Annotated in this window: 58 protein-coding genes and 2 tRNA genes (2 of these 60 running past the window's edge); 36 read left to right on the top strand and 24 right to left on the bottom strand. The window is 41.1% G+C overall.

What is annotated here, in order from left to right:
• Positions 1-725, bottom strand: the 5' portion of a protein-coding gene (gene porT, locus E4S40_RS14890) for a type IX secretion/gliding motility protein PorT/SprT (RefSeq protein WP_135075862.1). Its footprint begins 76 nt before the window's first position; only the first 725 of its 801 coding nucleotides appear in the window; the start codon lies at positions 723-725; its stop codon lies beyond the left edge, outside the window.
• The gene (gene ubiE / locus E4S40_RS14885) at positions 674-1,396 is read right to left on the bottom strand and encodes a bifunctional demethylmenaquinone methyltransferase/2-methoxy-6-polyprenyl-1,4-benzoquinol methylase UbiE (protein WP_135075859.1); all 723 of its coding nucleotides are present in this window, start codon (positions 1,394-1,396) and stop codon (positions 674-676) included. Before ubiE ends, porT begins: the two co-directional genes overlap by 52 nt.
• 122 nt (positions 1,397-1,518) lie before the next feature.
• Between ubiE and yihA the strand changes: the two genes are divergently transcribed.
• From yihA to E4S40_RS14870, 3 genes are read left to right on the top strand one after another with little or no spacing between them, the layout of a single operon-like run.
• Positions 1,519-2,130 (top strand): ribosome biogenesis GTP-binding protein YihA/YsxC, encoded by a 612-nt coding sequence (yihA, locus tag E4S40_RS14880; RefSeq protein ID WP_135075856.1) that lies wholly within the window; start codon positions 1,519-1,521, stop codon positions 2,128-2,130.
• 38 nt (positions 2,131-2,168) lie between these two features.
• A complete protein-coding gene (locus E4S40_RS14875; protein WP_135075853.1) occupies positions 2,169-2,600 on the top strand; it encodes a DUF5606 family protein in 432 nt (143 codons plus the stop codon).
• A 38-nt stretch (positions 2,601-2,638) separates the two neighbouring features.
• Positions 2,639-2,941 (top strand): hypothetical protein, encoded by a 303-nt coding sequence (locus E4S40_RS14870; protein WP_135075850.1) that lies wholly within the window; start codon positions 2,639-2,641, stop codon positions 2,939-2,941.
• 468 nt (positions 2,942-3,409) lie between these two features.
• Here E4S40_RS14870 and E4S40_RS14865 read toward each other — a convergent pair whose 3' ends face one another.
• The 4 genes from E4S40_RS14865 to E4S40_RS14850 all read right to left on the bottom strand — a co-directional run bounded on the left by E4S40_RS14865 (position 3,410) and on the right by E4S40_RS14850 (position 8,166).
• Entirely contained in the window at positions 3,410-5,338 is a 1,929-nt protein-coding gene (locus E4S40_RS14865; protein WP_135075847.1) for an OmpA family protein, read from the bottom strand.
• A 38-nt stretch (positions 5,339-5,376) separates the two neighbouring features.
• Positions 5,377-5,862 carry a hypothetical protein gene (locus tag E4S40_RS14860; RefSeq protein ID WP_135075844.1) on the bottom strand — a complete coding sequence of 162 codons (486 nt, stop codon included), beginning with the start codon at positions 5,860-5,862 and terminating at the stop codon, positions 5,377-5,379.
• Positions 5,863-5,940: 78 nt separating this feature from the next.
• The gene (locus E4S40_RS14855) at positions 5,941-6,732 is read right to left on the bottom strand and encodes a (Fe-S)-binding protein (protein ID WP_135075841.1); all 792 of its coding nucleotides are present in this window, start codon (positions 6,730-6,732) and stop codon (positions 5,941-5,943) included.
• Between the two features lie 96 nt (positions 6,733-6,828).
• Positions 6,829-8,166 (bottom strand): 4Fe-4S dicluster domain-containing protein, encoded by a 1,338-nt coding sequence (locus E4S40_RS14850; protein WP_135075838.1) that lies wholly within the window; start codon positions 8,164-8,166, stop codon positions 6,829-6,831.
• A 102-nt stretch (positions 8,167-8,268) separates the two neighbouring features.
• Between E4S40_RS14850 and E4S40_RS14845 the strand changes: the two genes are divergently transcribed.
• From E4S40_RS14845 to E4S40_RS14820, 6 genes are all read left to right on the top strand, one after another.
• Positions 8,269-8,344 (top strand) — tRNA-Phe (locus E4S40_RS14845).
• A 272-nt stretch (positions 8,345-8,616) separates the two neighbouring features.
• Entirely contained in the window at positions 8,617-9,108 is a 492-nt protein-coding gene (locus E4S40_RS14840; RefSeq protein ID WP_135075835.1) for an RNA polymerase sigma factor, read from the top strand.
• Positions 9,105-9,527, top strand: a complete 423-nt coding sequence (locus tag E4S40_RS14835) for a hypothetical protein (protein ID WP_135075833.1) — start codon at positions 9,105-9,107, stop codon at positions 9,525-9,527. The genes E4S40_RS14840 and E4S40_RS14835 overlap by 4 nt, the downstream gene beginning before the upstream one ends.
• A gap of 4 nt (positions 9,528-9,531) precedes the next feature.
• On the top strand, positions 9,532-10,062 hold the full coding sequence (locus tag E4S40_RS14830) for a DUF4252 domain-containing protein (protein ID WP_135075830.1): 531 nt from the start codon (positions 9,532-9,534) through the stop codon (positions 10,060-10,062).
• A 36-nt stretch (positions 10,063-10,098) separates the two neighbouring features.
• Positions 10,099-10,578 carry a DUF4252 domain-containing protein gene (locus tag E4S40_RS14825; RefSeq protein ID WP_135075827.1) on the top strand — a complete coding sequence of 160 codons (480 nt, stop codon included), beginning with the start codon at positions 10,099-10,101 and terminating at the stop codon, positions 10,576-10,578.
• A gap of 532 nt (positions 10,579-11,110) precedes the next feature.
• The gene (locus E4S40_RS14820; RefSeq protein WP_135075824.1) at positions 11,111-11,674 is read left to right on the top strand and encodes a hypothetical protein; all 564 of its coding nucleotides are present in this window, start codon (positions 11,111-11,113) and stop codon (positions 11,672-11,674) included.
• Positions 11,675-11,753: 79 nt separating this feature from the next.
• Here E4S40_RS14820 and E4S40_RS14815 read toward each other — a convergent pair whose 3' ends face one another.
• The 4 genes from E4S40_RS14815 to E4S40_RS14800 all read right to left on the bottom strand — a co-directional run bounded on the left by E4S40_RS14815 (position 11,754) and on the right by E4S40_RS14800 (position 17,190).
• On the bottom strand, positions 11,754-12,935 hold the full coding sequence (locus E4S40_RS14815) for an ATP-binding protein (RefSeq protein ID WP_135075821.1): 1,182 nt from the start codon (positions 12,933-12,935) through the stop codon (positions 11,754-11,756).
• A 168-nt stretch (positions 12,936-13,103) separates the two neighbouring features.
• Entirely contained in the window at positions 13,104-13,673 is a 570-nt protein-coding gene (locus tag E4S40_RS14810) for a flavodoxin family protein (protein ID WP_135075818.1), read from the bottom strand.
• Between the two features lie 177 nt (positions 13,674-13,850).
• On the bottom strand, positions 13,851-15,584 hold the full coding sequence (locus E4S40_RS14805; protein ID WP_135076492.1) for a M14 family metallopeptidase: 1,734 nt from the start codon (positions 15,582-15,584) through the stop codon (positions 13,851-13,853).
• 13 nt (positions 15,585-15,597) lie between these two features.
• A complete protein-coding gene (locus E4S40_RS14800) occupies positions 15,598-17,190 on the bottom strand; it encodes a M14 family metallopeptidase (protein ID WP_135075815.1) in 1,593 nt (530 codons plus the stop codon).
• Positions 17,191-17,391: 201 nt separating this feature from the next.
• On the opposite strand from E4S40_RS14800, the gene E4S40_RS14795 reads away from it, so the two are divergent.
• The 9 genes from E4S40_RS14795 (at position 17,392) to E4S40_RS14755 (ending at position 28,259) form a co-directional block, all read left to right on the top strand.
• Positions 17,392-18,222, top strand: a complete 831-nt coding sequence (locus E4S40_RS14795) for a universal stress protein (RefSeq protein ID WP_135075812.1) — start codon at positions 17,392-17,394, stop codon at positions 18,220-18,222.
• A 6-nt stretch (positions 18,223-18,228) separates the two neighbouring features.
• Complete coding sequence (locus tag E4S40_RS14790) at positions 18,229-19,464, top strand: cation:proton antiporter (RefSeq protein ID WP_135075809.1); 1,236 nt, start codon at positions 18,229-18,231, stop codon at positions 19,462-19,464.
• A 97-nt stretch (positions 19,465-19,561) separates the two neighbouring features.
• Positions 19,562-20,590, top strand: coding sequence for a ferrochelatase (gene hemH / locus E4S40_RS14785; RefSeq protein WP_135075806.1), 1,029 nt, complete (start codon positions 19,562-19,564; stop codon positions 20,588-20,590).
• A 78-nt stretch (positions 20,591-20,668) separates the two neighbouring features.
• The gene (locus tag E4S40_RS14780) at positions 20,669-21,832 is read left to right on the top strand and encodes a CynX/NimT family MFS transporter (RefSeq protein WP_135075803.1); all 1,164 of its coding nucleotides are present in this window, start codon (positions 20,669-20,671) and stop codon (positions 21,830-21,832) included.
• Positions 21,833-21,892: 60 nt separating this feature from the next.
• Positions 21,893-22,495, top strand: a complete 603-nt coding sequence (locus tag E4S40_RS14775; RefSeq protein ID WP_135075800.1) for a DUF2179 domain-containing protein — start codon at positions 21,893-21,895, stop codon at positions 22,493-22,495.
• Positions 22,495-23,202, top strand: a complete 708-nt coding sequence (locus E4S40_RS14770; protein WP_135075797.1) for a tRNA1(Val) (adenine(37)-N6)-methyltransferase — start codon at positions 22,495-22,497, stop codon at positions 23,200-23,202. The genes E4S40_RS14775 and E4S40_RS14770 overlap by 1 nt, the downstream gene beginning before the upstream one ends.
• A 104-nt stretch (positions 23,203-23,306) precedes the next feature.
• Entirely contained in the window at positions 23,307-24,773 is a 1,467-nt protein-coding gene (locus E4S40_RS14765) for an IPT/TIG domain-containing protein (RefSeq protein WP_135075793.1), read from the top strand.
• Positions 24,774-24,783: 10 nt separating this feature from the next.
• Positions 24,784-27,189 carry a TonB-dependent receptor gene (locus E4S40_RS14760; RefSeq protein ID WP_135075790.1) on the top strand — a complete coding sequence of 802 codons (2,406 nt, stop codon included), beginning with the start codon at positions 24,784-24,786 and terminating at the stop codon, positions 27,187-27,189.
• A complete protein-coding gene (locus E4S40_RS14755; protein WP_237563205.1) occupies positions 27,189-28,259 on the top strand; it encodes a DUF4249 domain-containing protein in 1,071 nt (356 codons plus the stop codon). The genes E4S40_RS14760 and E4S40_RS14755 overlap by 1 nt, the downstream gene beginning before the upstream one ends.
• Positions 28,260-28,269: 10 nt before the next feature.
• Here the strand turns inward: E4S40_RS14755 and E4S40_RS14750 are convergent, their stop codons facing one another.
• Positions 28,270-29,601, bottom strand: a complete 1,332-nt coding sequence (locus E4S40_RS14750; protein WP_135075787.1) for a saccharopine dehydrogenase C-terminal domain-containing protein — start codon at positions 29,599-29,601, stop codon at positions 28,270-28,272.
• 120 nt (positions 29,602-29,721) lie between these two features.
• On the opposite strand from E4S40_RS14750, the gene E4S40_RS14745 reads away from it, so the two are divergent.
• The 5 genes from E4S40_RS14745 (at position 29,722) to E4S40_RS14725 (ending at position 32,797) form a co-directional block, all read left to right on the top strand.
• A complete protein-coding gene (locus E4S40_RS14745; protein WP_135075784.1) occupies positions 29,722-30,204 on the top strand; it encodes a cytidine deaminase in 483 nt (160 codons plus the stop codon).
• The gene (locus E4S40_RS14740; RefSeq protein WP_135075781.1) at positions 30,201-30,848 is read left to right on the top strand and encodes an alpha/beta hydrolase; all 648 of its coding nucleotides are present in this window, start codon (positions 30,201-30,203) and stop codon (positions 30,846-30,848) included. The genes E4S40_RS14745 and E4S40_RS14740 overlap by 4 nt, the downstream gene beginning before the upstream one ends.
• 93 nt (positions 30,849-30,941) lie before the next feature.
• Positions 30,942-31,379, top strand: coding sequence for a UPF0158 family protein (locus E4S40_RS14735; protein ID WP_135075778.1), 438 nt, complete (start codon positions 30,942-30,944; stop codon positions 31,377-31,379).
• Complete coding sequence (locus E4S40_RS14730) at positions 31,366-32,208, top strand: glycerophosphodiester phosphodiesterase family protein (protein ID WP_135075775.1); 843 nt, start codon at positions 31,366-31,368, stop codon at positions 32,206-32,208. The genes E4S40_RS14735 and E4S40_RS14730 overlap by 14 nt, the downstream gene beginning before the upstream one ends.
• Positions 32,209-32,293: 85 nt before the next feature.
• A complete protein-coding gene (locus E4S40_RS14725) occupies positions 32,294-32,797 on the top strand; it encodes a GNAT family N-acetyltransferase (protein WP_135075772.1) in 504 nt (167 codons plus the stop codon).
• A 93-nt stretch (positions 32,798-32,890) separates the two neighbouring features.
• Here E4S40_RS14725 and trxA read toward each other — a convergent pair whose 3' ends face one another.
• A complete protein-coding gene (trxA, locus tag E4S40_RS14720; RefSeq protein ID WP_135075769.1) occupies positions 32,891-33,253 on the bottom strand; it encodes a thioredoxin in 363 nt (120 codons plus the stop codon).
• Positions 33,254-33,435: 182 nt separating this feature from the next.
• Between trxA and E4S40_RS14715 the strand changes: the two genes are divergently transcribed.
• The 4 genes from E4S40_RS14715 to E4S40_RS14700 all read left to right on the top strand — a co-directional run bounded on the left by E4S40_RS14715 (position 33,436) and on the right by E4S40_RS14700 (position 38,091).
• A complete protein-coding gene (locus E4S40_RS14715; protein WP_135075766.1) occupies positions 33,436-34,548 on the top strand; it encodes a fatty acid desaturase family protein in 1,113 nt (370 codons plus the stop codon).
• Between the two features lie 15 nt (positions 34,549-34,563).
• The gene (locus E4S40_RS14710; protein WP_135075763.1) at positions 34,564-34,860 is read left to right on the top strand and encodes a hypothetical protein; all 297 of its coding nucleotides are present in this window, start codon (positions 34,564-34,566) and stop codon (positions 34,858-34,860) included.
• A gap of 130 nt (positions 34,861-34,990) precedes the next feature.
• Entirely contained in the window at positions 34,991-37,810 is a 2,820-nt protein-coding gene (gene carB, locus E4S40_RS14705; protein WP_135075760.1) for a carbamoyl-phosphate synthase large subunit, read from the top strand.
• A gap of 23 nt (positions 37,811-37,833) precedes the next feature.
• Positions 37,834-38,091, top strand: a complete 258-nt coding sequence (locus E4S40_RS14700; protein ID WP_135075757.1) for a DUF4834 family protein — start codon at positions 37,834-37,836, stop codon at positions 38,089-38,091.
• A 13-nt stretch (positions 38,092-38,104) separates the two neighbouring features.
• Here the strand turns inward: E4S40_RS14700 and E4S40_RS14695 are convergent, their stop codons facing one another.
• Both E4S40_RS14695 and E4S40_RS14690 read right to left on the bottom strand, forming a co-directional pair.
• Entirely contained in the window at positions 38,105-39,295 is a 1,191-nt protein-coding gene (locus E4S40_RS14695) for a class I SAM-dependent methyltransferase (protein WP_135075754.1), read from the bottom strand.
• Complete coding sequence (locus E4S40_RS14690) at positions 39,295-40,284, bottom strand: aspartate-semialdehyde dehydrogenase (RefSeq protein WP_135076486.1); 990 nt, start codon at positions 40,282-40,284, stop codon at positions 39,295-39,297. The genes E4S40_RS14695 and E4S40_RS14690 overlap by 1 nt, the downstream gene beginning before the upstream one ends.
• 136 nt (positions 40,285-40,420) lie before the next feature.
• Between E4S40_RS14690 and E4S40_RS14685 the strand changes: the two genes are divergently transcribed.
• Positions 40,421-42,922, top strand: coding sequence for a lamin tail domain-containing protein (locus E4S40_RS14685; protein ID WP_135075751.1), 2,502 nt, complete (start codon positions 40,421-40,423; stop codon positions 42,920-42,922).
• Positions 42,923-42,993: 71 nt separating this feature from the next.
• A complete protein-coding gene (locus tag E4S40_RS17110; protein WP_161971811.1) occupies positions 42,994-43,164 on the top strand; it encodes a hypothetical protein in 171 nt (56 codons plus the stop codon).
• A 93-nt stretch (positions 43,165-43,257) separates the two neighbouring features.
• Here the strand turns inward: E4S40_RS17110 and E4S40_RS14680 are convergent, their stop codons facing one another.
• Positions 43,258-44,325, bottom strand: coding sequence for an isoaspartyl peptidase/L-asparaginase family protein (locus E4S40_RS14680; RefSeq protein WP_135075748.1), 1,068 nt, complete (start codon positions 44,323-44,325; stop codon positions 43,258-43,260).
• A gap of 178 nt (positions 44,326-44,503) precedes the next feature.
• Here E4S40_RS14680 and E4S40_RS14675 point away from each other — a divergent pair, with 178 nt between their 5' ends.
• Together E4S40_RS14675 and scpB are read left to right on the top strand one after the other, a co-directional pair.
• Complete coding sequence (locus E4S40_RS14675) at positions 44,504-44,887, top strand: TraR/DksA family transcriptional regulator (RefSeq protein WP_135075745.1); 384 nt, start codon at positions 44,504-44,506, stop codon at positions 44,885-44,887.
• A 2-nt stretch (positions 44,888-44,889) separates the two neighbouring features.
• Positions 44,890-45,450, top strand: coding sequence for an SMC-Scp complex subunit ScpB (gene scpB / locus E4S40_RS14670; protein ID WP_135075742.1), 561 nt, complete (start codon positions 44,890-44,892; stop codon positions 45,448-45,450).
• Positions 45,451-45,514: 64 nt separating this feature from the next.
• Here scpB and E4S40_RS14665 read toward each other — a convergent pair whose 3' ends face one another.
• The 4 genes from E4S40_RS14665 to era form a co-directional block, all read right to left on the bottom strand.
• Positions 45,515-46,138 (bottom strand): SprT-like domain-containing protein, encoded by a 624-nt coding sequence (locus E4S40_RS14665; RefSeq protein ID WP_135075739.1) that lies wholly within the window; start codon positions 46,136-46,138, stop codon positions 45,515-45,517.
• 62 nt (positions 46,139-46,200) lie between these two features.
• Complete coding sequence (locus E4S40_RS14660) at positions 46,201-46,416, bottom strand: hypothetical protein (RefSeq protein WP_135075736.1); 216 nt, start codon at positions 46,414-46,416, stop codon at positions 46,201-46,203.
• 76 nt (positions 46,417-46,492) lie between these two features.
• Positions 46,493-47,806, bottom strand: a complete 1,314-nt coding sequence (gene der, locus E4S40_RS14655) for a ribosome biogenesis GTPase Der (protein ID WP_135075733.1) — start codon at positions 47,804-47,806, stop codon at positions 46,493-46,495.
• 1 nt (position 47,807) lies between these two features.
• The gene (era, locus tag E4S40_RS14650; protein WP_135075730.1) at positions 47,808-48,701 is read right to left on the bottom strand and encodes a GTPase Era; all 894 of its coding nucleotides are present in this window, start codon (positions 48,699-48,701) and stop codon (positions 47,808-47,810) included.
• 188 nt (positions 48,702-48,889) lie between these two features.
• Here era and E4S40_RS14645 point away from each other — a divergent pair.
• Positions 48,890-48,962: transfer RNA gene (locus tag E4S40_RS14645), tRNA-Met, on the top strand.
• A gap of 230 nt (positions 48,963-49,192) precedes the next feature.
• Complete coding sequence (locus tag E4S40_RS14640; protein ID WP_135075727.1) at positions 49,193-49,444, top strand: hypothetical protein; 252 nt, start codon at positions 49,193-49,195, stop codon at positions 49,442-49,444.
• A gap of 20 nt (positions 49,445-49,464) precedes the next feature.
• On the opposite strand, the gene E4S40_RS14635 is transcribed toward E4S40_RS14640, so the two are convergent.
• The gene (locus tag E4S40_RS14635; protein ID WP_135075724.1) at positions 49,465-50,100 is read right to left on the bottom strand and encodes a GDSL-type esterase/lipase family protein; all 636 of its coding nucleotides are present in this window, start codon (positions 50,098-50,100) and stop codon (positions 49,465-49,467) included.
• Between the two features lie 99 nt (positions 50,101-50,199).
• Here E4S40_RS14635 and E4S40_RS14630 point away from each other — a divergent pair, with 99 nt between their 5' ends.
• Both E4S40_RS14630 and E4S40_RS14625 read left to right on the top strand, forming a co-directional pair.
• Entirely contained in the window at positions 50,200-51,024 is an 825-nt protein-coding gene (locus E4S40_RS14630; protein ID WP_135075721.1) for a hypothetical protein, read from the top strand.
• Positions 51,025-51,032: 8 nt separating this feature from the next.
• Positions 51,033-51,644 carry a class I SAM-dependent methyltransferase gene (locus E4S40_RS14625; RefSeq protein WP_161971810.1) on the top strand — a complete coding sequence of 204 codons (612 nt, stop codon included), beginning with the start codon at positions 51,033-51,035 and terminating at the stop codon, positions 51,642-51,644.
• Here the strand turns inward: E4S40_RS14625 and E4S40_RS14620 are convergent.
• From E4S40_RS14620 to E4S40_RS14605, 4 genes are all read right to left on the bottom strand, one after another.
• Positions 51,622-52,971 carry a neutral/alkaline non-lysosomal ceramidase N-terminal domain-containing protein gene (locus tag E4S40_RS14620; RefSeq protein WP_135075715.1) on the bottom strand — a complete coding sequence of 450 codons (1,350 nt, stop codon included), beginning with the start codon at positions 52,969-52,971 and terminating at the stop codon, positions 51,622-51,624. The two genes, E4S40_RS14625 and E4S40_RS14620, sit on opposite strands and share 23 nt — an antisense overlap.
• A gap of 3 nt (positions 52,972-52,974) precedes the next feature.
• Positions 52,975-54,138: an AIR synthase related protein gene (locus E4S40_RS14615; protein WP_135075712.1), complete on the bottom strand. Its 1,164-nt coding sequence runs from the start codon at positions 54,136-54,138 to the stop codon at positions 52,975-52,977.
• A gap of 369 nt (positions 54,139-54,507) precedes the next feature.
• Positions 54,508-55,497, bottom strand: coding sequence for a D-alanine--D-alanine ligase (locus tag E4S40_RS14610; RefSeq protein WP_135075709.1), 990 nt, complete (start codon positions 55,495-55,497; stop codon positions 54,508-54,510).
• A 100-nt stretch (positions 55,498-55,597) separates the two neighbouring features.
• Positions 55,598-56,161 (bottom strand): hypothetical protein, encoded by a 564-nt coding sequence (locus E4S40_RS14605; protein WP_135075706.1) that lies wholly within the window; start codon positions 56,159-56,161, stop codon positions 55,598-55,600.
• Between the two features lie 147 nt (positions 56,162-56,308).
• Here E4S40_RS14605 and E4S40_RS14600 point away from each other — a divergent pair, with 147 nt between their 5' ends.
• Positions 56,309-56,390 carry the beginning of a S9 family peptidase gene (locus E4S40_RS14600; RefSeq protein ID WP_135075703.1) on the top strand. Its footprint extends 2,105 nt past the window's final position, so only the first 82 of its 2,187 coding nucleotides appear in the window; the start codon lies at positions 56,309-56,311; its stop codon lies off the right edge, out of view.

The raw sequence follows: 56,390 nt of genomic DNA, 5'->3' as shown, positions 1-56,390 counted from the left end.
TTTTCTGCCTGGTAGATATTGTTGAGTCCGTGTGAGAAACGGATTTCAGGGGCAAACTTGAAGAAGCGGAAATAGATCTCAAATCCCATTCCCAGTTCGATGGCATAATCTTGTCCCGTAGTCACCAAGTCCTCCAAATTGGCCTCATCTTGACTTTTCGTACGGAATTGATAACTTGCCCCTCCGATGAAATACATCCGGGTATTATTGAATCGCTGAGAGCGGTATTTGAATAGCAAAGGCAATTCAATCATCGTAGCCTCATTGATGATGGTATTGACATCAGCTACGGGAGTGACCGGTTCTTCTGCAGTATTGCCGGGCTGAGGTGTGAAGTTGGTAGGAAAATATTCTACTTCTGTTCGAAATTCATAGAAGCCGATTTTCGGCGTAAATAGTATCTGCACTTGATCGTGAAGACGCATCATTCCAATGAATCCCAATGAAAATCCCGGATTGAATCGAGGGAAAATTGCACGAACATTAGGGGACGCAGGATCACTTGCCTGAACGAATTGATCCGTGTATTTCAGTCGATAGGAATTATTATGCGCCGCAAGGAAAAACCCGTAAGAGATGAATTTATCATCAGAACCTGAGGTACTGGTTAATCCAAAAAGGCCTTGTGAATTAGCTGAATTTGCAACTAAAAAGAGGAGGAAGGCAAGGATGCCTATTTTTCCCCTACGTAAATTGAGCTTATTCCAAAAGTGAGCGGTTTGCATACAGTGCTGTGAAATCCAACTTTTTTCAATACAGCCAGAAAATCTTCCCCATCAGGAAATGCCTGGACAGATTCTGGAAGATAAGTATAAGCAGAATTGTCCTTGGATACAATTTTTCCAATTTGAGGCAATATCGTATTGGAATAGAACGAATAGGCCTGTTTCATTGGAAAGGCCTTTGGTTTACTGAATTCCAAAATGACTGTTTTCCCTCCAGGCTTTAAGACCCGGTACATGTCTGCCAGTCCTTTTTCCAGATTTTCGAAGTTTCTGACTCCAAATGAAACGATGACTGCATCGAACTTATTATCCTCAAAGAGCAAACCTTCTGAATCACCCATCTGCATATCAATGATATGATCCAGTTTTCGCTTCTTCATTTTCTTTCGGCCTTCTTCCAGCATTCCTTCTGAAATGTCCACTCCGATGATTTTATCTGGATTCAAAGCCAATGCCTCAATCGCAAAATCCCCCGTTCCAGTAGCAATGTCTAAAATCAACTTTGGCTGATCTTTTTGGAGCATTTTGATGGCTTTTTTTCTCCAAATAATATCTATTCCCAAACTCAGCACGTGATTGAGTAGGTCATACTTCGGGCTGATGTTGTTAAACATCTCGGCTACCTGTGCTTTTTTAGGGTCTTCTTTATCTTTATAAGGGACTACAGACATCAGTTAAATTCTAATTGGTGCGCAATATTACTCAAGAAACCCGAGTAAGCGAAAAATGTTAAGGAAGAAGGAGGGTGGTGTCTATGGAATTAAACCCTAATTTTGTCCCAAATTCCAATCCCATGATCAAAAAGGCCGAATTCGTCGTTTCCAATTCCGATCCTTCAAAATGTCCGAAGCCGGAGCGGGCAGAGATTGCCTTCATCGGTCGATCAAATGTCGGCAAGAGTTCCTTGATCAATATGATTACAGGCAAAAAGGACTTGGCAAAAACTTCCCAAAAGCCCGGTAAGACTCAATTGATCAATCATTTCATGATTAATGATCAATGGTTTTTGGTGGATTTGCCAGGGTATGGTTTTGCGAAAGTCAATGTCAAAGTGAAGGAGGGGTGGGGAAATATGATCAAAACTTACCTGACGAAGCGAAGTAATCTTTGTGGAGTTTTCGTTTTGATCGACAGTAGACTCGAGCCTCAGAAAATCGATTTAGAGTTTTTGCTTTGGTGTGGGGTAAATGGTGTCCCGGCCGCTTTAATTTTCACCAAAGCTGATAAGCAGTCAAAAACCAAGACCAATCAAAACGTCCAGAAATTCCTAAAGAAAACGGAAGAGATTTTTGAGGAAGCTCCTGACTATTTTGTCACGAGTTCAGAAACAGGTTTTGGAAAGGAGTCCTTATTGGACTTTATTGACGAATTGGTCAAAGAATACGAAAGTGGTGCGCTCGAATGAGCACAAATTCTATATTTGCAAGCTGAAAATCTAAACCCATGAATTTTAAAGACATTGCTACCGTTTCTGGGAAACCAGGATTATTCAAAGTATTAAAACCTACCCGCACAGGGGTGATTCTAGAGAGTTTGGATGCCAAAAAAGCCAAACTTGTAGCCGGAATTTCACATCGTGTTTCCATCCTTGCTGATATTTCTATTTACACCTTGAACGAGGAAGGAGCAGAGCCTTTGGAGAGTGTTATGCAAAAAATCGAAGCGGAATTTCAGGGAGATTTGGGATTGGATGCCAATCCAGATGAAGCTGAGCTTCGAGCATTTATGAAGCATATCCTTCCTGAAGTGGATGAATCTCGAGTTTACGTATCCGATATCAAAAAATTGATTTCCTGGTATAAAATCATTCATGAGCAAATGCCTGAGGTTTTGCAGGCCTCTGATGATGCCACCGAGGAAAAGGAAGCTGAATAAGATTTTAAGGCCCGGAAAAACCGGGCTTTTTTGATTGTATGAATAATTCCGATCTACTCATTACCGCTTATACTTTGGCTCAAAAACAATTCGAGCTACCGGAACTTTCTCCTCAATTTGACGAGGAGCAGGCCGTGAAAATCATTGCTAAAGCTGTGGGAGAGTTATTGGATAGAGATTTGGAAAAACTGCTTCAAATCTGTTATAGGATTGACCTTTCGGAACAACGATTGAAAGAAATTCTCCATGAATCTGCGCCTGATCAAGTAGCAGAGGATTTAGCAAAGGCCCTTTGGGAAAGACAAAAACAAAAGGCTGAAATTTGGAAGAGGTATTCGTGAAGTTATACGCCTCACTTCTTTCGGTGAAATATGCTACGCTTCGCTTCGTAAGATATGGCTTCGCCGAGATACCCTCCCTTCGGTCGTGAGATATTCTAGGGAATTCTAGTGCTTATTTCATTGGGGAACTATTTCAAAGTATTTCAGCTCGCTTGCGGGATAGTCCATTTTTTGAAATTCGTCTTCGTCTTGCTGGCACTATATTTCCGTTTCCAAAACAAAGATCATGGGCCAGCGCTGGAATTCGGTTTTTGTTCTTTTTCCCTGGGTTGAAACCCAGGGCTATTAAAAATCGTGTCCGCCACGGCGGACTGGCACTTCAGCACTCTCTCTTCACCACTTTGCAGAGTCTTTGCGCGAGATTATCTGCTAGACCTTATTTCAGCTCGCTTGCGAGCTATATTTCAACCGTATTTCTACAGTGTTTCACCGAACTTCCCTCTTCCTACTCCCATCTTCCCTCTTCTATCATTCCTTAATCTCAATCACCTTAAACTCCGTACGTCGATTGACTTGATGCTCTTCTTCCGTTTGAGCATTTTTGATGATCAACTGGGTTTCTCCATAGCCTTTGGCAACCAATCGACTTGGATCGATTCCTTGAGAAACCATATAATTTACCGCTGATTCGGCTCTTCGCTGTGACAAGTCCAAGTTGTATTCATCCGAAGATCTGGCATCGGTATGCGAGCTCAGCTCGATTCGAATATTTGGATTGTCCTTAAGAATTTGTACCAATTTATCCAGTTCCCTTGCCGCATCTGGTCGAATATCAGCCTTATCCAAGTCGTAGTAAATATTTTCTAGAACGATGGATTTTTCTAGAATCAACTGATCCAAAACAATGGTTGTATCCAAGCTTACATTGGTAACATCTTGGATCAAAGTTGCAGGGTCAGGAGTTTTTCCGCGAGTGGAATAAGGAACAGACTTGGAGAAATACCCTCCTTTTGATGCGATAATGGTATAATCGGCCTGAGGTTCTAAGGTAAATCGGACGCGACCATTTGAATTGGAGAAGTCGCCGCCTATTTGTTTGTTATTGCCATCATACAAGACAACACGAGCTTGGTCAAGGACCTGATCAGGTTCTCCTGCTACGCGCTGCTTTGTAAATACATTCAGCAATACGTTGACGATTTTTGGCTTCGGAGTTTTGTCTTCGAAATAATAAATATCGTCGTCTCCAATTCCTCCTTCACGATTGGAAGAAAGGAATCCTTCTTTGGGATAATTGGTGAAAAAGATACCGAAATCATCCGCTGGGCTATTGATATTTTCACCCAAATTTTTGACGACTTGTTTTCCTGATTCATCTGATTCGGCTACAAAAAGGTCGAGTTTACCATAGCCTGGATGTCCATCAGAAGCAAAAAAGAATTTTCCATCGGGAGTAGGGCGAGGGAAAAGTTCATTGCCTGGAGTGTTGATAGTTGGTCCTAAGTTGACAGCATTCCCGAAGTCTCCATTCGCCAACTTAGTCGCTTTGTAAATATCAATTCCTCCATATCCTCCTGGACGATTGGATGCGAAATAGAGAACTTCCCCGTCAGGACTGAAAGCTGGTGTGGAATTCCACCAATTTTCATCTTCATTTACCGGAAGCCAAATTGGCAATGTAAATCCGCCTCCTCGAAAATATGAAGCGAATAAAGCTGTTTCGGGTAGGTCTTTAGGCGAAGTTGAATTTCCACGGGCATAAATAATGGTGTTCCCATCAGGGCTGATGGCTATAGCAGCTTGATTCAACCCTTCTTCATTTGGAAATTCAGGTAAAGCCTGTATTCCTCCGACATCGACTCTTAGCCCCTCGGCCCTCGCTCTGAATAGCTTGGTATAGGGAGTCCCCGTCGCTGGATAAATCCCAGAAGCTTGTCTAGCTGAAGTGAAGTACAAGAAATTCTCACTAACTATCGGAGCATAATCTCCACCCGGAGTATTAAGTTCCCGGTAATTAACGAGTTCATGATAAGGCCAGTAGTTTTCAATACCGGCTGCAAGATTAATTGATTCGATTTCCCGCTGTGTCCTGGCGAGCAAAGCTTCATCTTGCGTGTAACTTTTTGCATTTTCGAAGGCTTCCTTTGCCTCCTCATTTTTTTGCTGGGCTTTGAGACTTTGTCCTAGAAAGAAATATCGCTCAAAACTCGGCTCGATATCAATCAGTTTTTGGTAATAGTCAGCAGAATTTTCAATTCGGTTAGAAAGGCGATAGCTTTCTGCGATGATTTGATTTGCCTCTTCGTTTTCAGGATCCTCCTCTAGAATTTGAGAAAAAGTATTGATAGCATATTGGTATTGTCCCGAGAGGTATTGGTCAGTTCCTTTTTCTTGAAGGCTTTTGCAGCCACCAAGAATCAACATAAATATGAATAGACCCAAAAAGTAGTGTTTCATCTGACGCAGTTTTGATGATCTTGTCTGAATATTACTAATTAATTTGGAAAGTATTTGTTCAACCAGCTTTTTGCTGCAGGAATCCACAAAGAATTCAAATCGGCTTTGGTTTGGATGAGTGGGTTCATAACCGGGGTGTCCGAAACAATGCTTCCTTCCTGAACTTTGCTACGAATTCCCAAAGCAGGCGCGATTCGAATTTGACCTGACTCTTTGAAAGCTACTTTTCCGCGATCAGTCAGGTTGATTTGGAGTAAATTTTCAAGCCTTTGCAAAGCTCTTACCGAGCTATCGATTGAGCAGCCACTTGTTGCGGACTGAGATTCATCTGCAGCCAAAACGATCACTTGATCTTCTAAAATCTCGAAAGAAGTCAGAATCCCATTTCCGTGTACATTCCATCCTTCGCAAAAGGATTTTAATTCCTGTCGGACCAGTTCCAGTTCCCTGTCACTGAGTTTTCGATCTGCTTGATAAAGCCAGATTCGGCTTTGGTCAGAAATCTTATCAAAGGCTACGTACATAATTTGGATATTTTGACAAAGAAAAACCCTTTCTACCTAACGGCAAAAAGGGTGGAATTGATTCAAATTTACTTTCACTTAAATCCCCATGTCTTTGGCGATCATTTCAGCGAGATCATAGACCTTGACATCATTTTCCCGCTCTTTGTTTTTTACACCGTCAGTCATCATAGTTAGGCAAAAAGGACAACCTACGGCAATCGCTTGAGCTCCAGTGGCTAATGCTTCTTCGGTACGCTCAATATTGATATCTTTTTTACCCGGTTCCGGTTCTTTAAACATCTGAGCTCCACCTGCACCACAGCAAAGGCCTTTGGTACGGCATCGCTTCATTTCTACCAATTCCACGTCCAGCGCCTTGATGACTTCCCTCGGAGCTTCGTACACATTGTTTGCACGGCCGAGGTAGCAAGAATCATGGAAGGTGATCTTTTTTCCTTTAAACTCACCGCCTCCCTGAAGCACCACTTTTCCTTCGTTAATTAATTGCTGCAAAAATTGAGAGTGATGAATCACTTCATAATTTCCCCCCAAGGCAGGATACTCATTTTTGATGGTGTTGAAACAATGAGGGCATGCGGTCACTACTTTTTTGACTCCATATCCATTCAAAACTTGGATGTTGGCGACAGCCTGCATTTGGAAAAGGAACTCATTTCCAGCTCTTCGTGCAGGATCACCGGTACAAGTCTCTTCAGGGCCAAGTACAGCGAATGATACACCTACTTTATTCAATATTTTGACGAAAGCCTGGGTAACTGCCTTGTATCGGTCATCAAAGGAGCCGGCACAACCGACCCAAAAAAGAACTTCCGGATTTTCACCTTTAGCGGCCATTTCGGCCATGGTTGGTACTTTGTATGTAGACATATTTTCGGATTTACGATTTTTGAAATTGGATTTACGAGAGGAACTTTACAGCAATGCTTAATCTCGACAATTCAATCACTTAGGTTTACTAATTATTCAATCTGGAATCTCCTCTTCTTTGACTGAATCGGCCCAGTTGAATCGATCTTGGGGACTGAATTTCCAAGGAGAGAAACTAGTCTCCATATTTTGGAACATGGCATTCCATTGTGCAGGTGTTCCAGATTCTTCCATCGCTACATAGCGGCGCATTTCTAGGATGATCGACAATGGATCGATATTAACTGGGCAGGCTTCCACGCAGGCATTGCAGGAAGTACAAGCGTTTAATTCCTCTTTTGAAATGTAATCGCCAAGGAGAGATTTTCCATCTTCCAAACCTGGTCCACCGGCGTCTATGCTTTTTCCAACTTCCTCTGCACGGTCCCGCACATCCATCATGATTTTTCGGGGGGAAAGTTTTTTGCCTGTCAGGTTAGCCGGACACTCGGAAGTACATCGACCGCACTCAGTACAAGAGTAGGCATTTAGAATATTGACCCAAGAAAGATCATTGATGTCTTTGGCACCGAATCTTCCGATTTCTGCAGGAGGATCTGCAGGAGCATCAGTTGGAATTCCCAGCATCATATTGACTTCATTCGTCACTTCCGGCATGTTTTGCATTTCTCCTTTAGGCTTCAAATTGGAATACCAAGTATTTGGGAAAGCCAGGAAAATATGGAGGTGCTTGGAGTATGTGACGTATACTGCGAAAGCTAAAATACCAGCAATATGAAACCACCAAGTAAATCGCTCAATAAAGACTAAAGCTCCGTCACTCATTCCCTCAAAAAGAGGTTGAAGCAGACTGCTGAAGAAAAGGGTGCCAAGTGCAATGTAATGCTCATCTCCTCGAGCTACTAAGATTTGATCCGTGGCATTCATGGTGAGAATAGCCATCATCAAAATGATTTCAATAACTAGAATCAAGTTGGCGTCGAGGGCTGGCCAGCCTTTCATCTCAGGCTTAGTGAAGCGGGGAACTTTGGTGATATTTCTTCGAATCAGAAACACGACACAGGAGAAAAGTACCGCCATGGCGAGGAATTCAAAAATATTGATTGCTGCTGTATAAACTGAACCTAGAATTGGTGCAAACAAGCGGTGGGTTCCTAAAATCCCATCCAAAATAAATTCCAATACTTCCAAATTGATCACCACGAAGCCGACATAAATCAACAAGTGGAGGAAGGCCGGAATGAAGCGTTTAAACATTTTTTGTTGGCCAAAAGCTACCAAGAGCATGGTTTTCCAACGGGCTTCAGGCTGATCGTTTCGGGTTTCTGCCTTACCCAAGAGTATGTTTCTTTTCAGAAAACGCACTCGTTTGGTTAAAATGAAAGCAGCTACCGCTAAAATAATCAAAAATGCTACTTGAGGTAAAAAGCTCATTTTGATGCAATTAATAAATTGTGAATACTCTTTTTAATTTTTTTTATCTGAATGATTTGTATCAAAATCACAAATACCTACCTTTGCATCACTTTAAGAAAAGGTGATGTAGCTCAGTTGGTAGAGCATCGGACTGAAAATCCGTGAGTCGGTGGTTCGAGTCCACTCATCACCACCAGCCCCGAAGCAATTCGGGGCTTTTTTTATGCCTTCTCGCGTCAGAATCGTGATAGTTGATGCCCAATCAATCATGCATGCAAAGTAAGAAATAGTCTGCATGCATACTATTTTTTATTTCTAATTTAAAATGAATCTAAAATCAGCCTTACTAGTAAATTCTAAACTCCAATAAGGGCTGAGTGTTAGCAGGGCCTAGCTTAATCTTGGGATTTTTGAAAAATATTTTGTGAAAAGTGTAACATTTGAAAAAGACCCGCATCACCTACACAAATGAATTCATTTTTCGAAGGAAATATTTGGCCTTTGCGAGGGAAGCTATTCCGGATGGCTTATCTCTGGGTGAAAGACCGGGCGTTGGCTGAAGATATTCTTCAAAATGTGTTCGAAAAGTCCTTTCGGAAAGAAGATGAACTGCAGCAGCATCCCAATTTGACAGGATGGCTCATTAGAAGTTTGAAAAATGAGGCTTTGATGCACTTTCGGAAAACTGGAAAGATTGTGTCCTTGGATGAAAATGGAGAGGCTAGGCTTATGGATCCGGAACCTGAGCGAAGTGAAACCAAAATTCCCAGGATTCTTCAGCTAGTTAATCGCCTGCCCGAAAAGCAAAGACAGATCTTTCAGCTTCGGGAAATGGAAGGGCTAACCTATGAAGAGGTGGCAGAATATCTTGAAATCCCGATGGAGCAAGTGAAAGTCAATCTTCATCGGGCCCGAAAAAAGCTGCGAGAAGAATTTGCCAAACAAGAAACCAAGTCATGAACAAGCGAATTGAAGAATTACTCGAAAAATACTGGAACGCAGATTCCACCTTGGAGGAGGAAGCTGAGTTGCGAGATCTGATTGCTCAAGCCGATGGGCATGAGTCAGAAAAAGAATGGTTTCTTTCCATCCAGGATTTTGCTTCGGAAGAGCCTGAAAGACTTGAAATTCCAAGGTGGAAAAAGAAAGCTGGTTTTTCATGGCTTGGCTGGGCTGCCTCTGTTTTGATTTTGGTGGGCTCCTATGCAGGCTGGCAAGCCTATGAGCGTCAACAGGAGGAAGAAGCTTATCGGGAAGTAGCAGCAGCTTTATCTCTTATACAGGATAAGTTTTCCGAAGGGCAAAGCCAATTAGAAAAAATGAATGAATTGCGATACCTCAATACGACCAATTCTCTATTCGAAAATCAAGAAAAATAAGAACATGAAAAAGTTAGTATTAATTCCAGTATTTGTTTTGATGGCGGTATTTCAAGTGCTCGCCCAGGATGATGCGATTCAGCGTTTCTTTTCCAATTACATGGAAGATGACCGCTTCAGTAGGGTGTACATTTCACCCAAAATGATGCAAATGGCCGGAGGTTTCCTGAAAAATAATGCCGAGGAAGCCGACTCTCAGGAACTGGGAGCTTTAATCCAAAAAATCAAAGGCATCCGAATTCTTTCTTCTGATGAAGTAGATGGAATGAAAATGTACAATGAAGCCTATGGTTCTCTGACTAAGCAGAAATATGAAGAATTGATGGATGTTCAGGATAAGGATTCCAGTATCAAGTTTTTGGTTCGGGAAGAAAATGGACTCGTCAAAGAGCTACTAATGCTTGCAGGTGATAAGGGAGAATTCACCTTGCTCTCTATGCTAGGGAATTTCACCTATGAAGATCTGAATATGCTTGCAGAAAAGACCAATATCCCTGGAATGGAGGAATATGGTAAAGGAAATATGCCACAATAAACTAAACCACTATTATTTATTAAACTACTTATTATTATGAAAAAGCTGTTTTTTGCAATCGCCTTTCTGGGAATCATATTTTCCGCACAGGCACAAAGTAAATCTGTTAAAGCCCTTTATGAAAAATACAGAGGCGAGGAGGACTTCTTCCATATGGAGTTGGGAGGTAACTTCCTGAATTTCGCCGAGGGTTTTAAAATTGACATTGATGAAGATGATATGGCTACCGTAGCCAAATCCATCGAGAAGCTCAATTTTTTTACGCTTCCTGACAATGCCGACCGAAGCGGAGCGGAATTCAAAGCACTCAAAAAAGGTTTGGAAAAGGAACGGTATGAGTTAATGATGGAAATGGCCGATGAAGGGGAGATTGTCGTCTATTCCAAGGGAGGGAAAACTATTTCAGACTTGGTGGTCCTGGTAGGAGGAGATGAAGGAGACCTGATGGTCGTTGAACTCAAAGGATCCTTTGCTCAGGAGCTCGTAGCTGAAGCAATGAAGAAGGGCAAGAATTAAGTAGTATCTTAAAGAAGTAAAGAAAAGCTATCAGCGAAAGTTGGTGGCTTTTTTTGATTCAATTCGCCCGCATATTTCCGTTTTCTTGCTTTTCTAAATGCAGGATTTTGTAAGAAAATCTACCTTTTTAGATATTGATTTGAGTTTTTTAAAATTTTTTTTTCATCCGATACAATCGATTGCGAAAAACTATTTTTATTAATTGATGTAATGACATGATTTTGTATTTAAAAAAATCACAAAATTAAATTTCAATAAAGCTAGATTTTTCAGATTGTTTGGGTTTCCGCTATCGATTGCGGGAATTAATTATATTATTTTTAATTAAATCGCTTAATCATTATTGAATTCATAAAAAATTAATAAAAATTTTGAAACATTTTCATTTTTAGTGCCGTTTGCTACCTTTGTATTGTCATTTGAAGACAAACCCATCAGACCCGATGGACCCTGTAGCCCAAAATACCACCTCGAATGGATTCGCCATTCCGGGTTACACATTAAAAAAGAACCTATTAAACCAATTATTAGTATGAAAAAATTATTGTCTATGCTTTTTGTTGCCGGGATGGCAACAGGAGCCTTTGCCACAGGAGCAGAGAAATCTGTAGAGATTATTCACTCTGATGCTGCCAAAGTAACAGTTGCAATGACTGAAGCGCCAAGCAGCACCGTGATCGTTAAAATTTTGGATGAGGAAAACCGTTTGGTTTTAAGAGATCGGATCAACAAGTCGGAAGCTTTCGCAAAGCGCTATGATTTGAATGCACTTCCAAAAGGAACTTATTCTGTTGAAGTGTTGGATAATTCTGGTGTATTGCGAACTACAACTTTTCAAAACTTTGTAGACGAAAAGCCATCCGTTTACTCTCGCGTGTCTTTATTGGAAGACAACAAGTACCGACTTCTAGTAAGCAACTTGAGTGCGAAGGCGTTTACAGTTTCTATTTACGATGGTGATAAGTTGATCCACAGTGAGAAGGTAGCGGATGCACAAGGTCTTCACAAGATCTACAACATCGAAAAACCATCAGCTTCTATCAGTTTTCGAGTGACTACAGAAGGGGGATTTGACAAGTATCTTTCTGCCCTTTAAGAAAAGTGAACCAACTAGCTATTAAAAACCCCGCTCTGGGTCTGAGGCGGGGTTATTTTTTTGTCTTTTAAGTTCTATTTCAATACAAAAAACCAAATAACCAAAGGGGAATTCTTTTTCCATTCCCTCCTTGGATATCCAAAGCTAAATAAGCATTCGGTACTCCTCTAATCTGTTCCTCGCTTTTTGAAGCACCTCCCACCTCAAACACAAAAGATTCGTCTACCATAAAATCACCATATTTTGACGAAGTGACAAGATGCACCGGGCTTGTTTGATTTAAGAAAAATGTCTCTCTGATATTGCCTAGATTGGGCTGATTTGGTGAAAACAGGTAAATAAAATTGGTGTTATTGAGGAAGATTTTTTCCGGTTTTTGCAAGTAACTTACTCCTTTAGTGCTTGACCTCAACAAACTGAGGATCTGTGCCTGATCCATATAATCCAAAAGTCGTAAAATGGTATTCCTAGGAATCTCCAGCCGTTCGGACAACTTGTTGATATTTGGGGTAAAAGGTACCGACTCACTGATGACATAAAGCAGCTTTTTCATAGTTCTCACGGTGGAGTGCTGCAAATCCTCAAACGGTGCTACATCTGTTTCAATGACGAGATTAATCGTCTCTTCTAGTTTTTGATAATACGTACGCTTTGCCTCAGCAAAAAAAGGGAAGTAGCCATATTTTAAGTAGTTCTCAAAATCCTTTGGAAAATGGACCGAATCCAAAATATCTGGACCGATTACTTGATGTTTTTGGATAATATCCTCCAAAGAAAGCGGTTGGATGGGCAGTTTTTTCTCAAAAAGAAGAAACTCTCTGAAGGAAAGACCATGTAGATGGTAAACGGAAGCTCTTCGAGAAAGGTCGGCATTTCCCTTTGATAAGTCTAAAATAGAAGATCCAGTGGCTATTAATTGAATGTCAGGATAGTCATCATATAGCTGCTTTAAATCCTTTGACCAATAAAAGTATCGGTGTACCTCATCTAGTAAAAACAACCGAAACCCCTCTTGATAAAGTATATCGATAGTCTTTATTAGTCGATTTGTTTCAAAATAGAAATCATCTAAGCTAAGATAAATACCCTTGGTTTTCGCCTCAGATAGGTACTGAAGGAGAAGCGTCGTCTTTCCTACTCCTCGATAGCCCAAAACAAGAATTAATCGTTGCTCCCAATCAATTTTATTATACAGATATCGCTTAGGCTTCCCTTTTATAAGATGAATTTTCCGCTCTGACTTTTCGATAAGATTCTTCATAATTGCTTTTTATAGAAAGCAAATTTATAAAATGCTTTATCTAAATACTATTTTTAGATAATGCTTTTTTCAGAAAGCATATCTTGAAAAGATTTTCCTAGAAGGCATAGAGCCCTTAGTTAAGACTCCTGAAAAAAGCTAAAGCAGAATTATTTTTCCATTAAAAACTCAACGAAAACGCAGCACCGTCTCCGCTACTCTCTTTCCCAAAGCTTCGCCTTTTTTCAGAAAAATCGGATCCAATTCTTCCTGCAAATCAAAAGGCCCCTCTCCGGTGATGGCCGAGGCACCAAAAGCAGATTCTACCGTATCTCCACCAACCAGAATCATCCCATGAATCAGCATACTATGCATCAAATTCAGCATCACAAGCTCCTCTCCGATAGATATGCCTCCTCCTGTACTGAACACCGCACCAATTTTATCTTTCAAGGGTCTTCCCTCGAAAGGCCAGGAATTGATAAACTCCTGCACTGCCGGGGCGATATTAGCATTGTAAACAGGGGAACCCAGAATGATAGCGGAAGCGGCGAGTAAGTCATCCTGCAGGACTTGATCTATCGGTAAAAGCTTAACATCTACCCCTTCTACAGATTGCGCGCCTTCTCCTATGGCTTTCGCCATTTGCTCGGTATTTCCAGACTGGGAGTAGTAGGTGATTAAAATCAAAGGCTTTTCCTGAGCAAAAAGAAAATGAGAGAAGGCAAAGAGAAAGAGAATTAGGCTGAGTTTTCGCATGCGTTGGAAGGAAATAACTTGATTTATAAGCTAAAAAAGAGGCTGCCTTAAATGCTAATCATTGTCAGACTGAGCGAAGGCGAAGTCTTACTACAACGGATTCTGCTGCATTTCGACTCCGCTCAATGTGACAAATGAATATAGGCAGCCTCTTGATAATCTATTTAAGCGAAAAGCTTATTTACTCCAACTTGCCTTTCCTCCTTTGGCAGAATCGACGGTGATGCTATAGTTGGAAGCAGAAGATACAATCCACCTTACCTTCACTGCACTCATACCAGGGATATTATCCACAGCGATTCGTTCTGGTCTAAGCTTTTGCTCTTGGTAGCGCTTGAAATCTTCATTTTCCACGACAAAACCTGCGACTACCTTAGCTCCATCAATGGAAACATAGTCAGGCCGCTCAATATTGTATTTCAAATCCTGAGAGGAGTGGGTAGGCATCATTCGCTCATTGAAGATGGTAGCTGTAATTGCTTTCAATCCACCGCCCAGATCTTCTTCTTTAACATCCATCACGGATAGCTTTGGTGTGTGGTAAGCATGGTAAATAGTAAATGCTGAGTTGCGGTGCGCATCCTGCTCCATCAAGAAACCTGGATGGGCACGTCCAAAGGTCTTTTTAAAACCTCCAATCTCAATCTCACCATATTGTGGGTGATTGTAGCTTGCCCAGTCCACAAAGGCATCTCCAAAAGTCAGCAACTGATCGACTTTGAGTTGCTCCTCCTGATTGCCTCTACCGGCATTTTGATGGAAGTAGAGATAGGAAATCATCAGCTCATTGGAATAGGTGAAAATCCCACGATTGCCATAGAACCAATCCAATTCTCCTCCAAACACGGAATACAAATCCTTGTAAACAGTGAGGTAACGATATCCAGGCATCATTTCTTCGCCTTTTTTGGCAATGGCGTCGTAGATTCGGATATCCTCGCGGTTGTAGGTATTCACATCCTCTTCAGCACCTGGTCCACGAAGGATCATCCCTCCATAGTTGTGGTAACTCTGAGCCCCAGCGATATTGGGGTGCTTCATCACAAACTCCATCACTGAGCGGTTTTCTGGAAGAGTAAAAGGATAGCGAAGCGCTCCTCGCTGAATGTAATCCGGTTGCCAGTTCCAGCCCCAATCCCGGTTAGGATCGTAGTAGCCGACATCGTCATCATTGATACGTCCGTCCCCATCAAGATCGGTTCCTTCTTGACCAAGCATTTCATAGTCGCCCACTTGATCAGGTCCTACAGGTATTAAGCGACGAGGATCCAGCGGATCTTTGATGTATCGTCCTGTTGGGCTTTTTCGGATCATTTGGGTAATGTGACCATCTCCATTCAGATCGTCCATTTCATCTTCACCAGCTAATCCATCTCCGTCATTATCCAATACCATAACACCAGATCGAGGTGTATTTTGGGTATTTGGCTTCAAAAAGAAGTCATTTCGAGCGTCTGGATTGATTGTAGGAGTGATATAAAAGGTTTTATCCCGGAGCAATTCCTGGATAAATTCCGTATCCCCATGCATCTCGGTCAGATACCAGGCTGTATACAAAGCAAATTCAGCTCCCTGAATTTCATTAGAGTGAATATTGCCATCGATCCACATGGCCGGTTTGTCTGTATCTTTTCCTGCGGAAAAATCAGTAATCGTCAAGGTCATGATATCCCGGCCTTCATAAGATTTACCGATTGATTGGATTTTTGCTAAATCAGGATGAGCCTTGGCGATTTTTTGCATCACATCGACCAAACCTTCATAGGTATAGTAGCGATTCCATGCTACCTCTACCTTAGGCATGTGTGGTGAGCCAACTGCTTTGAAGAACTTCTCCTGCGCATTCACGTCCACGCTTGCCAAACCAGCCGCGCTCAAAGCCAGGGCAAGGAAATATTTTTTGATTTTCATAGTCTTCATGGCTTTAGAGTTTGAACGTTGCATTGATAAATCCTGCATGAGCTGCACCGGCTTTCAGGTTTACATCCCCTTTTCCGCGGATGATCCAGCTCAAACTCACTTTCTCATAAGCTCCAATGGAGTCGATCAATTGGATTTTTTCACCTGAAATCAGGCGATCTTCCCCAGCATTCAGATCTACTCGGATTTTCCGTAACCAACGGGAACGTTCACCCATTTCGGAATGAGTGGGAAGTGGTGCATTATTGAACAAATCCAAGGAAATTCGGGTCAAACCATTTCCGATGGATTCAATTTTTAGGTTTTGAACCTCCAAATTTGGCTGCATCTCAGCTAGCTTTAGAATGAAGTCCGTATGCTCTTCCGCGATTTCGCCTACTTTTTCATAAGGAGGATTAGCCATCACAAATGGTTTAACTCCTCCAACTTCTACTTTTTTACCTGGGAAATCAGGATGGGAAATCTCTGTCCAAGGAACAAAGACATCATTCCATCCCAAAGAATCTGCCCATGCCAAATAATTGGCTTCAGCATTGGATTTGCCTTTGAATTCAGGCACCCAATAGCCCGGTGTACTGAAACTTAATCGGGCAAAATGGAAGTAGGCCCACTGGAAGAAATCTCCATCAGTGCCTTGGTTGTTTTGCTGAAAAGCCTTTTGAGATACCGTGCTTTTGTATAGGTCAGAAACCATGGCATTGATGGCTTCGTCCTTTTGGAGAATGGAAGTCACCACTCGCTTTCTGGCATTCTGCGCATTGTATTTCAAAGGGGAAGAGAGGTTATTGGCTGGGGAGAAAGTCACAAAAGCGAAGATGTTCCACTGATCAAAAAGGTAATCCAAAAGCGCGCGACTTTCAGGTTGCGACACAGCAATATCTCCAGCCAAAGGTTCGAAAACAGGGAATTTGTAAGTCAAAGATTTATTGAAAGCAATACCTTCCTTCAAGTCTTCGGCGAAGTTGCCATCCTGATCCTCGTCCTTGCTTTCTTTGAAAACTTGGTAGCTTCCTGCTTCTCCTTTGCTTCGATCAGCTTTTACCAAAACTCGCTCGTCTTCCTTGGAAACAACATAATCTCCCATTGGGTCTTCTACTCGCATCCAGGTGATATAGCCATCACCGTTCAGGTCGCTGTATCCATTGTCGCCTGGAGTTCCGTCCCGATCATGATCTACAGATGCTCCATTTCCACGTCGCTCATATTTCAAGCTAGCATGGTACTGAGCATAAGCATCCGGAGACATATTTGGAAAGATGTAAAAAGTGGTTTTTTCCAAGACCTCCGAATGTTCATTGATTAGCTTCTCAGCAAATTGAGTTGCTAATTCGACACTGAGGACATGGTATCCTTCTACACCTCCGACAACTGCGATTGCAGGCTTTTCGTCTTGGTTGCCGGATCCAATTTTTAGAGCCCAAATCGGATTTCCTCCGGGAGTTTGGGCTAGTCTTTCGAGGCTGGCATTTGAGCTAGCCCCGATTTTTTGAAGTCGCTGTTCGAGTTGGGAAAGTGTAGGGTAATCATTCTGGGCCATAGAAGCACCAGAAATCAAAACACTTCCAGCCAACAAGCAGCCGAAAAAGAATTTTTTCATAAGGTTTGGATTAGATTTTCGCTAGATAATTAGTCTATATCGATGTCTAATTTTATCAAAATATCTCCACTTCCCCGCCAAGACTTATTTTTCCCCTCTAAAAAAAGCGTGAATGGGAGCTAATTTGGATGAGTGGAATCCAAAGATTTATGTTGGAGCGAAAGAGAAATTTTCATTATTTGAAAAAAATCCCTGTTTCTCATGTATAAAAAAATTGCCCTGGCCATTGCTTTTTCTCCGAGAATTGAGGCCTTGATTGCAGAAGTCAAACGTCTCGTTATTCTTTTTGATACGGAATTATTGCTGATTCATGTGGGTACTAAAACCCCCGAATTGGAGGCAAAGCTAAATGAAATGCTGGCTCGGCATGGCTGTGACAAACTACGAATCAAGGTGGTTTGGAAAGAGGGCAAACCTGTGAAAATGATTGTCAAAGCCTGTGAAGAGGAGAATGTCGATTTATTGGTTGCTGGAGCTTTGAAGCAAGAAGGGCTTTTCAAATATTACATGGGTACAGTGGGCAGAAAAATTATCCGTAAGGCTCCTTGTTCTGTTTTGACGCTCATCGAACCTAAGGTAGAAACTTCTGATTTTTCTCGAGTGGTGATCAACGGAACCCAATTGGAAATTACTCCTTATGTGATTGAAAGGGGATTAGAGTTTTCCAAAATTGTAAAGGCAGATATGGTTTCCATTCTCAATGAGATCAAGTTGTACGGTTTACAAATGGGGACTGCAAGTGAGGACTCGGAGGAGGAGATTGCTCAGACGCGACGACAATTGGTCCAAAATGAAATCGATTATGTCCAAAAAATCCTAGATACCCTCGATCCGGGAAAATTGAAAATAAATATTAAAGTCACAGGTGGAAAATGGGCTGTGGAATTGGCTCGATTCTGCGAAAAAACAGATGCTAATCTCCTCGTAGTAGGGGATAACCGGAAATTAAACTTCTTTGACAGACTCTTTCCTCATGATTTGGAAGAGCTTCTCAGTACCTTACCTTGTAATCTTTTAATCGTTAAAAAATAAACCTCCATGGAAACTTTAAACCATAAGGAGGTTATTAATCTCCTCTTACAGCTTGCTGCTATGCTTATCATAGCAAGGGTTTTTGCAGAGTTGGCCAGGAAAATCAAACAACCTGCAGTGGTAGGCGAAATCCTTGCAGGGATTGTTTTAGGACCAACTATTTTGGGAACAATTATGCCAGAATTCCATACTTATCTCTTCGGAGGAGGGGGGAATACGAACATAGCACTCGATGGCTTTGTACAGATTTCAGTGGTCTTACTCCTTTTCATTGCGGGACTGGAAGTGGAACTACAAATCGTATGGAATCAAGGGAAGAATGCACTTAAAATCGCAGTCGCCTCCATGGTATTACCGATTATTGCTGGCTTTGTGGTGGCCTATGCCTTCCCGGAATTTTTGGGTGTAAATATCAATGACCGAATGGTGGCTTCTACCTTTTTTGGCTTGGCTATCAGTATTACAGCCTTGGCGGTGGTTGCACGGGTATTGATGGATTTAAACTTGTTTAAAACCCCTACAGGTCTCTTGATCATCGCGGCAGCTATGATTGTAGATGTTTTGGGTTGGATTGTTTTCTCCGTGATTTTGTCACTATCTGAGACTAGCAGTGGAGGCCTGGGAGTTTGGCCTACGATAGGATTGACCTTGCTATTTACCCTAGTAATGCTGACAGTGGGGAAGGGCTTGATCAATAAAACGCTGCCTTGGATTAATAAAAAATTGGCCTGGCCAGGGGGCTTGCTTTCTTTGTCTTTGGCCCTATGTTTTTTGGCAGCTTCTTTTACTGAATTCATTGGAATCCATGCCATTTTTGGGGCATTTATAATTGGGGTAGCATTAGGTGATTCGGAATATTTGACAGAGAAAGCCAAGGAAATTTTACACCAATTCATCAATAATATATTTGCTCCGATCTTCTTTGTGTCCATTGGATTGAAGGTGAACTTTATTGAAAGTTTTGACCTCGGTGTGACGGGAGTAGTGGTGATTGTCGGTTTGTTGACCAAGTATTATGGAGCCTATTTGGGAGGAAGATTTGCTGGTGTCGGAAGGAAGCAGTCTATCATTGCTGGCTTTGGTTTGAGTACTAGGGGCAGCATGGATATAATTTTGGGATTGATTGCTTTGGAGTACGGGCTCGTATCGGATTCCCTATTTATAGGCTTGGTGATTTTGGCTTTGATTTCCAGTATCGCTTCGGGTCCATTGATGCGCTGGGCTGGGAATTTTAAATATTAAAAGCTTTTCTCAATCCTTCATCAATTTGTTCAATTGGGTAGAATTAACTTTCAGGTGTAATTTTGGGTTATAAAAATTCACCCACTTAGCAAACGATATGGCAAAGGCTCAGAAAATTGGCGTTTTACTCGTCAATTTGGGAACACCTGACAGCACTCAAACTTCGGATGTCCGAAAATACCTTCGCGAATTTTTAATGGATGGACGAGTGATTGACTTTCCATTTATTCCGCGATGGATGTTGGTCAATTTGATCATTGCTCCTTTTCGGGCACCAAAGTCAGCTAAGGAATACCGAAAACTTTGGACTGATAGAGGCTCGCCTTTGCTTTTTCATACAGAAGATCTTCGCGACAAGTTGATTCAAAAGCTAGATTCTGAAAAGTTCTTGGTGAAAATAGCCATGCGTTATCAAAATCCAAGTATCGAAAAAGGGCTTGCCGAATTGATGGCTGAAAAGGTTAAGAAAATCATTGTCGTGCCTCTTTTCCCCCAATATGCTTCGGCTACAAATGGATCGGTAATCGATAAAGTGATGGAGATTGTAAGAGGATGGCAAATCATTCCTGAGATTTCTTTCATTAGTAATTTCGTCGAGCATCCACTATTCTTGCAAGCCTGGGAAGAATTGGGAAGAGAAATGATGGAAAAGGGGGAATACGAACATTTTGTGTTTTCCTATCATGGTCTTCCGGAGCGACAAATCCGAAAAGGATCAGTTGATAATTATTGCCAACTCGGCGCTTGTTGCAATAAATACAGCGCCAAAAATCAATTCTGTTATCGGGCCCAGTGCTTCCAAACCACTCGTCTAGTTGCTCAGCGTCTGAATCTTCCTGAGGATAAGGTTACAACTTGTTTTCAATCCCGCTTGGGAAATGATCCCTGGGTAAAACCTTATACAGAGGATGTAATTAAGGAATTGGCAGGAAAAGGTATCAAAAAGGTGTTGGTATTTTCACCAGCTTTTGTTGCTGATTGTCTTGAAACCACTGTGGAGGTTGGGGAAGAATACAAGGAAGAATTTGAAGAGTTGGGAGGAGAACAATGGGATTTGGTGCCAAGCCTCAATTCATCTGACACTTGGGTAGAATGCATCAAGGACTTGGTGGAAAGCCGCGCCTGATTAGCGGTCTGAAACCAATAGTCGTACTTAGAATTCCCGAATTTTCTCGAAATTCGTAGCTGTTTTAAACCCATCACCTTGTCAAAAGCAACGAGTCGGACTCTTCTGATTTTCGGGATTGTCCTCATTTCCATCAACCTCCGAACCTCAATCGCCTCTGTTGGGCCTTTGATTCCATTTATTCGGGAGGATTTGGGGATTTCAAATGGTTTGGCTGGTTCATTGACTACGCTTACCCTATTTACTTTTGCCTTATTCTCGCTCTTTTCACCGGGAATAGGTAAGCGAATAGGAAACGGACGATCCATTTTTTTAGGAATATCCATCCTGGCCATCGGCGTGGTTTTGCGGGTTTTAGGAGGAGTAGAATTGTTATTTTTCGGTACAGCTCTTACGGGAATAGGGATCGTGATCGCCAATGTCCTGATGATTCCTTTTTTCAAGGCACATCTTCCTGAAAAGCTTGGATTATTGACCGCAATTCTTTCTACTGGTATGTCTCTTTTTGCGGCTATAGCATCAGGAGTTAGTGTTCCTTTGGCAGTGGATTCAGGCTGGGGATGGAGAGGTTCGCTGGCTTCCTGGGTGCTGTTGATGCTAATTGCTCTAGCTGTTTGGTTTCCTCAGGCCAAAGCCAAACCCTTACCAAAATCGGGGATTGAAATAACTGGTAAAAATGTATGGAAGTCAAAATTGGCTTGGCAGGTCACCCTTTTCATGGGAGCCCAATCCGTGATGTATTTCACGATGGTGACCTGGTTGCCTGATATGCTCATATCAAAGGGGATGACTCCTGTGCGGGCTGGTTTAGCTTTATCTTACATGCAGTTGATTTCCTTGATTGGGACTTTTTTCGCCCCGGGTCTGCTAATGAAATTACGTCAGCAACAAGGGGTAATTCTGGGTGTTTCAATTGGATACTTGCTAGGGTATAGTCTCCTTTTTTGGAATGAGCCATGGATTATTTTTACTTCGATGACCATTATTGGAATCGGGTCAGGAGCTAGTTTGAGTATTGCTTATACCTTAATCTCCCTACGAACGATCGAAGATCAGACTACATCTAGGCTTTCGGGCATGGTGCAATCTGCAGGCTATATTTTGGCTGCTTTAGGGCCTTTGCTTTTTGGAGTTTCCTTGGATTTGGTTGGGAATTGGGATTTTTTGAATTGGTTTTTACTTGTTATGACGATTCAGTTTTTGATTTTTGGCTGGGGTGCCGGGAAGGATCAAAAAATCTGATTCATTTTTTGAGTCTAAGCTGGATTTAATCGGCTAATTTTGGGCTCAAATTCCAAAGCTATGCAAGAGTTTTTCACCGAAATGGGTTTTTCTGAGCAGGTATTTACCTATTTCATCATGCCTGCCCTCATTTTTGTAGCCCGAGTTGGGGATGTATCGATCAACACCCTTCGGATTATGTTTATGATGAATGGGAAAAAGAACATAGCTCCCATTTTAGGTTTTTTCGAAGCCCTCATTTGGTTGCTTGCAATCGGACAGATTTTTCAGAATATCAATAACCCAATTTCCTACATAGCCTATGCGGCTGGTTTTGGGATGGGGACTTACGTAGGAATGCGTTTTGATGAAAAATTGGCTTTGGGGCGCGTGTTGGTTCGTGTGATTACACCCAAGCCTCTTCCTGAATTGGTGGAATATATGAAGGAAAAAGACTACAGATTTACCAGTGTGGGAGCTGAGGGACGATATGGGAAAGTCAATTTGCTCTTCACTGTCATGAAGCGTGATACCTTGCAGACTTTTATCGATAAGGTAAAGTCCCTTGATGAAAAAGCATTCTATACCATAGAAAGCGTCAAGAGGATTTCAGAAGATGATTTGAATGTGATGGAAGATCGTCCCCGATTCAAAAATTGGTTAGGTAGAAGGGCAAGAATTTAATGGGAAATTCCTGGTTTCAGTTTCAGCAGTTTCGAATCGAGCAGGATCGCTGCGGGATGAAGGTGTCTACAGATGCTGTCCTTTTGGGATCTTTGGCTAATCATTCAAATCCAAAAACCATTTTGGATATTGGAACTGGGACAGGTGTAATAGCTCTGATGCTAGCTCAGCGCTATAAGAATGCACAATTCATAGCAGTTGAGTTAGATCAGGATGCAGCTGATCAAGCTTTTGGAAATTTTGCTTCAAGTCCATTTTCGGAAAGGTTGAAATTACTGGAAGGGAAGATTCAGGAGTTCCTGTCGGAAAAACTTTTTGATCTGATCGTTAGTAATCCTCCTTATTTCACTGATCATTTGCTTCCTCAAGATCAGCAGCGGCAACGAGCGCTTCATACCGATGACTTATCTTTTTCAGAATTAGGTAGAGTTGTCGATCGATTATTAGCAATCGAGGGGGAATTTTGGGTGATTTTGCCCATTCATGAAATGGAAAAATTAAATCAGTTTTTTGAATCACTTCAAATTTTCCCTTTCAAATCTATTTTGATTCAAGATCGACCCGGAAAGAATCCGCATCGGAAAATCAATGCATTCAAGCGGGGAAAACAGGATATAACGGAGGAGTCGATTTGTTTGAAAGAAGAAAAAGGAGGTTTTTCAGATACCTACCGAAAGCTTATTTCTGGCTTTTTATTGGGTTACTGAGGGAATCTTTGTCCTTTTTCACTAAAAAGGATAGAAGATTTGGGATAACTCGTTGCAAGGGGAAGTGATTTCTATAATTTTGAGTTTTTAAAAAACTACCACACATGTTGAAATTTAGGTCTTTGGGCATTCTTTTAATGCTCTTTTGGTTTGCTTCGTGCACAGAAGAGGATCTTGGGGTGACATTTGTGACCACAGAAGAAGTTCTTTTTGCCAGTGGAGATCAAGTTCGACTTCTTGGTCGGGTGATCAGTGACCAAGATATTCAGGTCCAAGATCATGGATTTTATTTGGCAGAGGATGAAGCGTTTTCAAATCCACAAATCATTTCTTTGGGAGAGAAAAGTGGACCTGGAAGATTCATCGGGGAAATTTCCGGCTTGAGGTTAGGGACTAATTATTTTGCAAAAGCATTTTTGAATTTGGGAGGTGAAGTGGAGTTTGGAAATGTAATTTCACTTTCAACCCTAGAGCCTGCATTCAAGTCTTTTTCGCCTAGTTTTGGTGCTCCTGGAGAAGAGTTGATTATTGAAGGTAGGAATTTTGGAGAGGGGACTCGAGTGTTTTTTGGAGATCAAGAGGCAGAAGTTTTAGAAAACACCCTGCAAAGCCGTTTGTTAGTACGTGTCCCTCCTCCAGCTGATAATCCTTCCGTTCCTATTCGGGTTTTGTTTCAGGATAGAGAAGTAAGTTCTGCTGAACCATTCGAATACCAGCGAGGAGGCTATGAAATTGTCGCTAGATATCCTGGGGAGGTTAGAATGTATGATAACGTCTTTTTCCAAAATGACCCTAATAACCTTTATATAGGTTTGGGTTCAGAGAGAAGACAGGTTTTAATCTCAGGCTTTCAAAAGTTTGACGTAATATCCAATACTTGGTCTGCTGCTTCTTTCCCTGGTACAAATCGTTCATTTGCTTTTTTCACAGACCATTATTTGGGTGGCGGAGTTTCTCAATTAGGTTCCAATCCTTTCGTTTATGATGGAAGCTTTTGGGCAATGGAAAATGGAGGCTTTAAGCGATTACCAGATTTACCATTCTTAAGTAGAAATGCTATCGCATTTGAGATTAATGGGGATTTATATGTTTTGGGAAGAAATGCCCAAATCGTGGATTTCTTTTTCAAGTTTGATAAAACAAGTAACACTTGGGAAATTCTTCCTCCTGCTCCAGTATCCTTTTCTAGATCTGATGCCGCTTTTTCCTATGGAGACAAGGGCTATTTAATAAATGGAGGTGATGGGACTTTGTGGTCTTTTGACCCATCCAACAATGAATGGTCCACCATCAGCACTTACCCAGGAGCACTTGGAATTGGTCGAGGAATGGCACGGGTTATGGGAGAAAAGGCTTTCATCGGATTGTTTGAACGTACGGATGAAATTTGGGAGCTGGACTTAAACAGCTTCACTTGGAGAAAGAAAAATCCAATGCCTGGACTGCCTCAAAGTGTATTAGTAGCACATTTTGTAAGTGGACCGTACCTCTATATTATGCGGGTTCCCGATATAAATGTTCCGGGCGCATTTTCAATGGATTTCTACCGCTTTGACCCGGAGGGGATTTAATATGGATAGTATGAAAAAACTGCTTTTTACATTTTTGGCATTCATAATCCTGCAAGGTTTGGCAGCTCAGGACCAGCCGAAGCGTTCGGTAATTGGTCGAGATATTGGTCAGTTAAAAAATATCCGAATCACGGGTCGGATCATCGATGAGATTACGGGGGATGCCTTGATTGGTGCTACCGTTAGTATACCCGAGATTGATCAGACAAAAATTACTGATAATAATGGCGAGTTCGAATTCATTTTGGATCGGGCTGAATACACCCTAGAATTCAGATATGTGGGCTATGAAAGCATTACTTATCCGATCGTAGCGGTGGGTGATGGCCGGATTTCCATCCGGATGATTCAAGAAGATTTTGAATTGGAGGATGTAGTCATTTTTGGACGAGATCCGGAGAAAAACATCCGTTCCACTGACATGGGAGCCATTACCATGAGCATGAATACCATTCGAGAACTTCCTCCATTTTTAGGTGAAGTGGATATCATTCGATCTATGGCCACTCTTCCCGGTGTTTCTCAAGTTGGGGAGGCTGCCGCAGGATTAAATGTTCGGGGAGGCGGTGCTGATCAAAACCTGATTCAATTTGCAGGTGCTCCTATCTATAATCCAACCCACCTTTTTGGTTTATTTACCTCTTTCAATGCCGATATTGTAAATGACGTTACCCTTTACAAGTCAGTAATCCCACCGAAGTTTGGAGGAAGAGGCTCCTCGATTTTGGATATTTTGCCTAAGGCAGGAAGTATAGATAGTTGGGGAGGTGACTTGATGTTGAGTAATTATTCGGGGAAAATTGGAATCAATGGACCCTTGGTAAAGGATAAAGTTTCTATCCGAGGGGGATTCCGTGGTTCTTACATTAATTGGTTTTTGAATTCTCTCAGCAATCCAGACCTTAAGAATTCCCAGGCCAATTTTTACGATGGAAACTTGGTGATATCTGCTCCAATTTCAGAAGAACAGGAATTTACCTATAGTTACTATACCTCCTATGATGATTTTGCCTTTGCTTCAGATACTACGATCTCTTGGAAAAACAATTCTCATTCTTTCTCTTGGAAAGGGCGTTTTGGAGAGAAAGTAGGCGTGCAGGCTTTGGGTTACCTGACCCAATATGATTACAGCATTTTCAATCGATCCGGAATTAATGATTTTGACCTCAATTCCGGAATTGTAGACTATGGTGCCAAGGTTTTTGCTACCTATTCATTATCTCCAACCAATACCATCACCATTGGAGGGGATTTCAAGGATTTGACAGTGCAGCCAGGAGAATTAGTTCCTAACAATCAACAGGAATCCGGAATTTTGCCTCAAAAGGTACAGGATGAATATGGTAGAGAAATGGGAGCACATTTCCAGCATGAATTTGAATTGGGTGAAAAATTCGGGATGTCCTATGGAGTTCGCTATGACCTCTTCCAATATTTCGGCCCTAGGACGGTTCGCCAATATGCCGAAAATCAACCTATTTCAGATGGTAGCGCCATAGGAGAAACTACCTACGGAGATGGAGAAAAAATCATTTCCTATGATGGATTTGGGCCAAGAGCTTCCATTCGATACTCTCTTTCTAAATACAGCTCCATAAAGGCAGGTTATAATAAAATGTATCAGTTTATCCATCTAATTTCAAATACTGCCACCATTGCACCCACTGATATATGGAAGCTCAGTGATGAATTTTTGAAGCCTCAGATTGTGGATCAGTATTCCCTTGGATTCTACAACAATTTCAAGGGGAATATATTCGAAACTTCCATCGAGGTGTATTACAAGGATATTCAAAATGTAGTGGAGTACAAGGATGGAGCGAATCTGATTCTTCAAAATCATGTAGAAACGGAACTCGTGCCTGCTCAGGGAAGAGCTTATGGGGTGGAATTGTATGTGAAGAAGAACTTGGGTCGTTTGACGGGTTGGGTTTCATACACTTATTCCCGAAGTCTCCGACAAGTAATTACTGCCTTTGAAGAGGAGATTATCAATGATGGAGATTGGTTTGCCTCAAATTTTGACAAGCCTCATGATGTGACTTTGATTGGAAATTATAAAGTCAGCACCAATACATCCATTTCTACAACTTTTGGATATAGTACGGGAAGACCTGTTACATTCCCTGAGGCAAAGTTTGATTACGCAGGAAATAACCTGGCTTATTTCAATCGAAGAAATGAACAGCGACTGCCGGATTTCCATCGTTTGGACCTCGCTGTCAATTTCAAATTGAAAGGTCAAGGTCGATTCTTTGAGGATGGAGATTGGACCTTTTCTGTATTGAATGTTTATGGTCGAAAAAATCCTTTCTCTCTCTTTTTTGTAGATGAAGCAGGTGCCCCGCCACAAGCCCTTCGTTTGGCTGTACTCGGAGTGCCACTTCCTAGTTTGAGTTATTCAATCAAGTTCTGATGCCTAAGATGTTCAAAAGACTCATATATATTCTGCTTTTATTGCCGATGGCCTGCATTGATCCCTATGAAGTGGGGTTAGAAACAGGCGAGCAACTATTGACTGTCGAGGCTGTGCTGACTTCTGTGCCAGGAAGACAAGAGGTTCGATTGACTCGAAGTGACACGTACGGGTCAGTTTTTGAGGGTTTGATCAGACCTGTTCGTGGAGCGACAGTAGTGGTTAGAGATGATTTGGGGGAAGTAGTCTTTTTGGAGGAAAATTTGGAAGATCGAGGGAGTTATTTGACTCCTGCAGATTTTGCCACTCAGCCAGGAAGAACTTACACACTCCAAATTCAAACCACAGATGGAAAAGTGTATTCTTCTTTTCCTGAGAAAGTAGAGGCTGTTCCTGAAATCAATTCAGTAGGGATTGAGACGATTACTATTCCAGTTGAAGGAGAGGAGAATGTGCGATCAGGAATTCAATTAATCGTAGATATCCAAGATCCGGGGGATGAGAATAATTTTTATTTATGGAAAAATGGACCTTCGATTTACGTGTTGGAAACCCGGCCGGACCTATTTACTCCTAGACCCTCTGATACAAATCCAAGCCGTGACCCTCAGCCAAAGGACTGTTGCATCACATGTTTTCGTTCTGAACAGTTAAACAACAGTGGGATATTTATTGCCAATGATGATAATTTCAATGGGCTAAATACCCGTCTGGTAGCTGGGTTTGTAGAGGATGATGGATTGCGATTTGTGAATACTTACCGTGTAGATTTACGACAAATCAGTATTTCCCAAGAAGCTTATCGATTCCTTCGATTGGTGAAGCAACAGACAGAAATCAGCGGCTCTGTATTTGATCCTCCTCCGGCAAATATCCGTGGAAATATGATCAATCTGGAAAATCCTGAAGAAGTGGTTTTAGGCTATTTTATCGCAGGTGCAGAGACGGTAAGAAGGATTTATGTGAACAAATCCCAACTTACTTTTGCCCAGCCGAAAAGTATTATTCCGGATGATTGCCGTGAAGTAGAAGGTGCTCAATTGGATCCTCCTGCAGATTGGAATCCTTGATTTTCTGGTTTTAGTTCTCTATGAATTTTTCTTCGAAATGAATTCCATAATCTGCCAGCCGATCGAGAATTGGCAGGTAGATTTCTGGGATAATTGGAAGATGAAGTCCAGTCAGTTTGATTTCTCCTTCCAGAAATAAATCTACTGCGATTGCCAAAGGAAGTCCAACGGTTTTAGCCATGGCAGTATGATCTGAATTTTCCCCTTTTACTACCAAGCTGGAGATTAATTTTCGGGTAGAGTTATTTTCCTTGATTTCAAACTGATGCTGCATGACGATCATATCTCGGTCATCCGCTTTCAAGGTCCATTCTTTCTCTAAAATTGCCTGTAGAATTTGTGCTGGAGAACCTTGATAAATTGGAAGAGGATCATGGGAAAACAATCCCAGCCATTGAATCTTTTCGAAGGTTGGGAAATCCATATCCGGGATGTAGCTGCTCAATTTTTCTTCCACCGATCGCTCTGGATCAAAAGGCAAAAAGCTATTCAAGAAATCCCGCTTAGTGCTAGTTGAAGGAGGGTTTAATTCGATGCTGTCATCGGTAAGACCAAGTTCCACAAGCACATCCCATGCTTTGGTGAAACCTGTTCTTCGAAGTGTTCCACGAAGCATGGTTGGAATATTTTCAAGGCCATAAAGCTTTCTGTAGGCCAAAGAATCCCGATTGGGATAGCCTTCAAAATCACCTAATTCATCAAAGCTGACTTTTACTGCTCGTTTAAAAAGTTGATGATAGGGGATGTATTTGAGTTTGGACTGTTCGATATATCGTGACATTCCTTGTCCTGCCAAAACCACATTTCTTGGGTTCCAGGTAAATTTATATTTCCAAGGATTGTCTTCGCATTCAGGAGAAAGTAAACCTCCTGCGTAGGATTTGAAGGAAAGAATTTCCCCCTGATTTGCTTTTACCTGATCGATTATTTTCTTGGCAGACATGTGATCGATTCCCGGATCCAACCCGCATTCATTGAGGAAAAAGAGTCCTTTTTCACGGATTTGCGTTTCCATCTGCCGCATCTCCTTACTTTCGTAAGAAGCTGAGAAGAAATGTTTTCCAAGTTCCACACAATCAATTGCTACTTGCGGATGCATCCTTGCTGGAAGCATACTGATTACCACATCTGCTTCTTTGATTAATTGTCGACGGGCATTTTCATCTCCAATGTCTAAGGCCTTTGCTTCGGTATTTGCTTTTCCTTTCAGCTTTCTTTTTGCCAGTTCAACATCCAAATCTGCAAGGACAACATGACGATTTTTGGAAGATGCTTGATCTGCGAGGTGATCAATCAAAAAAGTAGAGGATTTTCCGCCTCCTAGAATTAAAATTCGATTCATAGTGAAAGGGTTTGGGTTCTTAAAATTGGAGAATAAAAGCCGGAGGAAAAAAGTCTTTGAAAGGAAATTGAAAAACATTTGCACAGGTTTTTCGTCTTATTTTTCCCATATTCAATTTACATGACAAAAACATCTACCCATCAAGAATTTGAAGTTCTTGATTACCAGGATTTAAGCACTGCAGAGCAAAACTTGATACTTGCCGCAAAAGAAATAAGCAAAAAAGCCTATGCTCCATATTCCAATTTTCAAGTGGGAGCAGCTGTTTTGTTAGAGGATGGGACGGTCCTGAAAAGTAGCAATCAGGAAAATGTGAGTTTCCCAGCAGGCGTTTGTGCAGAACACCTGGTGTTAAGCTATGCTGGTGCAAATTTTCCTGAAACAGCTCCAAATTGTTTGGCTTTGGTAGCAAGAAAAAAGGAAGAGGAGCAATGGGCATTTGTATCTCCCTGTGGGATTTGCAGGCAGGTAATCAATGAGGTGGAAAATCGCTTTAATAAACCAATAAAACTGCTCATTTTACGGCCGGATGGTCGAGTTTATTCCATTCCTGGTATAGCAAAACTTTTACCTTTGAAGTTTGACGATTTGAATTCCAAATGATTCGAAGCACTCAGCATTTTTCTTTTGAAGCGAGCTATTTTGTTTCGCATGAACCGGAATTAGATCCTGAAGACCTTTGGATCGTTTTCCATGGATATGGGCAACTTGCAGAGTTTTTTCTTCGAAAATTCATGCCCTTGGCTAATTCTCATCGACTATTCCTGGCTCCTGAAGGGACCAATTATTTTTACCTGCAGGACTTTAAAGGACGAGTTGGAGCAAATTGGATGACGCGATATGAGCGGGAGTTGGCAATCGCCAATAACCATCGCTATCTAGATGCCTTGGTTGGGAAGTATTTGGAAAAATTTGATTCCAAACCTCGGATTCATATCCTCGGTTTTTCCCAGGGAGCGGCCACTGCCACTCGGTGGGCAAGTCAGTGGGGTAAGAAAATATCAACCTTGGTTCTTTGGGCAGGGGGATTTGCAGAGGATATGGTGCTGGATGTGGCTCGCGAAAAATTTGAAAAAACCAAGATTTATATGGTTTTGGGTAGTGAAGACAACTTGATTACAGCAGAGAGTCTGGAAAGACAGGAAGAGCTGATTAAGAAATTGGGGAATCCCCTTGAGCGACTGGAATTTAGAGGAGGTCATGAGTTGAATTTCGACCTTTTGAGAAAAATTATTGAGAATGCATAAACTATTCGATTTTTGGCTTTTGATTTGTGTTGAAAAAAACAATTTGTACAAAATTGGACTTTGATTAATTTTCCTGAAATTTTCTAACTATCAATGCTTTCGCTTACTGACCAAGAGATAGACCGAATCTCTTCCCAACTCCTTAAAGGGATGGTGTGTTTTTTCCAAATAGACAAGAGAAAAATCCATCAAATGCCTGATGATGAGGACTATTTTAATTATGATTTGACTCCGGAAGAAGAAGATATTTTGGATGAAATTGATGCCAATCCGGATAATTACGCGGAGTTTACCAAAATGGAAATCTCGCAGGAACATCAAATCATGCAGGATTTTATTGATCGCCAAGTTAAGGAGCGTAATCTCGCCGAGGACCTGGTCAATGCCCTTACAAAACCCAAATCTCTTACAGCCTTCAAGTTTTTGATCGACGAGTCTAAGTACAAAGATCAATGGCAAGAGTATCGAAAAGGCAAATACAGGGATTGGGTTCGTGAGCAGGTAGACGGATTTAACTATGCAGAGGACTAATCCAAAAAAAGAAGATTTCTTTCTTTTTAGGTCTTTCTTTTTTCTTGCCTTAGCCCTACTGATTTCCTCCATTTCCTCAGGTCAAAGTCTTTCTCAAAAGCTTTCGGAGAATTCTGTATCTATCGTTTCCCATCGGGGAGTAATTGATGGAGAGACTTTGGAGAATTCACTTTTGGGGATCAAAATGGCTTATGAAAGGGGGATCGACTTTTTTGAAATTGATGTCAGGAAAGGTGGTAATGGGGAACTTTACCTACTTCATGATGCCACTTTGGACCGAACGACCAATGGAAAAGGTCCTTTAGAGAATAAATCAACAGAAGAACTTCAGCAAATCAAGTTAACTGGGTCGGGTGAGTTCCTTCCTAAATTTTCTCAATTGCTGGAATTTGCCCAAGAAAATCAGATCTATTTGATGCTGGATATCAAAGAGCCCATTCTTCAAGAGGTGATGGGAATGGTTCGGGATTTTGGTTTGTCCGACCGGTGTTTGGTTTTGACTTTTGCGCGAGACCGAGCGAGTGAGGCACGTCAGATTCCCGGTGATTTTTTGATTTCAGTTTTAGTCAATGGAGCTCAGGATTTGAATTATTATCAGGGGCTTTTTTCAGATCGGGACTTTTTGGCCTATGTTTCCAAAGAAGCTCCGATTGAGTTGTATCAATTGGTTCGCGATCAATCCATTCCTATTGTGACGGATGTGATGGGTGCAATAGATGAGCAGGCCCAAATTGACAAAGGGAAAAGTTACCAATCTTTTCAGGAGGATCGTCAAGCTGCGGTGATAGTAAGCGATTTCCCGATATTACTTAGAAATCAGCTGAATTAGGAACTTGATTTTTACAATTGTTCCTATTTTTTCTTTCTGCTTTTTGTTAGTATTTTAAGTGTAACTTTTTAAAAATCAGCAGAAAATGTTCTCCGATCCAAACATCACAGTTAGAAATGACTTAAAGCCTGGGGATCTTGGGCAAGTCGCCGCATTACATGGGAGAATTTACTTTGAGGAGCATGGATTTGGGATGGGGTTTGAGGCCTATGTAATGGATAGCCTTTTGGAGTTTTACAGGCAGTACAATCCCAAACGGGATCGGGTTTGGGTTGTGGAAAAAGAAGGTAAAATGATCGGCTTTTTACTACTGATGCATAGACAGGATATTCAGGCTCAGCTTCGATATTTTATCTTGGAGAAACCCTATCGAGGAATGGGTTTGGGGAAAAAGCTGATGGAGGAGTGGATGGATTTTTACCGGGAAAAAGGCTACAAAGGAGCTTTTTTATATACGACATCTGGATTGGATCCTGCTGTAAGCCTCTATGAGCGATTTGGATTTCGAAAGGTCAGCCAAATCAAATCCAGGAATTTTGGCGTTCCTCTATTGGAAATGCTGTATAGATTGGACTCAGAAAAGGACTAAACTTGATTTCTTTGCTCTTTTACAAAGTGCTAAAAATAGAAAAAACCGGAACCTCAGGGCTCCGGTTTTTTTGTTATAAACGGGTGTTGATTATTAGGATGCAGAACTTAATAATTCTTTTTGAATTACTTCTTCCAAGATATGCTTAGGCAATGCGCCTGCTTGCATCATAGGCTGCTTATCCATCGGGATAAATAGGATGCTTGGAATGCTTCGAATTTGAAAGACTGCTGCTAATTCCTGTTCCACCTCGGTATCCACTTTGTAGATGACAATTTCTGGATTTTCATTTGCTAACTCCTCCAAGATAGGAGCTACCATCTTGCATGGACCACACCAATCGGCATAAAAGTCTATAATGGCTGGTTTATCGCCTTTGAATTTCCATTCTCTTTCGGTGGTATAATCAAATACTTCGTCTTTGAATTTCTGGGTTGTTAGTTTTACAGTAGGCATAATAGTTTCATTTTGCTGGTGTAAAGGTAGCTATATGCATTGGAAACTGCTGTAACCCATGTTACATAATACCTTGGAATCTTGTTTAGCTCCAAAGAAAGCTGTTTTCTGATTAGCTTAGATTTGAACTTTTTGGAGAATTAAAAAAAGGGTATTTTAGGAAAGAAGATTTTCACAAAATCATGGAAAGAGTAGCCTTTGATCATTCTCCAAATAATGGGTTTTTCAAAATTCTTTCCCATCGAATCGATGCTTATTTTATTGAAAACAAGCGTTCCAAAAAATCAAATGGACTTTATTTGGCTAAAATTCTTTTCTATGTAGTGGTTACGATTTCCTTATATGCTGCTATCCTGAGCAAAGTTTTCGGTGGGTGGGCTTTGGCGATTTTATTTCTGCTTTTTGGAGTTTCTATGACTATTTTACTTTTTACTGTTGCCCATGATGCCTCACATCAGGCAATTTCAAAAAGGCCATGGATCAATCGTCTACTTTCCTATGTCTGGAATTTAGGTGGTATTTCAAGCTATTTTTGGGGGTTGAAGCATAATATAGCCCATCATACTTTTACAAATATTCCAGGAAAAGACGATGATATTGACCAAAGTAAATTATTGCGCCTAAATCCAAACGCAAAGCGCAGGGGGTTTCATAGATTTCAGCACCTTTATGCTCCTTTTTTGTATGCGCTTTTAAGTATAAATATTGTCTATTTCAAAGATTTTAAGCTCTTGCTTCAGCACCAGTTTGGAAATAAAACCATCGATCGACATCCTAGGAAAGAAATTTGGATCTTGGTGGCCACAAAGCTTTTTTTCATTGGATACATGATCTTAATCCCTAAGTTCGTTTTAAATCTTACCTGGTTAGAAATCCTCGGATATCACCTCATTATGCATATGGGTATAGGGCTTTTTATTGGCTTTATACTTGTTCCGGTACATGTAACTGGGGAATCTACTTATCGCTTGCCTGATTGGAATGGAAAAGTTCATTATGGTTGGGGCGAGCACCAATTAGAGGCGACAGTGGATTTCGCTGCCAATAGTTATTTGGTTAATTGGGTCACCGGGGGATTAAATACGCATGTAATACACCACTTATACCCTGGGATTAACCATATCCACTATTATCAACTCACTCGGATCATTCAAGAGACAGCTCTAGAATTCAATTTACCATACCGAAATTATTCCTTGGGAAAGATCTTTATAGAACATCTACGTTTTTTGAAGGCCTTGGGTGAAGAGGATAATCCTACCCAAAACGAACAATTCAATCTCACTTTATCGTGATTAATTACCTGCACCATGAATAAAGAACAGAAGACCTATCCAAAGGGCTATTTTATCATTTTGGGAACGCTTTTGGGTTTGCCATTTGGAATCGCCTTTTCTTTAGCTATCGGGAATTTTGCTTTCGTAGGTTCGGGAATGGCCATTGGACTTCCGATCGGAATTGCCTTGGAAGAAAAGTATAAAAAGGAGGGCCGAATTAGACCCGATCAGCCAGGTAAAAGCCAAATGAGACAAAAGGTTTTACTTCTGATTTTGGGAATAACCTTAGCCTTGGTAGTTATCACGATCTCCTACCTAAGGTTTAAATAACTTATGGGAGGGGATTTATTTTGGAAGATCGGGTACTTTCATCATTCTTTCCCATGAGCCTTCCGAATATTTTTCTAATTTTGCCCCAATTTGGACTTAAGTAAAATTTTCCTCTCAACTCACCTTTCAAATGCCTAAAGACAGTAGCATCAAGCACGTTCTCATTATCGGTTCAGGTCCCATCGTCATTGGTCAAGCTTGTGAATTTGATTATTCCGGTTCGCAAGCAGCTCGATCACTCAGGGAAGAAGGAATTACCGTCACATTGATCAATTCCAACCCGGCGACGATCATGACTGACCCAGTCACTGCAGATAATGTTTACTTGCTGCCTCTGGAAAAGAAATCAATCAGAAAAATTTTAACTGACCACCCGGATATCGATGCTGTACTGCCGACCATGGGTGGTCAAACTGCATTAAACCTAGCCATTGATTGTGAAAATGCCGGAATTTGGAAGCATCACAATGTACGGATGATCGGTGTAGATATTGATGCTATCGATACTGCCGAAAACCGGGAGAAATTCAAGGAATTGATGGAAAAGATCGGGGTAGGGGTTTGTAAGGGTGCAACGGCTACTTCTTTCCTTCAAGGAAAAGAAATCGCACAGGAAATTGGTTTTCCGTTGATTATTCGAGCTTCTTATACCTTGGGTGGCGCCGGAGGTGCATTCGTAGAAACCAAGGAAGATTTTGAAAAAGCACTTTCAGCCGGATTGCAAGCATCTCCTGTTCATGAGGTATTGATCGAGCAAAGTATTCTCGGATGGAAAGAGTATGAGTTGGAGGTAATGCGGGATAATATCGGGAACATGATTGTCATCTGTTCCATTGAAAATTTTGACCCAATGGGTGTACATACGGGAGATTCCATCACAGTGGCTCCAGCGATGACACTTCCTGATACAGTATATCAGCGCATGCGAAACTATGCGATTACCATGATGAACTCTATCGGTAATTTCGCAGGAGGATGTAATGTGCAGTTTGCGGTAAGTCCGGACAATCAAGAAATCATCGGTATCGAAATCAATCCTCGGGTTTCCCGTTCCTCGGCCTTGGCTTCCAAAGCTACCGGATACCCAATCGCCAAAGTAGCAGCCAAGCTAGCGATTGGCTATAATTTGGATGAACTTTCCAACTCTATTACGGGTACTACTTCGGCATTTTTTGAACCATCTATTGATTATGTTATCGTAAAAATCCCAAGATGGAACTTCGACAAATTTAAAGGTTCTGACCGTCGTTTGGGACTTTCCATGAAGGCAGTTGGAGAGGTAATGGGAATTGGAAGAAACTTCCAGGAAGCACTTCAGAAAGCCTGTCAATCCCTAGAAATTAAGAGAAATGGCTTAGGAGCTGATGGCAAAGAACTTCGGGATCAAGAAAAGATCCTTTATTCATTGGCAAATCCGAGCTGGAATCGACTTTTCCATGTATATGATGCTTTTAAGCTTGGAATTTCTTTCCGAACTATTCAAGAGTTGACCAAAATCGACAAATGGTTCCTGAAGCAGATTGAGGAATTAATTCATCTTGAAGCTGAGATCGAAAAATATACCATCGACACCATTCCTCACGAGGTGATGGATTTGGCTAAGAAGAAGGGCTATGCCGACCGCCAGATTGCGCATCTTTTGGGTTGCCTAGAAAGCGAAGTATTCAACAAGCGCTACATGGAAATGGGTATCAAGCGAGTTTACAAACTTGTAGATACCTGTGCTGCGGAATTTGAGGCTCAGACACCTTACTATTATTCTTCTTTTGGAGAAGAAAATGAATCTATCCGGACCGATAAAAAGAAAGTGGTTGTTCTGGGCTCCGGACCTAACCGAGTTGGTCAGGGCATTGAATTTGACTACTCCTGCGTACATGGAGTCTTGGCTGCAAAGGAATGTGGCTATGAGACTATCATGATCAACTGTAACCCAGAGACTGTTTCTACAGATTTTGATGTAGCTGATAAATTATACTTCGAACCAGTATTCTGGGAGCATATTTATGAAATCATCCTTCATGAAAAGCCTGAGGGTGTAATCGTTCAGTTAGGTGGTCAGACTGCCTTGAAACTAGCAGAGAAGCTTGATAAATACGGTATCAAAATCATCGGAACGAGCTTCGACGCATTGGATTTGGCAGAAGATAGAGGTTTGTTTTCAACGCTATTGAAGGATAATAATGTGCCTTATCCTGAGTTTGGTACGATTCATAATACCGATGAAGCATTGGAGCTTTGCAAAAAGATCGGTTTCCCTTTGTTGGTTCGTCCAAGTTATGTATTGGGTGGTCAAGGGATGAAAATTGTGATCAATGAGAAAGAACTCGAGGAGCATGTAGTCAATGTCTTGAAAGACATACCAAACAACGAGATTCTTTTGGACCATTTCTTGGAAGGTGCGATAGAAGCAGAGGCAGATGCGATTTGTGATGGTGAAAATGTTTACATCATCGGAATCATGCAGCATATCGAGCCTGCCGGTATCCACTCCGGAGATTCCTATGCGGTTCTTCCTCCATACAACTTGGGAGATTTGGTGATTCGACAGATTGAAACCTACACTGAGCGGATTGCATTGGCGTTGAAAACAAAGGGTCTGATCAATATTCAGTTTGCGATCAAAAATGATAAGGTTTATGTGATCGAGGCGAACCCAAGAGCTTCCCGAACCGTTCCATTTATCTGCAAAGCTTATCAGGAGCCTTATGTGAATTATGCTACGAAGGTGATGCTAGGTGAGAAAAAGGTAACTGATTTTGAATTCAATCCTGTGAAAAAAGGTTATGCTATCAAGGAACCCGTTTTCTCATTCCATAAATTCCCGAATGTGAATAAGGAATTGGGTCCTGAAATGAAGTCCACTGGAGAGGCGATTTACTTTATCGATGATCTCATGGACGATTATTTCCTTAAAATCTACTCAGAGCGTAACCTTTATTTGAGTAGATAATTTCAAAAGAAAAATTCTACGTTTTGGTAAAGTTTCTAATAATAGTCTTGGGAGTTGGGTGGTTGCTCGGTCAGCTGATCCGGTACTTTTTGAGAAGTAAATTAGCGAAATTTGCTGCTCAAGTGCAGGAAATGGAGAGAGAGCAAAGAAGAGCACAACAAGCCCAATCTAGGTCAAAAGATGATGTAAATGTGGATTATATCCCCAAAGACCATCAGAAAAAACGCCAAAAGGATATTGAAGGTGGCGAATATGTCGACTTTGAAGAAGTGAAGGAGTAATCCTTCACTTTTTTTATTCTATGACTCTTTTACATCGGAATACCTGATAACCCTTTAAGGTTTTGGTCCCAATTAGGTATTCTTCTCCACCGTCTTTAAGGCCTAATTTCTTGCGGAGTTCTTCAGCTCCCATGGAATAATTTCTGGTGACAACATTTGCCTTTCCACTGGGGATTATTTTCTGGATATCTTTTTTCCTAGGGGAAACTTCTTCGATGATTTCAAAAACTCTTCCAGGTATATTTTGAGGTTGATTTGAGGAGGTATAGAGATGGCTATTGCTTTCCAATTTTTTCAATTCAAAGTGCTGACCAAAAAGCTTAAATGCACCCGCCTTTAAAATTCCGCTGATCGGTTCAATGAGATATTTCTCCGGTTCTCCAAAATCAGAAACTGCCTGCTCTTCTTCATCCTGATAAAATAGGAAAGGAGGATATCCTGATTCCAAATCATAAACCTCAATTTTTTTGGCTGAGCTTTCGTCTGCTTTAGACCAATGAAGGAGCAGTTCCTTCACTTCATTTTTCACTGAGAGGATAGTGATTTTCTGAATTTCAGGTAAGGTTTTCCAAACCTGAGAAACATCCAACATGGGGGAGTATTTGAGCAAAATTTTAGACGCTTTGGATTTGAGAAGTTTCCAAGCTTCTACCAGATTTGGTTCACAATCCTCCAGTTTGTACAATTTCTGATTGCCTTTTCCCCGTCGAGCAGGGTCAGCATAAATCAAATCAAATGATTCTTCGCTTTGCTCTAGGAATTCAAGCCCATCTCCGTGAAAAAAATCGAATTTCTCAGGTGCCAGTTGTTCCAAATTATGACGGGATATCTCGAAAAGTTCGTCCTGTCGCTCACAATAAACTGCTTTTTTAAATCCTATACTCAGATAATATGAATCTATTCCCAACCCTCCAGTTAGGTCCAGCATATTATTCCCTGATAAACTCTGAGCTTTAAATCCGGCGGTGAGTTCTGAACTGCTTTGTTCGAGTGGAATAGTACCCGGAAAAAAAATAGATGGATTGGAGGTCCATTCGGGCAATTTCTTTTTCAGGCTTTTTCTCGCAGCAATTTGTTGAACTGCAGCCTGAAGGTCAAAATTTACTTTGCCATGATATTTTAATCGAATTTGTACAGGATCATCTTGAAGATGGTCCTGCACAAATTGTTGGAATTCAGCGCTATGAAATTCGCTGAAATCCATTAAACCAAGCCTTCGGCAATCAGATATTCTGCAATCTGTACCGCATTGGTTGCGGCACCTTTTCGAAGATTATCCGCCACAATCCACATATTGAGGGTGTTTGGTTGGGACTCATCCCTTCTAAGACGTCCTACGAATACCTCATCACGCTTATGTGCTGTGATTGGCATTGGGTATAATAAATTAGCCGGGTCATCCTGAACAACCACTCCAGGAGTTTCGGAAAGAAGCTTGCGAACCTCATCCATGTCAAAATCCTGCTTGAATTCCACATTGACAGATTCTGAATGACCTCCGATGGTAGGGATTCGTACCGTAGTTGCAGTCACAGCAATGCTATCATCCCCAAAAATCTTTTTGGTTTCGTTGATCATTTTCATTTCTTCCTTGGTATATCCATTAGGTTGGAATACATCGATATGCGGAAGAACATTCATGTCAATTTTGTATGGATAAACCATTTCAGGCTCTTCTCCAGCTCGCTCTGCCATCATTTGATCTACAGCGGCTTTTCCGGTACCCGTCACAGACTGATAGGTAGAGACTACAATTCGTTTGATTCCATATCGCTGACGCAAAGGTTCCAAAGCCAATACCATTTGAATGGTAGAGCAGTTGGGATTAGCAATAATCTTGTCCCCTGCACTGAGTTCTTTGGCGTTGATTTCTGGGACAACCAATTTTTTGGTTGGGTCCATTCGCCAGGCTGAGGAGTTGTCCACTACAGTTGTACCGACTGCTGCAAATTTCGGAGCCCACTCCAGGGAAGTTCCACCGCCAGCTGAGAAAATTGCGATGTGAGGTTTTGCGGCTACGGCCTCTTCCAGGCCAATTACCGTAAAGGTTTTGCTTTTAAATTCTATCTGTTTTCCTACTGATCGCTCTGAAGCAACCAATAGTAATTCATCATAAGGAAAGTGGTGCTCATCAAGCACTTCGAGGATTTCGGAGCCTACAAGTCCAGTAGCTCCTACAACAGCAAGTTTCATGTCCTTGGTTTGATAGGTTTTATTTGGATTGCAAAAGTAAGAGTCTTCGCTCATTTTCAGGGGAATACTTAAAAAAATCCTTCTTTTTCATTTAAAAATTGTTTTATATTTTTAGTCAATACTTTTTTTAGGATGTATGAAGCTTTTCAATTTTATTGTTTTTCTATTTTGTGTTTCACTTGCCAAGGTGGCTTGGACTCAAACTGCCAAGCAGGATTTTGAATCTTCTTTTGAAATTCAATCCTACCCAAGTCCATTTTTGTCGGGATGGTATGGGAATGAAGTTCGAGCTACTTCTTCCCGGATTTGGCAAACAAATGGGTCGGGTATAAATAGATCCAAGGCTTTGGCTGTCCAGCCAATTTCAACATTTGATGGTGAGTTAACCATTCGTTTGAATCCTGCAGAATATTCCGAAACAAGGATTCGATTTTGGGCGAGATCGGCTCGTAATGGGGCGGGGAATAGACCTGCCGTTGTTTCCTATAGTTTTTCCAATAAGTTGGATGGAGATTTTTCGGAGGAAATTCCATTGGCTTCAGATGACGAATTTGCCAATGAAGACCAGGATTTTCGCTTATTTCAGATAGAATTTCCTCAGGATTTAAAGTTTGAAGAGGAAGTCTTTCTACGAATTTCGATTCGATATGGCCCGGGTTCTGGTTCCTGCGCCCGTTGGTTCATGGATGATTTTGAATTTGGTGATTGGGAAGAAGATCGACAATCACCGGAAGTTATTTCGGTTCGGGGATATAGTAAAAATCAACTTGAACTGAGTTTCTCAGAACCCCTTGACCCTATCTTTTCCCAAATCCAACTTAATTATGATTTGGAAGGTTTTGAACCCTCAGAGGCTTCCTTGAAGCAAGATTCTCTTGTGATTTTAAGTTTTCCTCAAGGTTTAGAAGAAGGGCGAAATTATCAACTAGCTATCCGTCAAATCCCTGATCTAGCAGGCAATTTTTTAATGGAAACAACCTTCAATTTTGTTTTTCAGGACCCTACGGATATAGCCTTCAAGGACTTAGTCATAAATGAATTAATGCCTGCGCCTCGGGATGAAAATGATCTTCCCAACGTAGAATATCTAGAGCTATATCATCAAGGAGAAAAGGACTTTAGATTGGGCGGATTGATTTTGGCAAATTCTCGTACGCAGACAGAATTGCCCGACTATTGGCTGAGCTCTGGAGAGTTTTTGATTTTAGCTCCAGAAAGTGGCGCAGATCTGTTACTAGAATATGGGAATATTTTAGCTGTTGATAATTGGCCAACCTTATTGAATTCAGGTGATGAAGTAAGTCTGATGAATTCAGAAGGGGAGTTGATTGACCAAATTTCGTATTCCACAGCAAGTTGGGGAGGTAGTGAGTTTAGTGGTGGAGGATATAGTTTGGAGGTTGTGAATCCGAATTTACTTTGCAATCAAGCTACATTCTTAAAACCTTCCATAAATCCGAAAAGAGGTACTCCTGGAATGGAAAATTCAGTTTTGGATTTAAGCCCGGATGAAGAGGCTCCTCAAATTTCAGGATATTTTTTCCTGGATGAGCGTCAATTGGTGGTGGAGTTTTCTGAAACTATTCAAACTAGATTCGAAGCGGATTTTCTGGAATTTAATCCTTTCCTCGAATTGGATTCGGTCTGGATAAAGGCTAATTCACTTTTTATCAAAATCAAGGATGAGTTTCCTGAAAATCAATCCATTGAGCTGCGATTATCATCTATTTCTGATTGTAGTGGAAATAATATTTCTCCTCAGGTTTTTGAAATTGTTCGACCCAAAATTGCTGAAAAGGGAGAGGTATTTTTGAATGAGCTTTTATTCAATCCCATAAGTGGCAGCCCAAAATTTGTCGAGTTGGTAAATGCCACGGATTTATATCTAGAGGTTGGTGCTTGGTCTTTGGCTAATTTGGATGATCAGGGTGCAGTAAATCAAAACCGAAAACTCTCGGATGCTTCTTTAGTCATGCCTCCTCGATCATTTTTAGCGATTACGACGGATCCAGCTCGATTGAAACTGGATTATCCTAAATCTTCCCAGGGACTTTTTCATCAAATAAGTTCTCTTCCAAGTTTTCCCATTTCAGGAGGGACAGTTGTCTTATTGGATGTGTTTGATCAAAAGGTGGAGGAGTTTACTTACAGTGAAGACTTGCATCATCCATTGTTGAGAAATCCTAAGGGTGTTTCGCTTGAGCGAGTATCCGTTGATTCTCCTGCTGACTTTTCGGGGAATTGGCATTCGGCATCTGGAACGGAGGAATATGCTACTCCAGGAAGAGAGAATTCCCAGCAAATTCCAGATGAATTTAGTGGGGAATTGATTCAGATTGATCCCGAAATATTTGATCCTGAAGGGAGTAATGGAAATACCTTTACAACGATTCGATACCAAGTCGATCAGGCTGGATGGGTCGGGACATTTAGAATTTATGATATTGCCGGAAGGTTGATCCAAGTACTTGCTCAAAATGAGATTTTGGGTAGGGAAGGTCTTTACACCTGGACAGGAGTTGATTCACAGGGAAAGAGATTACGTCCAGGGTATTATATACTTTTGGTTGAGCTTTTTGACTTGGAAGGTAGAATACAGACGATCAAAAAAACCATTGTAATAGCTGAAAGAATCTAAAATTTTTCTTCCTTTTCAAAACATGAGACACTAAAAATCAGTATCTTAGAGTAATTAACACCCAAAAAACCATGGAAGCTGGAATAATCAATAGAGCCCTCAAACAATTATTCATTGAAGAATCCAAGGGACTTGCTGAGGTGGCTCAGTATTTAAAAATGAGATACCGAATTGATATTGATGAAGTGGTCTTGAAAAAGCGCCTAGAAAAACTTCTAAATCAAGAGAAAGCAGTGGCCTGATTTTTCAGAATTACCTATTGGAAAAAGCCGCATAATTTTTAAACTATGCGGCTTTTTTGATTCTTATTAACCGAAAAGGTGAACTACAGAGGGCTAGTTTTCATCCTTATAGATAAAGGTTTTAGCATCCTCACCTGCTTTTCGATAGCCTCTGTACATGCCTTCTGAATTGAAAGGCATAGCGATATTACCAAAACGATCGATGGAAATGATTCCTCCGGAACCGCCCATTTCTACCAATTGATTCATCACCACTTCATCAGCTGCTTCTGTTAGGCTTTTATTTCCATAGCGGATCAAAGAGGCGATTTCATGTCCTACTACATTTCGGATGAAATATTCGCCATGTCCTGTAGCAGAAACTGCACAAGTTTCATTGTCAGCATAAGTGCCTGCACCGATAATAGGTACATCACCCACTCGTCCATAGCGCTTATTTGTCATCCCTCCGGTGGAGGTTGCAGCGGCAATATTCCCGTTTTTATCCAGAGCTACCGCTCCCACAGTTCCAAATTTTCTGTCCTTAAAAAGCGGATCCTGTAATTCCATTTCTAGCAAGGAACTATGATCGAGTTGGGTTTTCTCTGTCTCTCTAATTTTTTCTAATTGCTCGAATCGGAAATCGGTATAGAAATAATCAGGTGATACCAATTCCAGATTTTGTTCGGTGGCAAATTGCTCCGCACCTGCACCGGTCATAAAGACATGTGGTGAATTTTCCATGACTGCCCTCGCTGCAGTGATAGGGTTTTTGACAGTGGTCAAACCTGCAACTGCACCTGCATTACGGTCTATTCCATTCATAATTGCTGCATCCAATTCATTTTTGCCTTCATTGGTGAAAACAGCACCTTTTCCGGCATTAAACAGAGGGCTATCCTCCATCACTTTTACGGCAGTGACAACTGCATCAATGGCAGTTCCTCCGGATTCCAAGACTGAATAGCCTGCATTCAATGCTTCTTTTAGTTTGGCTCGGTAAGCTGCGTCCTGCTCAGGAGTCATATTTTCTTTCCGAATAGTTCCTGCTCCTCCGTGAATTGCCAATGCAAAATCAACCTTTTCAGTTGCTTCATTCTCAACCTGCTGATTTTCAGTATACTGGCTGCATGACCAAAAGAAAAGAGAAATGATACTGGTGAAAATTAAACTTTTTTTCATGGTTTTATTTGGAGTTTTCGGACATGAAATAGCTGAAAATATGGCGTTTCTGCCATTTTTGATGTGATTTTTTTGAGGTGAATTGAAAATTAAATTTTTGTAATTGCGATGGCCCATGTATTTTAGAGAACTTTAAAAAACCCAGTACGTCACAGTATTATCATCTAATCTGATTACCATGAGCCAAGAAGAAAAAACTACCTACACTCAAGAGGAGTTGAAGGAATTTGAGGAGATCATTTTGAATAAACTTACAGTAGCCCGAGAAGAGCTCAATATGTTGAAGGAAACACTCAGCAAAAAAAATGATAGTGGAACAGATAATACTGCTTCTACTTCAAAGCTACTGGAAGATGGTGCAGACACCTTGGAGCGAGAAAGTCTAAGCCAGTTGGCGGCTCGTCAGCAGAAGTTTATCATCAACCTGGAGAATGCACTTATCCGAATCAAAAACGGAACTTATGGTGTATGCGTAGATACTGGGAAGTTAATTTCAAAAGAGCGTCTTCGTGCAGTGCCGCATACCATGCATTCTATCGAAGCTAAGTTAGCGAAGAAATAAGCTTGGACTTTTTGCCCAAACATATTGAAGCACTGATTTTCTGCAGTCCCAGTCCTTTGGGACTTGTAGAAATTCAGAAGTGCCTCTCGGAGATGTTTGAGTCAGAAGTTCCCAAGGAACACATCGAAGAGGCTATTGAACAATTGGTCGAAAAGTACCTGCATGAGGATTTTTCATTCAGTTTGGAAAAAATTGCCGGGGGTTATCAGTTTTTGACTAAGCCGGCTTATCAGACTAGTATAGCCATTCTTCTGAAGCATCAAAGCCAAAAGCGACTTTCCACAGCTCAGCTTGAAACGCTTTCAATTATTGCTTACAAACAGCCTGTCACGAAGGGAGAAATCGAGCAAATTCGTGGCGTAAATTCTGATTATTCTGTTCAGAAACTTTTGGAAAAGGAGTTGATAGAGATAAAAGGAAAGTCCGACCAAATAGGAAGACCTTTGATTTATGGAACTTCAGAAAAATTCATGGAATATTTCGGGATCAATTCCATTCAGGATTTACCTCAGCCCAAGGATTTTTCCCAGCCAGACAATCAGATCGGAGAAGAGAGGGAGTAGTGTTTCAGTGGGCGGTTTTTTAGTTAGCAGTTTGTAGTTCTTTTTTTACCTGGCCTTCCTCAATTTAAATTTCCAATTTTACTTGAGCCATTTGGGAAATGAGATAGCGTTTTCCCGTACTTATTTCCTCGCATAAAACCCGGGTTCTTCGGGTTTCTTTTTTCCGGAATTTTCTTCCATTTAGTTCAAAGACTCGCTCAGGCTGTATGTCTGCCAAGAATACTCCCGTTTTTTCTGGAAGATGGGTATTGTATTTACTGAGTTCTTTGGTCAAAAATAAATCCCCAACCGATGTGGCTTTGGGATTGCGCATGTGTCGCGATAGGGGGATCAAAATGTCCATTGGGAATACTTCCTTTCTCAAAAGGGGATGCATGAGTTCTTGAAAGGTTCGTTTCCATTCATTTCCATGAGGAGAGATTTTTAACCCATGGCTAACAAAAGCATGCAAGTGAGCGACTTCGTGAATGAAGGTAATCAAAAACTGATAGGGATTCAGATCCCCATTGATGGTGATGGTTTGTAGTGGGTGATCTTTCTTCCATCGAAAATCACCGAATTTACTTTTCCGGGATCGGGTAACTGAAAAATTGAAGGGATTCTTTTTCCAAAGCTCCAGGCAATAATCAATGCTTTTTGGCGGTAAATATTGCTGGAGAATTTGATGAAGTTTTTGGGCTGAATCCATCCCCCTAAAATAAAAAAAGAGCTCCAGAAATTCCGGAGCTCTTTAATCTTGTTTGGAAGAAATTACTTTACTTCTTCAGTAGCAGTTTCAACAGTTTCTTCAACTGTCTCTTCTACCTGCTCCATAGTCTCTTCAGTAGCTTCAACAGTCTCTTCAGTAGTTTCCTCAACAGTTTCTACTACTTCAGTTTCAACAGTTTCTTCCTTAACTTCTTTGTTGCCGCAAGATGCAGTAGCCATCAAGCCAGCGATTGCGAAAATTGCAAATACCTTTTTCATTTTTTGTGTTTTTCTTAATTCGGCGCAAAGGTATCAGAACTTTTCTCAATAATGCAATAGTCCGCTTAAATAAATTTTATTTGTTTTTATAGACGATTTTTACCGGTACTCCTTCAAAATCAAAGTTCTCCCGAAGCCTGTTTTCAAGGAATCTAGTGTAAGGATTTTTGATGTATTGGGGGAGATTGCAAAAGAATGCAAAAACCGGGTTTTTGGTCGGTAATTGAGTCACGTATTTGATCTTGATGTACTTTCCTTTCCAAGCAGGAGGAGGATAGTTTTCAATTTCCGGCAACATGACATCATTCAATTTTGATGTTGGAATTCGACGGTTTTTATTTTCATAAACCTTCACCGCTAACTCAATAGCCTGAAAGATTCGTTGTTTTTCTGTTACCGAAGTAAAAATGATTGGGATCCACTTATGTTCTCCCAACTTTTCCAACATCTGATCCTTGAATTTATTCATGGTCTTATGGTCCTTTTCAATCAAGTCCCACTTATTGACCATGATCATGACTCCTTTGTTGTTTTTAATCGCCAAGCTGATCAAATTGATGTCCTGAGATTCCAATCCTCTCGATGCATCCACCATGATGATGACTACGTCGGACTCTTCCAAGGTTCGAAGAGAGCGCATCACTGAATAAAACTCGATGTCTTCCTTGACTTTGGCTTTCTTTCGAATCCCTGCTGTATCCGTAATGATAAAATCCTGCCCGAAAAGCTTATAACGTGTGTGAATCGCATCTCGAGTGGTTCCTGCCTCATCTGTCACGATGGATCGCTCTTTGCCTAACAGTGCATTTAGGAAAGAAGATTTCCCTACATTTGGTCTCCCCAAGATGGAGATTTTTGGAATACCTGCATCCGGATCCTCTTCTCCTGATTCTTCAAAATGAGTAACAACTTGATCCAGTAATTCCCCTGTACCGCTTCCACTCGTAGCAGCGATTGGGTAAATTTCATAATCGCTGATTCCTAAAGCATAAAATTCACTCGCCATCAAAGCTTTGTCCGCACTATCAGCTTTGTTGGCTACGATATAAATAGGCTTTTGGGTGGTCCGAAGCTCATTGGCAAACTCCTTATCCAAATCCGTTAATCCATCGTGACAATCGGTAACAAATAAGATGACATCGGCCTCTTCCACGGCCAATTTCACCTGCTTTCGGATTTCAGCCTCGAATACATCATCCGAACCAGTCACATACCCCCCTGTATCGATCACAGAGAAAAATTTTCCATTCCACTGGGCATGCCCATAATGGCGGTCCCGGGTGACACCACTCAAGTTGTCCTCGATGGCTTTCCGTTCTTCAACCAACCGGTTGAAAAGAGTGGATTTGCCCACATTGGGTCTTCCTACAATTGCTACAATATTTGCCATATTAAGAGGGGTCGTATCCGAATTTTCTAAGTTTGTTTTTGTTTTTACGCCAGTCCGGTTCCACTTTTACGTAGGTTTCTAGATGGACTTTTTTTCCGAAAAAGGTTTCTAAATCTTGCCGGGCTTCTATTCCGACTTTCTTGAGCATTTTTCCTTTTTCGCCGATTATGATGCCCTTTTGACTGTTTCGCTCTACGAAAATATTGGCTCGCATGCGGATGATGTCAGGGCTTTCATGAAAATCCTCAATAACTACTTCCGTGCTATAAGGGATTTCTTTTTTATAGTTTTTAAAGATCTTCTCCCGGATAATCTCGGAAGCAAAGAACCGCTCCGGCCGGTCCGTTAGTTCCTCCTTATCATAAAAAGGTGGATGTTCGGGAAGTCGGTCTAAAATCTCCTGAAGGATGCGTTCCGTATTGAAATTCTCCAAAGCGGAAATTGGAATCAGGGTATCTGCCTTCAATCTTGATGTCCAATAGTCAGTAACCTGATCTAATTGTCCTTCTTTGGCCAAATCGATTTTATTGATCACCAACAGAACAGGAACACCGGAATTATTGATCCGCTCGATGATTGCTTCAATTTCTGCATCTGTTTCAAATAAATCCGTCACAAAAAGAATTATATCTGCATCCTCCAAAGAAAGATTCACAAAAGACATCATGCTTTTATGTAGTTCATACTGAGGCTTGAGCATTCCCGGCGTATCGGAAAAAACTATCTGATAATTATCTGAATTGGTCAGACCTAGAATTCGATGGCGGGTGGTTTGGGATTTAGGAGAAATGATGGAGATAGGTTCTCCCACCAAAATATTCATCAGAGTGGACTTGCCCACGTTGGGTTTTCCAATGATATTCACAAATCCAGCCTGATGAGATTTTGGAGTCATTTTTCTTAAATTTTTGACAAAGGTACTTGATTTTTGAGAGTTTGTCCTTACCTTTGTACCACAATTCGCCACAAGGGCGGTTGGAACTAAAAATAAGACAATAAAGTTTTAAAAATATATCGCGGGATGAAGCATCAACGATAGCTATCGGGAGGTAGATCGTCGGATTCATTTTAGCAAAGACATATCGCGGGATGGAGCAGTTGGTAGCTCGTCGGGCTCATAACCCGAAGGTCACAGGTTCGAGTCCTGTTCCCGCTACTACGAAGGACACTAGAGATGGTGTCCTTTTTTTATTTCTATCAATTGAATTCACAGGTTCGACCCGCGATAACAATCGGGGCTGTTCCCGCTACCGCGAAGCCGATCAGAAATGATCGGATTTTTTGTTTTAACAATTTTTGAATGTTCCAAATTCATAGAACTTTAAAGCCTTTCAAACTTTTTAATTTCTTCCCGAGCATCTAATTTTCCAATCTAAATAGATACACATGTTCGACAGCCCTGAATACCCTCAATCACTTTCTGAAGATCTTTTTGAAGAATGGCTGGAAAATGGCCGTGAAAGCCGGATTCCCTATGCTTATTTGCTGGTGATTTGGGATGAGATAGAAAGGAAATATAGACCTGTTTATGTCGAAGAACGAAGTCAAATCCAAAGCTATCCCCGATTCGGTCAATCTCCGGAAAACCAAATGCTCGTTGCCGCTTATGACTTGTATTCGGAGTCTAGAGTTGTTTAGGCTGATTTTTTTAGATCGATTTACAGCCTGATAGCACGTGCTACAGTAGCAGCCATAATTCCAAGCCCTTCTGTATTGGGATGAACTCCATCGGGTAGTAAATCAGCGCGATCCATGAGTGGTGTATAAAGGTCAATCATTTCAGAACCGCTGGAATGTACGATGTCCATAATCATCATTCGCTGTTCATTGTTCATGACATTAGCCGTAATTCCAAAATTATCTTGTGTCACTGGAACAGGCATCACCACATAGACCTTTCCATCAGCTGGCATGTGTGCTTTAAATTCAGCGATCATATCCAAATAATCTTGGCGAAAATCGGCTTTATGAGCCCAATTCTGGGGTTTGGAATCATTGGTTCCCAGCATGATCACCAAAATATCAGGGGCAAAATCCTTCACTTCTTGAAATTGCGGTTCATTCCAATACGGATAGTCACCTTTTCGAAGAAGCGTTCTACCACCCACTCCAAAGTTTTTTACCAAATAAGTATCGCCGAGTATGGCTTGCAGTTGAAGGGGATAACTATCTGGATTTTCCCTGCCTGGACCTTGAGTAATGCTATTTCCTACACAGGCGATTTTGATTGGTTCCTGTGAAAAAGCAAAAAAGCTAAGGAAAAAAGCAAATAGGCTGAGAGAAAAGGTTTTCATGGGTTTTTGGGTTTGTTGTTTTCCGAAATTAGGAATTTTTGTTAAGGAAAAAACCCTTGTTTCTCGCTCAGAGGCATCTAATTTTACCAGATGCAAATTTTGGGGAAAATCATTCGCTGGATTTCCTGGCTCTCAATAGATGTGGTTTTGGGGGCTGTTGCCGGCATGCTTTTTTTCTCCAAATTATTTCATGTAGCCTTACCCTGGCAACCTTATGTTCTTCTGGGGATGGCAGTGTGGTGTATTTACAATTTGGATCACCTCTTAGATGCACAGAAGGTTGGGGAAAAACTTTCGGGCAGAAGGCAATTTCATCATCAAGCTCGTGTTCCGGTTTTGATTGTTATTGGGATTTTGGGTCTTTTGGGATTGGTAGGAGGGTTTTGGTGGTTTGGTTGGGGGCTCGAACTGCAATGGACCTTTTTGTTAGGTGGATTAATTGGAGGGATTCGCTTTTTGGTGCTAAAGTTTGGTAAAGGGTGGATGAAGGAATTCTCTATTGCACTGTTTTATGTGATCGGGATTTCTTGGCTCCCCTTTTTAAGATCAAATTCTCTGGACTGGTCTGCTTGGCATGGATTGTTTTTCCTGTTGTATTTGCTTCTGGCAAACCTCAACTTGTTAATTCTCTCATTTTTAGATCAAGAAGAAGATCAATTGGCTGGTTTTTTTTCGGTTTCGCAGGAGCTGAATACAGTAAGTCTAATTCTATGGATTAAGTATTTGATGTATGGGTTATTGATCCTGTTAATTTTGGTTTTAGTTATAATTCCTTCCTTTTATAAACTTTTCGTAGCGATTCTTTTTTTGATGACTTTATGCCATTGGTATGTATTTAATATGGATGGGGTAGATTCAGAAAAGAAACGAATTGGGATGGAATGGGCCTTTTTCCTACCGGTATTGTTGATCTTTTTGAAATAGAGAAGTTAATGAAAGACCAATTTCGATGGGTAACATCATGGTATAGACCGCTTTCACGATTGATTTTTGGAGATCAACTTTCTAATGCAAATCGACAGTTCCTCTCAGCGGACTTGAAAGGAAATATTCTCATAATAGGAGGAGGAGATGGATTGGATTATGTGGATTTTGCCAAGACTTGGAGGGGAGAATATTGGGAGCTTTCCAATGCAATGTTAGAAAAAGCAAAGACGAACCTTCAGGATAGTAAATTGAGTTTTCATTTGGGTTCCTTTTCCTCCACGACTACTTTCGATTGGGTATTGCTGCCTTTTGTCCTGGATACCATGAGTGATTCAGATATTAGGGAGCTTCTTGGGAAAATAAAGAAGCAACTTAAACCCGAGGGGAAATTGATTTTGTCAGAATTTTTTCAAACCAAAAATTTCTGTCAAAAAATCATTACTAAGCTCATGATATGGTTTTTCAAGTTCACAGCAAGCCATCCTCGTAGTAACCTGCCTAATTATGAGCAATGGTTCAGAGATTTTGGCTTTGAACTAGTTGAAGAAAAAAAATGGAGAAATGGCTGGATTCGAAGTCAGATTTGGGAAGTCTCTAAAGAGCGGCCTTCTCAATAATTCGACTGATCAAATCATCAAAATATTGTCCATTTCCCGGTCCATACCAATTCATTTCCCGCACTTCGTGAAAATGCTCGTCATATAAACTGTCAGGCGTAATGTAACCGATATAGCCTCCATTGAAGGTGGTGATGATAAGATTAAGCCCGGCAGCATTAACCTGCTTTTCCCATTTTTCATAAAAGACTCCCGAAATTTCCCCACTGGAAGCAATGAAAAGAGTGTTCCCTAATTTCAAAATATCCAAATGGGGATTTGTGTCTCCAACTAGTTCATCAAACAGCCAAGGCCGGATTCGCCAGTTATCAGAAATTCGCAAATGTGGTTCTCTTAGTTTTAAATCCAGTCGAACCCATTCCAAACCTGCATTTTTGATCGTTGCATAACGACTCATTTTTAGCTGATTGATGGAATCCAATTCCTGTGCATAGCGCAAAATGTCTTCTGGTTGATTCCCGTTAGGAATTGGTTTGTGGGAACCGACCGTGCCGGAAGCAAAAAGAGCAAAATCAAAACCTTTGTTTTCCATAGTCTGCATCAGGTAAAAAGGATAATCACCCGAAAGCCCCATGAATTTTGAACTTAGACAGGTAGCATGGGCTGAGTAGGTAAGTAGTGTGGCTTTTTGGCCAGACTTTTTGGTAAAAATCAATTGGCGGACAAAGGGATCGGTGGGTCCGTCTTTTACAAAGCGATTGGCAATCAATTCTCCGGCATCGGCTTTTCGGAAATTGATAGCCACAGTATCCATGTTAGACTTTGCCTGGCCTAATGCTAGGAGTGTTTGATCGGCTATGAGTTGCACGATTTCATCCTGATATCCCCCAAAAGCCAAGTTTCCTAATGGGCCTGGCATGTAACCTCCCATGCCGGAATGGGTATGAGTGGCTGTGAAAATTATTTGGTTGATTTCCGGGAAAGTGGAATGAATGGCTTCTTCTACTTTTTCTGCTAAAAATGGATGGACAATCAGCAACTCATAGCTTAGCCATGCGATTTGGCTTTTTCCATTACTCAGGAGTATCGTTTTGACGAAACTGCTGTCTTGCACAAATTCATAAGGACCCCGAGGAGCATAGCCTACCAAATCTACTGCTTGAGAAGGAGTCATATTTGCTTTTCCCCAGCCTGCCAACCAATGTTCTCCTTGGCTTTTTTGGAAAGGTAAGTTTTCCAGATTTTGGAATGTTTCCTGATAAAAATCCTGCTCTTCTATTGGGCTTCGGTCTACCCGAGTGATAGTCACAACTGCCAAAAACACAAAAAAAAGAAAGATCCCTAGTAGGACCTTTCCAAATTTTTTCAATGCAGTTTTTCCAGCCATGAATTAATACTCGAATGTTCCGTAAGGACTTTGAATAGTCACCTTTTTCCCTTCCATTGGTTCTACCCGACCAATGATTTTTCCCTCAACACCATAGGATTCAGCGATATCAATGATTTCTTCTGCATAGCGCTCATCGAGGTAAATTTCCATTCGGTGACCCATATTGAATACCTTGTACATTTCTTTCCAATCCGTTCCACTTTCTTCCTGAATAATTCGGAAAAGTGGCGGCGTTTCAAACAAATCATCCTTGATGATATGGAGATTGTCTACGAAATGCAAAACCTTGGTTTGTGCACCTCCTGAGCAGTGAACCAACCCATGAATATGAGGACGTAGGTAATTCAATACATCTACCATGATAGGGGCGTAGGTCCGAGTAGGAGACAGTACCAATTTACCCATATCCACTGGAGCTCCTGGAGCAGGATCAGTCAAGTTGTATTTTCCGGTATAAACCAAGTCATTAGGCACTGCCGGATCAAAAGATTCCGGATATTTTGTCTTTAGGATTTTGTGGAAAACATCATGTCGGGCTGAAGTTAGTCCATTGCTTCCCATTCCTCCATTATATTCGGTCTCGTAATTGGCCTTTCCGAAAGAGGATAAGCCTACAATCACATCACCTGCTTGGATTTTGTCATTGGAGATTACTTCCGCTCGAGGCATTCGGCAAGTTACCGTGCTATCTACAATCACCGTGCGCACCAAATCTCCCACATCGGCAGTTTCTCCTCCGGTAAGGATAGCATTCACTCCATTATCCCGAAGCATTTGCAACACTTCTTCTGTGCCTTGAATAATGGCTGAGATTACTTCGCCTGGTATGAGGTTTTTATTTCTTCCTATGGTGGAGGAAACCAAAATATTATTGACAGCTCCAACGCAAAGAAGATCATCAATATTCATGATGATGGCGTCTTGAGCAATCCCTTTCCAAACGCTTAAATCCCCAGTCTCTTTCCAATAAAGATAAGCGAGTGAGGATTTGGTACCCGCTCCATCCGCATGCATGATGTTGCAGAAGTCAGGGTCATTTCCGAGTGTGTCTTCAACGATTTTACAAAATGCTTTTGGGAAAAGGCCTTTGTCAAGATTTGCGATGGCCTGATGCACGTCTTCTTTGGAGGCGGAGACACCGCGCTTCATATAGCGCTCGTTCATGTGGTTTTTGGGATTGGTTACCAAAGGACAAAGTTACAGATTCCAATTCATTGGGGAAGGAAATATTAGGGAAATATGCTCTCCTTAGTCGAGCGAAATATGCCTTCGGCGAAATGCGATTGAAATAGCATTCGCAATGCTCGTGAAATATCCAGTAACTTATGTTCGGTCATGCCTCACAAGATAGCACTCGCTTTGCTCGTGGAGATATGCCTCCGGCAAGATAGCTTCGGCTTAACTTCACAAAATGGGCTTTCTTTTTTTGGAGATAAATGGCTAGATGGCCAAATAAAACTTACTTCTAGGAATTCTATTTTTAGAATTCTTTGCGCCGCTGCGTCTTTGCGAGAAGATATTCTAAGAGAATACTTATCCTTCAAACATCTCCTCAATCAATTGGGTATAGAAGTCTTTCACATCCATTCCTATTGCCCGAACTTGCTGGGAAATAAGGCTTGTTTCGGTTTGACCTGGAACGGTATTGATTTCGATAAAGAAAAACTTGCCTGTTTCATGCTCTAAGAAATAATCAATCCGAACGGCACCCTTACAGTTTAACTTTTCATAGACCTTTTCGACAATTCTTGCTACACGAGCCACTTCTTCCTCATTCATTCGACCCGGAGTGATTTCTTCAGTCACTCCTGCCGTGTATTTTGCCTCGAAGTCAAAAAATTCCTTACTGCTTACGATTTCAGTAGCAGGTAGAACCGTGATTTCACCCTTCCCTCGGAAAACACCAATGGAAAACTCCCTACCGGAGACAAATTCTTCTACCAACACTTGCTTGTCCTCAGCGAAAGCTTTCTCCAAGGCTTCTGGCAATTCTTCCCAAGTTTTGACTTTGCTCATCCCGATGGAGCTTCCACCATTGTTGGGTTTGATGAAGAGTGGAAGTTTTAATTCGGATTCAATCCGCTTTCTATTTTGCCCAGAGTTTTCAAAAAGCTGGATTGACTTCGCGATATTCAATTCAGGGATATCAGCCACGATTGCCTTGGTGTAGCCTTTGTTCATGGTGATAGCTGAAGTCAATTGATCGCAAGTGGTGTAAGGGATGCCAAGCATGTCGAAGTATCCAGCAAGTTTTCCGTCCTCACCTGGTGAACCATGAAGAATATTAAAAACTCCATCAAAAGTGATTTTTTTCTCAGCGATTTGGATACTGAAATCATTTAGGTCAACCGGGATATTTTCCCCTGAAACTGATTCAAAATACCAATTGCCTGGATAAATCAGGATTTTATAGACGTCATAAAGATCTCGGTCTATGGTTTTTTCTACGACTGCGGCACTTTTCAGGGAAATGACAGATTCACCTGTGAATCCTCCAGTAACCAAGGCAATTTTTTTCTTCATTGTGGGGAAAAATTTCTTCAACAAAGTATGTTAAAATCTATCGATGCTCCAAGCTTTAATTACTCTCCGAGGGTTTCAAAATCCCTCGGAGAGTTGAAGTTTATATTCCGAATATTAATTCCTCCTCAGAACCAAAGAATTTCTGATGGTCCTTTTCAAATCCAGTTAGACCTCCAAACCATTCCAAGACTGCATTTTTTTCAATTTTTGTCGGTTTTGAAGACATAAATGCATTCCAAGAGCTGAATTCCCATTTTTCAAAACCTTTGATAAATCCATGATGAGTAGGGTTTTGATGGATATAGGTAATGCACCTACTGAAATAGGCGTCTTCTTTGATTTCTCTCCGTTTTATGTTTGAGTTGAATAAATTATCCTTTCTGTTATACATCTTATTAAATGCTTGGGCATATGAGTTTAATAAGTTTGCAAATGACTGGCTAGGTTCTTTCAAAGATTCTTCTCGAATTTGAATCATAAAATGAAAATGATTTGGCATTAAGCAATAGGCAAAAGTCTTAGCAATTGGAGAAATATGTATTTCGTATTTTTTTAAGAAGAAATAATAATTCTCCTTTTCTCTAAATAGATTCTCTTTACCAATTGCATGAGTCCAAACATGATAATACTTACCGGACTCAAACTTTGTCAATGGACGAGGCATTCTCTCAGATTTTATTCATTAAAATAATCAACTTCACTCAACTAAAAAACCCTCCAAGGGGCTCAGAGCCCTTGGAGGGTGATACAGTCTGAATTTATTATATTCGCCGACTACTACCGATCTATACACCCAAAAAATACTTTGAATATGATTGAAAGCTTGAAAAAAGGCGGTTTGCTTCTTTTGATCTTTGTCTTGGCTACATCAGGACTTCAGGCTCAAGCCTTAA

The sequence above is a fragment of the Algoriphagus kandeliae genome (assembly GCF_004571135.1).
Taxonomy (GTDB): Bacteria; Bacteroidota; Bacteroidia; order Cytophagales; family Cyclobacteriaceae; genus Algoriphagus; species Algoriphagus kandeliae.
This window is presented reverse-complemented; position numbering and strand designations above follow the sequence as displayed.

Excerpts from the sequence above, each read along its gene's own strand:
- E4S40_RS14830 (WP_135075830.1), top strand. The coding sequence starts at position 9,532 with ATGAAAAAGTTAGTATTAATTCCAGTATTTGTTTTGATGGCGGTATTT.
- E4S40_RS14685 (WP_135075751.1), top strand. The coding sequence starts at position 40,421 with ATGAAGCTTTTCAATTTTATTGTTTTTCTATTTTGTGTTTCACTTGCC.
- E4S40_RS14690 (WP_135076486.1), bottom strand. The coding sequence starts at position 40,284 with ATGAAACTTGCTGTTGTAGGAGCTACTGGACTTGTAGGCTCCGAAATC.
- E4S40_RS14680 (WP_135075748.1), bottom strand. The coding sequence starts at position 44,325 with ATGAAAAAAAGTTTAATTTTCACCAGTATCATTTCTCTTTTCTTTTGG.
- E4S40_RS14790 (WP_135075809.1), top strand. The coding sequence starts at position 18,229 with ATGGAAACTTTAAACCATAAGGAGGTTATTAATCTCCTCTTACAGCTT.
- E4S40_RS14775 (WP_135075800.1), top strand. The coding sequence starts at position 21,893 with ATGCAAGAGTTTTTCACCGAAATGGGTTTTTCTGAGCAGGTATTTACC.
- E4S40_RS14635 (WP_135075724.1), bottom strand. The coding sequence starts at position 50,100 with ATGAAAACCTTTTCTCTCAGCCTATTTGCTTTTTTCCTTAGCTTTTTT.
- carB (WP_135075760.1), top strand. The coding sequence starts at position 34,991 with ATGCCTAAAGACAGTAGCATCAAGCACGTTCTCATTATCGGTTCAGGT.
- E4S40_RS14735 (WP_135075778.1), top strand. The coding sequence starts at position 30,942 with ATGCTTTCGCTTACTGACCAAGAGATAGACCGAATCTCTTCCCAACTC.
- E4S40_RS14615 (WP_135075712.1), bottom strand. The coding sequence starts at position 54,138 with ATGAACGAGCGCTATATGAAGCGCGGTGTCTCCGCCTCCAAAGAAGAC.
- E4S40_RS14730 (WP_135075775.1), top strand. The coding sequence starts at position 31,366 with ATGCAGAGGACTAATCCAAAAAAAGAAGATTTCTTTCTTTTTAGGTCT.
- E4S40_RS14640 (WP_135075727.1), top strand. The coding sequence starts at position 49,193 with ATGTTCGACAGCCCTGAATACCCTCAATCACTTTCTGAAGATCTTTTT.
- E4S40_RS14755 (WP_237563205.1), top strand. The coding sequence starts at position 27,189 with ATGCCTAAGATGTTCAAAAGACTCATATATATTCTGCTTTTATTGCCG.
- trxA (WP_135075769.1), bottom strand. The coding sequence starts at position 33,253 with ATGCCTACTGTAAAACTAACAACCCAGAAATTCAAAGACGAAGTATTT.
- E4S40_RS17110 (WP_161971811.1), top strand. The coding sequence starts at position 42,994 with ATGGAAGCTGGAATAATCAATAGAGCCCTCAAACAATTATTCATTGAA.
- E4S40_RS14820 (WP_135075824.1), top strand. The coding sequence starts at position 11,111 with ATGAAAAAATTATTGTCTATGCTTTTTGTTGCCGGGATGGCAACAGGA.
- E4S40_RS14855 (WP_135075841.1), bottom strand. The coding sequence starts at position 6,732 with ATGTCTACATACAAAGTACCAACCATGGCCGAAATGGCCGCTAAAGGT.
- E4S40_RS14695 (WP_135075754.1), bottom strand. The coding sequence starts at position 39,295 with ATGGATTTCAGCGAATTTCATAGCGCTGAATTCCAACAATTTGTGCAG.
- E4S40_RS14625 (WP_161971810.1), top strand. The coding sequence starts at position 51,033 with ATGAAAGACCAATTTCGATGGGTAACATCATGGTATAGACCGCTTTCA.
- E4S40_RS14740 (WP_135075781.1), top strand. The coding sequence starts at position 30,201 with ATGATTCGAAGCACTCAGCATTTTTCTTTTGAAGCGAGCTATTTTGTT.
- E4S40_RS14605 (WP_135075706.1), bottom strand. The coding sequence starts at position 56,161 with ATGCCTCGTCCATTGACAAAGTTTGAGTCCGGTAAGTATTATCATGTT.
- E4S40_RS14860 (WP_135075844.1), bottom strand. The coding sequence starts at position 5,862 with ATGTACGTAGCCTTTGATAAGATTTCTGACCAAAGCCGAATCTGGCTT.
- E4S40_RS14825 (WP_135075827.1), top strand. The coding sequence starts at position 10,099 with ATGAAAAAGCTGTTTTTTGCAATCGCCTTTCTGGGAATCATATTTTCC.
- E4S40_RS14750 (WP_135075787.1), bottom strand. The coding sequence starts at position 29,601 with ATGAATCGAATTTTAATTCTAGGAGGCGGAAAATCCTCTACTTTTTTG.
- E4S40_RS14805 (WP_135076492.1), bottom strand. The coding sequence starts at position 15,584 with ATGAAAATCAAAAAATATTTCCTTGCCCTGGCTTTGAGCGCGGCTGGT.
- E4S40_RS14815 (WP_135075821.1), bottom strand. The coding sequence starts at position 12,935 with ATGAAGAATCTTATCGAAAAGTCAGAGCGGAAAATTCATCTTATAAAA.
- E4S40_RS14725 (WP_135075772.1), top strand. The coding sequence starts at position 32,294 with ATGTTCTCCGATCCAAACATCACAGTTAGAAATGACTTAAAGCCTGGG.
- E4S40_RS14715 (WP_135075766.1), top strand. The coding sequence starts at position 33,436 with ATGGAAAGAGTAGCCTTTGATCATTCTCCAAATAATGGGTTTTTCAAA.
- E4S40_RS14875 (WP_135075853.1), top strand. The coding sequence starts at position 2,169 with ATGAATTTTAAAGACATTGCTACCGTTTCTGGGAAACCAGGATTATTC.
- E4S40_RS14865 (WP_135075847.1), bottom strand. The coding sequence starts at position 5,338 with ATGAAACACTACTTTTTGGGTCTATTCATATTTATGTTGATTCTTGGT.
- E4S40_RS14770 (WP_135075797.1), top strand. The coding sequence starts at position 22,495 with ATGGGAAATTCCTGGTTTCAGTTTCAGCAGTTTCGAATCGAGCAGGAT.
- E4S40_RS14870 (WP_135075850.1), top strand. The coding sequence starts at position 2,639 with ATGAATAATTCCGATCTACTCATTACCGCTTATACTTTGGCTCAAAAA.
- E4S40_RS14810 (WP_135075818.1), bottom strand. The coding sequence starts at position 13,673 with ATGCGAAAACTCAGCCTAATTCTCTTTCTCTTTGCCTTCTCTCATTTT.
- E4S40_RS14850 (WP_135075838.1), bottom strand. The coding sequence starts at position 8,166 with ATGAGCTTTTTACCTCAAGTAGCATTTTTGATTATTTTAGCGGTAGCT.
- E4S40_RS14840 (WP_135075835.1), top strand. The coding sequence starts at position 8,617 with ATGAATTCATTTTTCGAAGGAAATATTTGGCCTTTGCGAGGGAAGCTA.
- E4S40_RS14710 (WP_135075763.1), top strand. The coding sequence starts at position 34,564 with ATGAATAAAGAACAGAAGACCTATCCAAAGGGCTATTTTATCATTTTG.
- E4S40_RS14665 (WP_135075739.1), bottom strand. The coding sequence starts at position 46,138 with ATGGATTCAGCCCAAAAACTTCATCAAATTCTCCAGCAATATTTACCG.
- E4S40_RS14835 (WP_135075833.1), top strand. The coding sequence starts at position 9,105 with ATGAACAAGCGAATTGAAGAATTACTCGAAAAATACTGGAACGCAGAT.
- E4S40_RS14610 (WP_135075709.1), bottom strand. The coding sequence starts at position 55,497 with ATGAAGAAAAAAATTGCCTTGGTTACTGGAGGATTCACAGGTGAATCT.
- E4S40_RS14675 (WP_135075745.1), top strand. The coding sequence starts at position 44,504 with ATGAGCCAAGAAGAAAAAACTACCTACACTCAAGAGGAGTTGAAGGAA.
- hemH (WP_135075806.1), top strand. The coding sequence starts at position 19,562 with ATGGCAAAGGCTCAGAAAATTGGCGTTTTACTCGTCAATTTGGGAACA.
- der (WP_135075733.1), bottom strand. The coding sequence starts at position 47,806 with ATGGCAAATATTGTAGCAATTGTAGGAAGACCCAATGTGGGCAAATCC.
- yihA (WP_135075856.1), top strand. The coding sequence starts at position 1,519 with ATGATCAAAAAGGCCGAATTCGTCGTTTCCAATTCCGATCCTTCAAAA.
- E4S40_RS14795 (WP_135075812.1), top strand. The coding sequence starts at position 17,392 with ATGTATAAAAAAATTGCCCTGGCCATTGCTTTTTCTCCGAGAATTGAG.
- ubiE (WP_135075859.1), bottom strand. The coding sequence starts at position 1,396 with ATGTCTGTAGTCCCTTATAAAGATAAAGAAGACCCTAAAAAAGCACAG.
- E4S40_RS14745 (WP_135075784.1), top strand. The coding sequence starts at position 29,722 with ATGACAAAAACATCTACCCATCAAGAATTTGAAGTTCTTGATTACCAG.
- E4S40_RS14620 (WP_135075715.1), bottom strand. The coding sequence starts at position 52,971 with ATGGCTGGAAAAACTGCATTGAAAAAATTTGGAAAGGTCCTACTAGGG.
- E4S40_RS14765 (WP_135075793.1), top strand. The coding sequence starts at position 23,307 with ATGTTGAAATTTAGGTCTTTGGGCATTCTTTTAATGCTCTTTTGGTTT.
- E4S40_RS14660 (WP_135075736.1), bottom strand. The coding sequence starts at position 46,416 with ATGAAAAAGGTATTTGCAATTTTCGCAATCGCTGGCTTGATGGCTACT.
- era (WP_135075730.1), bottom strand. The coding sequence starts at position 48,701 with ATGACTCCAAAATCTCATCAGGCTGGATTTGTGAATATCATTGGAAAA.
- E4S40_RS14800 (WP_135075815.1), bottom strand. The coding sequence starts at position 17,190 with ATGAAAAAATTCTTTTTCGGCTGCTTGTTGGCTGGAAGTGTTTTGATT.
- E4S40_RS14760 (WP_135075790.1), top strand. The coding sequence starts at position 24,784 with ATGAAAAAACTGCTTTTTACATTTTTGGCATTCATAATCCTGCAAGGT.